The organism is Phyllobacterium phragmitis, assembly GCF_002980495.1.
GTDB lineage: Bacteria > Pseudomonadota > Alphaproteobacteria > Rhizobiales > Rhizobiaceae > Paramesorhizobium > Paramesorhizobium phragmitis.
In genome coordinates, this window is record NZ_PVBR01000020.1 from 1 (window position 1) to 56,262 (window position 56,262).

55 protein-coding genes and 1 pseudogene (1 of these 56 only partly in view) are annotated in these 56,262 nt (G+C 60.8%); 32 read left to right on the forward strand and 24 right to left on the reverse strand.

Annotation, left to right across the window (positions count from 1 at the left end):
* Positions 1-181: 181 nt before the first annotated feature.
* Positions 182-811, forward strand: a complete 630-nt coding sequence (locus C5748_RS21190; RefSeq protein ID WP_245581906.1) for an SDR family NAD(P)-dependent oxidoreductase — start codon at positions 182-184, stop codon at positions 809-811.
* Between the two features lie 117 nt (positions 812-928).
* Positions 929-1,921, forward strand: a complete 993-nt coding sequence (locus C5748_RS21195) for a substrate-binding domain-containing protein (protein ID WP_105744074.1) — start codon at positions 929-931, stop codon at positions 1,919-1,921.
* Between the two features lie 55 nt (positions 1,922-1,976).
* On the opposite strand, the gene C5748_RS21200 is transcribed toward C5748_RS21195, so the two are convergent.
* Genes C5748_RS21200 through C5748_RS21220 form a run of 5 tightly spaced genes read right to left on the reverse strand, consistent with a single transcriptional unit; the run spans position 1,977 to position 7,002 of the window.
* A complete protein-coding gene (locus C5748_RS21200) occupies positions 1,977-3,242 on the reverse strand; it encodes an ABC transporter substrate-binding protein (protein WP_105744076.1) in 1,266 nt (421 codons plus the stop codon).
* Positions 3,243-3,274: 32 nt separating this feature from the next.
* Positions 3,275-4,108 (reverse strand): carbohydrate ABC transporter permease, encoded by an 834-nt coding sequence (locus C5748_RS21205; protein WP_105744077.1) that lies wholly within the window; start codon positions 4,106-4,108, stop codon positions 3,275-3,277.
* Entirely contained in the window at positions 4,105-5,019 is a 915-nt protein-coding gene (locus C5748_RS21210; RefSeq protein WP_105744078.1) for a carbohydrate ABC transporter permease, read from the reverse strand. Before C5748_RS21210 ends, C5748_RS21205 begins: the two co-directional genes overlap by 4 nt.
* Positions 5,012-6,169 carry an ABC transporter ATP-binding protein gene (locus C5748_RS21215; RefSeq protein ID WP_105744080.1) on the reverse strand — a complete coding sequence of 386 codons (1,158 nt, stop codon included), beginning with the start codon at positions 6,167-6,169 and terminating at the stop codon, positions 5,012-5,014. Before C5748_RS21215 ends, C5748_RS21210 begins: the two co-directional genes overlap by 8 nt.
* On the reverse strand, positions 6,166-7,002 hold the full coding sequence (locus C5748_RS21220; RefSeq protein ID WP_105744082.1) for a metallophosphoesterase family protein: 837 nt from the start codon (positions 7,000-7,002) through the stop codon (positions 6,166-6,168). Before C5748_RS21220 ends, C5748_RS21215 begins: the two co-directional genes overlap by 4 nt.
* Positions 7,003-7,345: 343 nt before the next feature.
* Between C5748_RS21220 and C5748_RS21225 the strand changes: the two are divergent.
* Positions 7,346-7,464 (forward strand): annotated as a pseudogene (locus C5748_RS21225) (transposase); the annotation flags it as partial.
* 9 nt (positions 7,465-7,473) lie between these two features.
* Here C5748_RS21225 and C5748_RS21230 read toward each other — a convergent pair.
* The 6 genes from C5748_RS21230 to C5748_RS21255 all read right to left on the reverse strand — a co-directional run bounded on the left by C5748_RS21230 (position 7,474) and on the right by C5748_RS21255 (position 13,883).
* Complete coding sequence (locus tag C5748_RS21230) at positions 7,474-8,856, reverse strand: FAD-binding oxidoreductase (RefSeq protein ID WP_105744084.1); 1,383 nt, start codon at positions 8,854-8,856, stop codon at positions 7,474-7,476.
* Positions 8,857-8,869: 13 nt separating this feature from the next.
* A complete protein-coding gene (locus tag C5748_RS21235; protein ID WP_105744086.1) occupies positions 8,870-9,679 on the reverse strand; it encodes an ABC transporter permease in 810 nt (269 codons plus the stop codon).
* Between the two features lie 7 nt (positions 9,680-9,686).
* Entirely contained in the window at positions 9,687-10,514 is an 828-nt protein-coding gene (locus tag C5748_RS21240; RefSeq protein ID WP_105744088.1) for an ABC transporter permease, read from the reverse strand.
* A gap of 70 nt (positions 10,515-10,584) precedes the next feature.
* The gene (locus C5748_RS21245; protein WP_105744090.1) at positions 10,585-11,700 is read right to left on the reverse strand and encodes an ABC transporter substrate-binding protein; all 1,116 of its coding nucleotides are present in this window, start codon (positions 11,698-11,700) and stop codon (positions 10,585-10,587) included.
* 57 nt (positions 11,701-11,757) lie between these two features.
* The gene (locus C5748_RS21250) at positions 11,758-12,879 is read right to left on the reverse strand and encodes an ABC transporter ATP-binding protein (RefSeq protein ID WP_105744092.1); all 1,122 of its coding nucleotides are present in this window, start codon (positions 12,877-12,879) and stop codon (positions 11,758-11,760) included.
* A 110-nt stretch (positions 12,880-12,989) separates the two neighbouring features.
* A complete protein-coding gene (locus C5748_RS21255) occupies positions 12,990-13,883 on the reverse strand; it encodes a LysR substrate-binding domain-containing protein (protein WP_105744094.1) in 894 nt (297 codons plus the stop codon).
* A gap of 113 nt (positions 13,884-13,996) precedes the next feature.
* On the opposite strand from C5748_RS21255, the gene C5748_RS21260 reads away from it, so the two are divergent.
* The 3 genes from C5748_RS21260 to C5748_RS21270 are packed head-to-tail and all read left to right on the forward strand — an operon-like array spanning position 13,997 to position 18,001.
* On the forward strand, positions 13,997-15,595 hold the full coding sequence (locus C5748_RS21260; protein ID WP_105744246.1) for a zinc-binding metallopeptidase family protein: 1,599 nt from the start codon (positions 13,997-13,999) through the stop codon (positions 15,593-15,595).
* Between the two features lie 3 nt (positions 15,596-15,598).
* On the forward strand, positions 15,599-16,534 hold the full coding sequence (locus tag C5748_RS21265) for a dimethylarginine dimethylaminohydrolase family protein (RefSeq protein WP_105744096.1): 936 nt from the start codon (positions 15,599-15,601) through the stop codon (positions 16,532-16,534).
* Positions 16,535-16,576: 42 nt separating this feature from the next.
* The gene (locus C5748_RS21270; RefSeq protein ID WP_105744098.1) at positions 16,577-18,001 is read left to right on the forward strand and encodes an aldehyde dehydrogenase family protein; all 1,425 of its coding nucleotides are present in this window, start codon (positions 16,577-16,579) and stop codon (positions 17,999-18,001) included.
* 118 nt (positions 18,002-18,119) lie between these two features.
* On the opposite strand, the gene C5748_RS21275 is transcribed toward C5748_RS21270, so the two are convergent.
* Genes C5748_RS21275 through C5748_RS21290 form a run of 4 tightly spaced genes read right to left on the reverse strand, consistent with a single transcriptional unit; the run spans position 18,120 to position 22,415 of the window.
* Positions 18,120-19,706 carry a 5-guanidino-2-oxopentanoate decarboxylase gene (locus C5748_RS21275; protein ID WP_105744100.1) on the reverse strand — a complete coding sequence of 529 codons (1,587 nt, stop codon included), beginning with the start codon at positions 19,704-19,706 and terminating at the stop codon, positions 18,120-18,122.
* Positions 19,703-20,890 carry a pyridoxal phosphate-dependent aminotransferase gene (locus C5748_RS21280; RefSeq protein ID WP_105744248.1) on the reverse strand — a complete coding sequence of 396 codons (1,188 nt, stop codon included), beginning with the start codon at positions 20,888-20,890 and terminating at the stop codon, positions 19,703-19,705. The genes C5748_RS21275 and C5748_RS21280 overlap by 4 nt, the downstream gene beginning before the upstream one ends.
* Positions 20,890-21,546 (reverse strand): TetR/AcrR family transcriptional regulator, encoded by a 657-nt coding sequence (locus tag C5748_RS21285; RefSeq protein WP_105744102.1) that lies wholly within the window; start codon positions 21,544-21,546, stop codon positions 20,890-20,892. The genes C5748_RS21280 and C5748_RS21285 overlap by 1 nt, the downstream gene beginning before the upstream one ends.
* Positions 21,543-22,415: a dimethylarginine dimethylaminohydrolase family protein gene (locus tag C5748_RS21290; protein ID WP_105744104.1), complete on the reverse strand. Its 873-nt coding sequence runs from the start codon at positions 22,413-22,415 to the stop codon at positions 21,543-21,545. Before C5748_RS21290 ends, C5748_RS21285 begins: the two co-directional genes overlap by 4 nt.
* 174 nt (positions 22,416-22,589) lie before the next feature.
* Between C5748_RS21290 and C5748_RS21295 the strand changes: the two genes are divergently transcribed.
* The 4 genes from C5748_RS21295 to C5748_RS21310 all read left to right on the forward strand — a co-directional run bounded on the left by C5748_RS21295 (position 22,590) and on the right by C5748_RS21310 (position 25,913).
* Positions 22,590-23,414, forward strand: a complete 825-nt coding sequence (locus C5748_RS21295) for an ABC transporter ATP-binding protein (RefSeq protein WP_105744106.1) — start codon at positions 22,590-22,592, stop codon at positions 23,412-23,414.
* 56 nt (positions 23,415-23,470) lie between these two features.
* Positions 23,471-24,253 (forward strand): transporter substrate-binding domain-containing protein, encoded by a 783-nt coding sequence (locus tag C5748_RS21300; RefSeq protein ID WP_105744250.1) that lies wholly within the window; start codon positions 23,471-23,473, stop codon positions 24,251-24,253.
* A gap of 119 nt (positions 24,254-24,372) precedes the next feature.
* Complete coding sequence (locus C5748_RS21305) at positions 24,373-25,083, forward strand: ABC transporter permease (protein WP_105744252.1); 711 nt, start codon at positions 24,373-24,375, stop codon at positions 25,081-25,083.
* Positions 25,084-25,085: 2 nt separating this feature from the next.
* The gene (locus C5748_RS21310; protein ID WP_105744108.1) at positions 25,086-25,913 is read left to right on the forward strand and encodes an ABC transporter permease; all 828 of its coding nucleotides are present in this window, start codon (positions 25,086-25,088) and stop codon (positions 25,911-25,913) included.
* Positions 25,914-26,174: 261 nt separating this feature from the next.
* Here C5748_RS21310 and C5748_RS21320 read toward each other — a convergent pair whose 3' ends face one another.
* From C5748_RS21320 to C5748_RS21345, 6 genes are read right to left on the reverse strand one after another with little or no spacing between them, the layout of a single operon-like run.
* Positions 26,175-27,125, reverse strand: coding sequence for an alpha/beta hydrolase (locus C5748_RS21320; protein WP_105744110.1), 951 nt, complete (start codon positions 27,123-27,125; stop codon positions 26,175-26,177).
* Positions 27,122-27,904: a carnitinyl-CoA dehydratase gene (locus C5748_RS21325; protein WP_105744112.1), complete on the reverse strand. Its 783-nt coding sequence runs from the start codon at positions 27,902-27,904 to the stop codon at positions 27,122-27,124. The genes C5748_RS21320 and C5748_RS21325 overlap by 4 nt, the downstream gene beginning before the upstream one ends.
* The gene (locus C5748_RS21330; RefSeq protein WP_105744114.1) at positions 27,901-29,979 is read right to left on the reverse strand and encodes an acetate--CoA ligase family protein; all 2,079 of its coding nucleotides are present in this window, start codon (positions 29,977-29,979) and stop codon (positions 27,901-27,903) included. The genes C5748_RS21325 and C5748_RS21330 overlap by 4 nt, the downstream gene beginning before the upstream one ends.
* Positions 29,976-31,139, reverse strand: coding sequence for an acyl-CoA dehydrogenase family protein (locus tag C5748_RS21335; RefSeq protein WP_105744116.1), 1,164 nt, complete (start codon positions 31,137-31,139; stop codon positions 29,976-29,978). Before C5748_RS21335 ends, C5748_RS21330 begins: the two co-directional genes overlap by 4 nt.
* Before the next feature lie 4 nt (positions 31,140-31,143).
* Entirely contained in the window at positions 31,144-32,208 is a 1,065-nt protein-coding gene (locus C5748_RS21340; RefSeq protein WP_105744118.1) for a carnitine 3-dehydrogenase, read from the reverse strand.
* A 7-nt stretch (positions 32,209-32,215) separates the two neighbouring features.
* Positions 32,216-33,121: a beta-keto acid cleavage family enzyme gene (locus C5748_RS21345; protein ID WP_105744120.1), complete on the reverse strand. Its 906-nt coding sequence runs from the start codon at positions 33,119-33,121 to the stop codon at positions 32,216-32,218.
* Positions 33,122-33,197: 76 nt separating this feature from the next.
* On the opposite strand from C5748_RS21345, the gene C5748_RS21350 reads away from it, so the two are divergent.
* Together C5748_RS21350 and C5748_RS21355 are read left to right on the forward strand one after the other, a co-directional pair.
* Entirely contained in the window at positions 33,198-34,184 is a 987-nt protein-coding gene (locus C5748_RS21350) for a GlxA family transcriptional regulator (RefSeq protein WP_425350285.1), read from the forward strand.
* Between the two features lie 35 nt (positions 34,185-34,219).
* Positions 34,220-34,699, forward strand: coding sequence for a thioesterase family protein (locus C5748_RS21355; RefSeq protein WP_105744125.1), 480 nt, complete (start codon positions 34,220-34,222; stop codon positions 34,697-34,699).
* A gap of 180 nt (positions 34,700-34,879) precedes the next feature.
* Here C5748_RS21355 and C5748_RS21360 read toward each other — a convergent pair whose 3' ends face one another.
* A complete protein-coding gene (locus C5748_RS21360) occupies positions 34,880-35,839 on the reverse strand; it encodes a LysR family transcriptional regulator (protein WP_105744127.1) in 960 nt (319 codons plus the stop codon).
* A 120-nt stretch (positions 35,840-35,959) separates the two neighbouring features.
* Here C5748_RS21360 and C5748_RS21365 point away from each other — a divergent pair, with 120 nt between their 5' ends.
* Genes C5748_RS21365 through C5748_RS21405 form a run of 9 tightly spaced genes read left to right on the forward strand, consistent with a single transcriptional unit; the run spans position 35,960 to position 45,150 of the window.
* Positions 35,960-37,009, forward strand: a complete 1,050-nt coding sequence (locus tag C5748_RS21365; RefSeq protein ID WP_105744129.1) for a class 1 fructose-bisphosphatase — start codon at positions 35,960-35,962, stop codon at positions 37,007-37,009.
* A 15-nt stretch (positions 37,010-37,024) separates the two neighbouring features.
* Entirely contained in the window at positions 37,025-37,897 is an 873-nt protein-coding gene (locus tag C5748_RS21370) for a phosphoribulokinase (RefSeq protein WP_105744131.1), read from the forward strand.
* 10 nt (positions 37,898-37,907) lie between these two features.
* A complete protein-coding gene (gene tkt / locus C5748_RS21375; protein ID WP_105744133.1) occupies positions 37,908-39,923 on the forward strand; it encodes a transketolase in 2,016 nt (671 codons plus the stop codon).
* Positions 39,924-39,944: 21 nt separating this feature from the next.
* Positions 39,945-41,024, forward strand: coding sequence for a class II fructose-bisphosphate aldolase (gene fba, locus C5748_RS21380; RefSeq protein ID WP_105744135.1), 1,080 nt, complete (start codon positions 39,945-39,947; stop codon positions 41,022-41,024).
* 46 nt (positions 41,025-41,070) lie between these two features.
* Positions 41,071-42,531: a form I ribulose bisphosphate carboxylase large subunit gene (locus tag C5748_RS21385; RefSeq protein ID WP_105744137.1), complete on the forward strand. Its 1,461-nt coding sequence runs from the start codon at positions 41,071-41,073 to the stop codon at positions 42,529-42,531.
* Between the two features lie 9 nt (positions 42,532-42,540).
* Entirely contained in the window at positions 42,541-42,960 is a 420-nt protein-coding gene (locus tag C5748_RS21390; RefSeq protein WP_105744139.1) for a ribulose bisphosphate carboxylase small subunit, read from the forward strand.
* Entirely contained in the window at positions 42,953-43,897 is a 945-nt protein-coding gene (cbbX, locus tag C5748_RS21395; RefSeq protein ID WP_105744141.1) for a CbbX protein, read from the forward strand. Before C5748_RS21390 ends, cbbX begins: the two co-directional genes overlap by 8 nt.
* Positions 43,894-44,574: a ribulose-phosphate 3-epimerase gene (rpe, locus tag C5748_RS21400; protein WP_105744143.1), complete on the forward strand. Its 681-nt coding sequence runs from the start codon at positions 43,894-43,896 to the stop codon at positions 44,572-44,574. Before cbbX ends, rpe begins: the two co-directional genes overlap by 4 nt.
* Positions 44,575-44,592: 18 nt before the next feature.
* The gene (locus tag C5748_RS21405) at positions 44,593-45,150 is read left to right on the forward strand and encodes a thioredoxin family protein (RefSeq protein ID WP_105744145.1); all 558 of its coding nucleotides are present in this window, start codon (positions 44,593-44,595) and stop codon (positions 45,148-45,150) included.
* Positions 45,151-45,189: 39 nt separating this feature from the next.
* Here C5748_RS21405 and C5748_RS21410 read toward each other — a convergent pair whose 3' ends face one another.
* Positions 45,190-45,585: a c-type cytochrome gene (locus C5748_RS21410; protein WP_105744147.1), complete on the reverse strand. Its 396-nt coding sequence runs from the start codon at positions 45,583-45,585 to the stop codon at positions 45,190-45,192.
* Positions 45,586-46,000: 415 nt separating this feature from the next.
* Here C5748_RS21410 and C5748_RS21415 point away from each other — a divergent pair, with 415 nt between their 5' ends.
* The 6 genes from C5748_RS21415 to C5748_RS21440 all read left to right on the forward strand — a co-directional run bounded on the left by C5748_RS21415 (position 46,001) and on the right by C5748_RS21440 (position 50,690).
* Positions 46,001-46,210, forward strand: a complete 210-nt coding sequence (locus C5748_RS21415) for a hypothetical protein (protein ID WP_105744149.1) — start codon at positions 46,001-46,003, stop codon at positions 46,208-46,210.
* A 62-nt stretch (positions 46,211-46,272) separates the two neighbouring features.
* The gene (locus C5748_RS21420; RefSeq protein WP_105744254.1) at positions 46,273-47,223 is read left to right on the forward strand and encodes an ABC transporter substrate-binding protein; all 951 of its coding nucleotides are present in this window, start codon (positions 46,273-46,275) and stop codon (positions 47,221-47,223) included.
* On the forward strand, positions 47,220-48,050 hold the full coding sequence (locus tag C5748_RS21425; protein ID WP_245581907.1) for an ABC transporter permease: 831 nt from the start codon (positions 47,220-47,222) through the stop codon (positions 48,048-48,050). Before C5748_RS21420 ends, C5748_RS21425 begins: the two co-directional genes overlap by 4 nt.
* Complete coding sequence (locus tag C5748_RS21430; RefSeq protein WP_105744153.1) at positions 48,016-48,759, forward strand: ABC transporter ATP-binding protein; 744 nt, start codon at positions 48,016-48,018, stop codon at positions 48,757-48,759. The genes C5748_RS21425 and C5748_RS21430 overlap by 35 nt, the downstream gene beginning before the upstream one ends.
* A gap of 3 nt (positions 48,760-48,762) precedes the next feature.
* Entirely contained in the window at positions 48,763-49,722 is a 960-nt protein-coding gene (locus C5748_RS21435) for a quinoprotein relay system zinc metallohydrolase 2 (RefSeq protein ID WP_105744155.1), read from the forward strand.
* A gap of 89 nt (positions 49,723-49,811) precedes the next feature.
* On the forward strand, positions 49,812-50,690 hold the full coding sequence (locus tag C5748_RS21440; protein ID WP_105744157.1) for a quinoprotein dehydrogenase-associated SoxYZ-like carrier: 879 nt from the start codon (positions 49,812-49,814) through the stop codon (positions 50,688-50,690).
* Positions 50,691-50,956: 266 nt separating this feature from the next.
* On the opposite strand, the gene C5748_RS21445 is transcribed toward C5748_RS21440, so the two are convergent.
* Positions 50,957-51,301 (reverse strand): hypothetical protein, encoded by a 345-nt coding sequence (locus C5748_RS21445; RefSeq protein WP_199194868.1) that lies wholly within the window; start codon positions 51,299-51,301, stop codon positions 50,957-50,959.
* Between the two features lie 454 nt (positions 51,302-51,755).
* Here C5748_RS21445 and xoxF5 point away from each other — a divergent pair, with 454 nt between their 5' ends.
* From xoxF5 to pqqB, 5 genes are all read left to right on the forward strand, one after another.
* Positions 51,756-53,588 carry a lanthanide-dependent methanol dehydrogenase XoxF5 gene (gene xoxF5, locus C5748_RS21450; protein WP_105744161.1) on the forward strand — a complete coding sequence of 611 codons (1,833 nt, stop codon included), beginning with the start codon at positions 51,756-51,758 and terminating at the stop codon, positions 53,586-53,588.
* Between the two features lie 196 nt (positions 53,589-53,784).
* Entirely contained in the window at positions 53,785-54,297 is a 513-nt protein-coding gene (locus tag C5748_RS21455) for a c-type cytochrome, methanol metabolism-related (protein WP_245581908.1), read from the forward strand.
* Position 54,298: 1 nt separating this feature from the next.
* The gene (locus tag C5748_RS21460; RefSeq protein WP_105744165.1) at positions 54,299-55,159 is read left to right on the forward strand and encodes a substrate-binding domain-containing protein; all 861 of its coding nucleotides are present in this window, start codon (positions 54,299-54,301) and stop codon (positions 55,157-55,159) included.
* A gap of 92 nt (positions 55,160-55,251) precedes the next feature.
* Entirely contained in the window at positions 55,252-55,764 is a 513-nt protein-coding gene (locus C5748_RS21465; protein WP_199194866.1) for a PQQ-dependent catabolism-associated CXXCW motif protein, read from the forward strand.
* Positions 55,765-56,174: 410 nt separating this feature from the next.
* Positions 56,175-56,262: the start of a pyrroloquinoline quinone biosynthesis protein PqqB gene (gene pqqB / locus C5748_RS21470; protein ID WP_105744169.1), read on the forward strand. Its footprint extends 875 nt past the window's final position; the window shows 88 of its 963 coding nt (coding positions 1-88); its start codon is at positions 56,175-56,177; its stop codon lies beyond the right edge, outside the window.

The window sequence follows — 56,262 nt, forward strand, 5'->3', positions numbered from 1 at the left end:
CGATGAACTTCAGCCGTTCATCCATAAGGCTACACTCCTTCCACGGCACTCCGCGATCCTCCGCAAAGCGCCAATTGTGTAACCTATGTGTCCGCAATGAACTGTGACCCATGTCTCGGGTAGGTCACGGGTCCATTCCATCTCTCCGCAATAAAATGTCACCCAGCTCTCGGGAAGGGCAATGGCAACGCCGTTCGGTTGGACAGTTGACGGCTTCGAAGTTCAGTTCGGGACGAACTATCTTGGTCATTTTGCCTTGATCACTCGGATAGAGCCGCTGCTCGCCGATAACGGGCGCCTGGTGGTGCTGTCGTCCCAAGCTCATCGCGTCACCGATATCGACCTGGACGATCCGAATTTCGAGCAACAGGCATATGACCCATTTGTCGCCTATGGCCGATCGGAGACGGCCACTTCTCTCTTCGCAGTAGAATTCGACCAGCGGCATCGCGATCGCGGCATCCGAGCCGCCTCGGTGATGCCTGGGAATAGCATCACTGATCTCCCTCGTCATTTCTCGCAGGAGGGCTTGCAAGGCCTTTTCGAGACCGTTGGCAAAGCACGCGCCGAAGCGGGTCTCTCGCCAGCCGAGCTGAAAGAAATCCCGCAGGCAGCCGCAACGTCGGTCTGGGCCGCGGTCGTGGCTAACAAAGACGAGATCGGCGGACACTATCTCGAGGATTGCGCGGTCGCGCCGATCGATGACACGCCCAACCCGTTCGCCGACGGCGTAAGATCGTATGCGCTCGACATTGACAGGGCCAAGCAGCTTTGGGCGAAAAGCGAGGAATTGATCAGCGCTGCGTCGTAAAGGTTATCGCGTACACCTGATGGTCGACGACGGAGGCTCATTGCGCATTCCGGCAGGTTCATTGTAGATAGCGGGTTCGCTGTCCTCTTCTTCGGCAGTTCAATAGCGGGTCGCGTCATGACTACCCTCCAGCAGGTTGCTTCCCGCGCTGGCTGTTCGCTCGCAACAGCCTCGCGAGTCTTGAACGGAACAGGATCGGTGAGCGATGAGATGGTTCGGAAAGTCCGGCGCGCCGCAGCCGAGGTGGGCTATCGTTCGGCGGCGGGAACGTCGGGCTTGTCAAAGCGGCGGCCGGTCATCGGCGTTCTCGTTCCGAGCATCACCAATCCGGTGTTTGCAGCGTCCCTGAATGGTATCCAGAACCGTATGCTGATTGCCGGTCATGGCGTTCTGATCGCCCAGTCGGACTATGATCCGGCGCGCGAGGTGGATGCGGTCGCTTCCCTTCTCAATCAGCAACCCACGGGGCTCATCCTTACGGTGTGCGATGCCCAGAACAGCAAGGTGCTGTCGCAGGATCTCCCGCCTGCGGTTCTGCTTGGCAATCCGGCGACCCAACGTTCGCCCGCAGCCGTATGTGCTGACAATCGCCAGGCTGGCCGCGACATCACCGAACATCTCTTGGCCTGCGGCCATCGGCGCATCCTGTTCGTCTCCGGCTATTTCACGGCTTCAGACCGCGCAAGGCTACGCTACGCCGGATATCGCGACGCGATGGAAGTGGCGCAGGTGGCTGCGCTTGAAGCCGTGCAGGTTCCTTTTGTCGATGAATTCGAAACGCTGGATCTCTCGGCGACTCTTTCGCATTTCGTGCCTTCGGCCATCATCGCCTCCAACGATCTTCTGGCGCTTTGCGTCATCGCGGCGGTCAGGCGTCATGGGCTGTCGGTGCCCAACGATATCTCGGTCTCCGGGTTTGACGGCATCGCTATCGGCCTTTTGACCGAGCCGGTCCTGACAACCGTGGAGATGCCGGATGCGACCATGGGGACGGCGGCTGCGTCGCTGCTCCTCGATATGGCGGAAAATGCCGCCGTGCCGCGGCAATTGCAGGTCGCGCACCGGCTGCGTCAGGGCGGTACGGTGCGCAATATCACGCAAGAGCAGTGATCGTCGTGTAAAAGCGGCCGCCACGGGGTGAGGCGGCCGCTGAATTCAAGTCCGTTTAGTTGCGCGGCAGCAGTCTTTTGACATCGGCGGCTGCGTCGTTCAGCGCTTCTTCGGGTGTTGCGGTCTGCTCGACGATGCGCGACAGGTTCTCGACGATGGTCTGGGTGACCCTTACGCCATTGCTGCCCGGAAACGCATACCACGGGATCATGCGCGGCATTTGCTCGAGACCGGCGCGAAACAGCGGGTTCTCCTTGTAGAATGTGCCGAGATATTCCGGCGAGGCGGCGGCCAGTTCATTGTTGGGAACATAGCCGGTGCCGGGAACGACGACCGAGGCGCCATAAGGCCCGGCGGCGAACTTGGCGAATTTCCATGCGGCGGCCTGCTTGTCCGCGTCCCTGGTCAGAATGACAACGGCATTGCCGCCGGTCGGCAGCTTGCCGTTGACCGGGTCGATCAGCGGGATGGAGGCTGTGCGCAGATCGAATTTGGTGCCGACATTCTTGATGGTATTGCGTAGCGCGCCGGTCGTCTGGAAGGTGAAGCCGATCTTGCCAGCCACGAAGGCCTGTTCACCGGCCTGCTTGGTCAGGACCGGAAGACCGCCTTCCCTAACCATGCGGTCGAGGACCTCGACGGCCTTCTGGCCTTGTGGACCATTGAAGGTCACCTTGCTCTCGTCTTCGCTCAGCATGGTACCGCCGGCGCCGAACAGCAGCGCGGAGAACATCCAGTCATCGGCTTGCCAGCGGAAATCGATGCCTTCATTGCCATTGCCGAGCGCCTTGATCCGGCCCCCAAGCGCGATCACCTCGTCCCATGTCTTCGGCGGAACGTCCGGATTGCCGCCGGCGGCGCGCACCAGATCGGCGTTGTAATACATGATCGGATTGGATGTGGCGAAGGCGAGGCCCACCTGCTTGCCATTGACCTGGGCGAGCTTCAGGATGTTGTCGGAAAAGCCCTGCGCGGCCATGTCGCCATCGTTAGCGACCAGTGGCCCGAGATCGACAGGGATATCGCGCTCGTTCAGCATGCGCAGGCGGTTGAGGCCGATGAAGGTGACATCGGGCATTTCCGATGTGCCGGCCTGGCGCATGATCGTCTGGATACCTTCTTCATAGGTCGCCGACGGGTTGGCGAACTGGATCTTGATGTCAGGATTTTCTTCCATGAACTTCTTCGAGATCGTGTCCATCACGTCCTTGAAGAAGCCGGGCATGGGATAGTGCACGGTCAGGGTCGTTTCGGCATGGGCCGGGATCGACATGGCAACCGACATTGCGGCGGCGGTGAGGGCCTGCTTGATATGTTTCATCGCATGGTTTCCTTGAGTTGCGTTACGACCGGTCAGCCTTTGAGACCGGTCATGGTGATGCCCTCGACGAAGCGCTTCTGCGCGAGCAGGAATGCAATGACGAGGGGAAGGGTGATGATGAGCGTGGCGGCCATCAGCGCGCCGTAGTCGTCGCCGGCCTCGGCTGCCCGGAAAAACAGCAGGCCGAGGGGCGGCGTCGCATAGGACTGGTTGGTGACGACAATCAGCGGCCAGAACAGGTCGTTCCAGTGCGCAACCACGGAAAAGATGGCGAACGCTGTGACTGCCGGCCAGGCATTGGGCACGATGACGCGGGCGACGATGCCGGCTTCCGACATGCCATCGAGGCGGGCGGCATGGATCAAATCGTCGGGCATGGCACGGAAGAATTGCAGGAACAGGAAGATGCCGAACACCGAGATCGAGAATGGCGCGACCAGCACCGCATAGCTGTTGAGAAGCGCCAGCTTGTCGAACGCGACATAAAGCGGCAGGGCTGTTGCGTGGATCGGGACCAGCAGGCCGAGCATGACCACGGCCATCAGAATGCGCGCAGCAGCGAATTTCAGCTTGGCCATGGCATAGGCGCAAGGCACCGCCACCACCACCTGCAGCACAAGGATCAAGCCACAGACGATCACCCCGTTCAGCAGCAGGTTCGGCATCGACACCCGTGTCAGGGCCTTGGTGAAATTGGCCATGTAGGCGAAGTGCTGCGGGATCAGCGACAGCGAGGCGGAAAAGATGTCGCTCTGGTCCTTGCCGGCGGTCGAAATCATGAAGATGTAGGGCGCGAGAAACATCAGCGCGCCGAGGATGAGCAGCGTGAGACGGAAAACGCGTCCGAATGTCCAGGACTGGGTCATGAGTAGTGCACCTGTCGGTCGAGGAAGCGATACTGGAGGACCATCAGGACGACGAGAATGGCGAGAAACACCACGGTCATTGCCGAGGCATAGCCGACCTTGAGATAAACGAAGCCTTCCTGGTAGATGGTGAACAGCAGCATTTCCGATGCCTTGTTCGGCCCGCCCTCGGTCAGGGTCTTCACCGTTTCGAACACCTTGACCGAATTGATGACGCTGATCGTGGTGACGAAAAGCGTGGTCGGTCCGAGCATCGGCCAGGTCACGAGGCGGAAGCGGTCGATGGCGGATTGCGCCCCGTCTATTTCGGCCGCCGAATATAATTCACGCGGGATCGCGGTGAGACCCGCCATGAACAGAACCATGTTGAAGCCGACGGACTGCCAGATGCCGATGATCGAAAGGCCATAGAGCACCGTGCTCGAAGCTCCGAGCCAGTTCGGGCCTGGAATGCCGAACAGGGCGAGAAAGCTGTTGAGGGGGCCGATGCTCGGATGGAAGAGATATTGCCAGACCGTCGCCATGGCGACGAGCAGCGAGGCGACGGGCAGGAAATACACGGTGCGGAAAAAATCGCGCCCGCGCGGTTCGGATTCGATCAGCAGGGCGATGCCGAGGCCAAGCGCGATCGATATCGGCGTGACGATCGCCGTATAGACGGTGGTGTTCCACAATGAACGGCGGAAGGTCCGGTCGCTGATAAGGTCGGCATAGTTTTCGAGGCCGACAAAACGAAAGCTGCCATAGCCGAGCTCGAAATCGGTGAAGCCGAGGACGATCACGGCGATGGTGGGAAGCACGATGAAGAGAAGCATCAGCACGATTGCCGGCGAGGCGAGCAGCCACGCTATCCGCGCTTCGCGCCAGGCCGCTGTTTCAATCGCTGAAACGGGGAGGGCGACATCAGACATGAGCGATCTCCCGCACAGCGGCGGTGACACGCGCGGAAGGAAGTCGCTGACCATCCTCGGCAAAAAGCATTATCCGCGCGGCGTCGAGATTGAGGTCGATTGGCTGTCCGGCAATCAATCCGCGCGCCTCGAGCGGCGTGACCTTGGCGAGCACGGTTTCGCCGATGACGGCGAGTTTGGCGAAGACGATGACTTCAGAGCCCAAAAACTCCAGCCGTTCGACCCGGGCCGCCAGCATGCCTTGCCCTTGCGCGCGAAGCTGCACAAACTCCGGACGGATGCCGAGCGTGACGTTTGCGCCGCCGTGGCCTTCTGACGCGAGACGCAGCGTGCCGAACTGTACGATGCCTTGAGCATCTCGGACTGTCGGCAGCAAGTTGATACGTGGCTGGCCGATGAAACGCGCGACTTCGACATGGCTCGGATCGTCGTAGATCACTTGTGGCGCGGCGATCTGGAGCAGATTGCCGCCGATCATCACGGCCACCCGGTCAGCCATCGACAGCGCTTCGGATTGATCGTGGGTGACGTAGAGCGTCGGTACGCCGGCGCGGCGATGCAGTTCAACGATCTCGCCACGGGCATGGACACGCAAATTGGCGTCGAGATTGGAAAGGGGCTCGTCCATGAGGAAGACGCTCGGATCGCGCACCATGGCGCGGGCGAGTGCTACGCGCTGGCGTTGGCCGCCGGACATCTGGCCCGGCTTGCGGTCAAGCAGATGGTCGATCTTCAGCGACACGGCCATGGCCGCCACCTGTCGCTGGATATCGGCGCAAATCTGGCGCTGGCCCGGCAGCATCGGACCGATGAAGGGCAGCCGTTGCGCGCTGCTCAGCTTGCGCATGGCAAGCGGCACGGCGATGTTCTGGCCGGCGGTCAGATGCGGGTAGAGCGCATAGGATTGAAACACCATGGCGACGTTGCGGTCTGCGGCTCTCAATTGTGACACTTCGCGACCGCCGATATGGATTTCTCCGCTATCGGCATGGTCGAGCCCGGCGACGATGCGCAGCAGCGTGCTCTTGCCGCAGCCGGAAGGGCCGACGAGCGCGATGAATTCGCCCGCCTCGGCCTCCAGCGAAACGCCTTTCAATATCGCGTTTCCGGCAAAGGACTTCCGGATATCGCTCAGCGCAAAGACGCTCATTGCGCCGCCTCCGTCACCGGATCGGGAGCGGAGTGCGGATAGACCTCGTGAATTACTTCATCGATAAAATATGGCGTCAGCACGGGTAGGGAGACGATCTCGCTCGAGACGTCATCGCCAAGCATGTGGATGACTGCGCCGACAATCCGTTCGCCGGGCATCTCGCGCTCCAGCGTGTCGATGATGAAGGCAGATGACGGTCCCCAGACGAGCGCGGTTTTCTCAAACGATCCTTTCCAGGCCCAATGCAGATGCCCGCTGGCAAAAAGCGCCACGTCGTGGGCGGCGAGCAGATCGTAGAGGCGCTGGCGCGGCACCGGATGGATGCCCCAGTAACCGGTATCGCCTTCACGCGGCTCATCGATGAAAAGCGGCTTGTGGGTGAAGATCGCCACGCGCCGGCCATCGCGCGCCGCCAGCACATCCGCCAGCCAGGCAAACTGCGTCTCTTCTTCAGCGTCGCCATAGCCGAACAGCAGGCTGTTCAGCCCGACAAGCCGCCAGTTGCCGTGGTCCGACACCCAGTAATCCTGCCCGACCATGCGCCGCCAGCGTTCCAGCCGGGTCATATCCACCTCCTGATACGAGCCCGGAAAATGGCCGATATCATGGTTTCCCGGCACGAGCAGCATCGGGACGGGAAGCTGGCGCATCAGTTCCATCGAGAAGGCGATATCGTCCTCGTAATCGGCGCCATCGATGGTGAGGTCGCCGGTATGGATCACAAGGTCCGCATCCGTTTGGGCGATCCAGGCGGCAAGCGGCTCCCAATTTGCGTTGAAATGCATCTTGTCGGGGCTGAGATGGGTGTCGGTGATCTGGACGATCTTCATGCTGCGTTCTCCGCATCGGCATATTGCAACCGTGCCAGAGATGATCCGGCACTTTCGCAGCCTCTGTAGAGCCCGCATATGTCAGGCGATTGTCCCGTGTTTTCAGATGGATTTCAGGTTTGTCACATAGCCGTTAAACATGGGGGATTCCGGCAGTGCTGAACTGTCCGGAGGAAGCGGTTCCAAGAAGGACGGGCGAGAATTCAAAGAACTTGTGCCCGGGCGTGTCCCGGCCGGGGGGCATTTCGGCGAGGGAAGACGGCCTGATCGGCAATAACTGGCCAAGCTGCGTCGGTCGAGAACCCCCTGCCTCCTTCCCGATCTCTTCTAACGCGCGGAAGCGGCCGTCACGCTCGTTGCGGAGATCGGCGATCTGCTCGCTTCGACAGCCCGAAGCAACTGGTGGCCTGGCTGGGCCTCGTGCCGGCCGAGCATTCCAGCGGAACGCGGACGAGGCGCGGCTTGCGGCCGTTATCCGATGATTTTTCCGGGGTTCATGATGCCGTTGGGATCGAGCGTTTTCTTGATCGCCCGCATCAGCGATAGCTTCACCGGATCGACGAAGGCTTCGAGATCCGGCTTCTTTTCGAGGCCGATCCCGTGCTCGGCCGAGAAGGACCCGCCCATCTTTTTGAGATCGGCATAGACGATGGTCTTGACGGCTTCCCTGCTGGGCATGTCGCCATCGCTGGCGACACAGATGTGGAGATTGCCATCGCCGAGGTGACCGAAGACGAAGCCGCGGACGTCGTTTCCAAGGGCTGTGGTCCCATCCGAAAACCGGTCGAGATAGGTCTGCAGGGACTGCAAGGGTACAGATATGTCGAACCAGTATCCGTCGGGATAGGCGCGGGTGGCGACATCGCTGTCTTCCCGCACCGTCCAGATATGGTGCCGGTCGCTTTCGCTTTGCGCGATGATGGCATCGAGGACCAGTCCATCTTCGATGCCTCCCGCCAGGGCGTTCTCCAAGGAGGTTTGTGCCGTTTGCTGATCGGGCGCCTCGGATTCGAGGATCAGATAAACGGGTGCATCGGCAAGGGCGGCAAGCGCCGGGGGGCCGAGAACTTCGACAGCCAGCCGGAAATAGGCCCGTTCCATGATTTCGGCCCGCAGCAGCCGCAGAGAGCGGTTGCGCTGCAATTGGGCGAACAGGGCGACGGCCGCCGCCGCTGAGGGGCAGGCGAGGAGCGCCGTGGCGGTGAACTCATCCCTGGCGCTAAGCTTCAGAACGGTGCGGGTGACGATCCCAAGCGTTCCCTCAGCCCCGATGAAGAGTTGCTTCAGGTCATAGCCTTCATTGCTCTTGGTGACCTGCGCCATGTCGCTCATGATCGACCCGTCGGGAAGTACGATTTCGAGGCCGAGAACGCGCTGGCGCATCACGCCGAGCCGGAAGGCTTCCATGCCGCCGGCATTGGTAGAGATCATGCCACCGATGGTGGCGCTGCCGCGCGCGGCGATGTCTATGCCGCTGGTGAGGCCGTGGGGCTCGGCCGCTTCCTGCAAGGCCTGCAGCGTCACGCCGCTGCCGACGGTCACGGTTTGTGCGCCGGGCGATATCTCCTCGATCCTGTTTAGACTTGCCAATGACAGGATGATCTCGCCTGCCGTGGAGGCTGCGCCGCCCGCCAGACCGGTGCGCCCGCCATGGGGGACGACGGCAATCCTATGATCGTTGCACAGGCGAAGCACGGCAGCCACTTCTGAACTGGTGTTCGGGGTGACCATCAGGCCCGCATCGAAGTTGCGACTGTCGAAGCCCGGATGGATGGCGCGCAGCGCATCGGCATTCCTGACGCTACGCTTTCCGACGAGGCCTTCAAGCGCTGCGATAATTTTTGCTGAAATCACTTGAAGTCTCCGTCTAGTGCACGTCCCGCCGACGCTTTCCAACGATCATTCCTAAGGCAAGAATAATGGCGGTGACAATGATCAGCAGGACGGAAATCGCGGCGATGGCCGGATCGATATTGTCGCGCAGGCCCATCCACATCAGGCGCGGCAGCGTAATGGCGTTGACGCTGGTGATGAACAGCGTCACGCCGATTTCCTCCCAGGACAGGACGAAGGACAGGAGTGCCGCCGTTGCGATGCCGAATTTGATATTGGGGACGATCACCTTGAAGGCGCGCGTGGCGAGGCCGGCGCCCAGGCCGCGGGCGGCCAGATCGATCCTTCGATCCACCTGGTAGAGCGCCACGAGAATGAGGACGACCGCAAAGGGCGTGATCATGACAGCGTGGGCGAGGGCGACGCCGATCCAGGTGTCGTAGCCGATCCAGTCGTTGAAGGCGGAGAGGGTGGTCATCAGGAAATAGAGCGTCATGGCGGAAACGACCGGCGGGACAATCAGCGGAAGCAGCACGAAGCCGATCAGCAGGGCGGAAAAGCGCGGCTGATACATCCATATGCCGAGGCCGAAGAGGGTGGCGAGCAGCGTTGCGATGAAGCTCGAGAGGATGCCGATACGCAGGCTCAGCAATATGCTATGCGCCCAGGCGGGGTTGTCGATGAGCGCCTGATAATGGCGCAGCGACAGCGTGTCGGAGGGCATCGACAGAAAGCGCGCCGGCGTAAAGGACACAGGCACGACCGCGATGAGCGGCATCAGCAGGAACAGGGCGACGGCCATCGCGAGGATAAGGAGGACGGGGCCGGGGCGTGATGATTGCATTATGAATCTATCCAACCAGATGCGCAGGTTTGATGAAGCGCCGCATCATCGCCAGCAGCACGCCGATGAACAGGACCAGGATCACGCTGATCGCCGCGCCCAACCCCCAATCGGGGCTCTGGAAAATGCGGAGATAGACGAGTTCCGCCACCATGACGCTGCGGCCGCCGCCGAGGATGGCCGGCGTGACGAAGAAGCCGAGCGCGAAGACGAAAACGATGAGGGCCGCGCCGATCAGTCCGCCTGAAGTCAGCGGCACGAAGACCGTCCAGAAAATCCGGCTGCGCGATGCGCCCATGCCGCGCGCCGCCAGCAAAACACGCTCGTCTATGCTGCGCATGGCCGATGCGATGGGGAAAACGGCGAAGGGAATGAGAAAATGCGTCATGCCGATGATCACACCCAGTTCATTACGGGCAAGGGCGAGAGGTTCGCTGGTGATGCCCGCGGCCTCCAGCCATGTGTTGATCAGGCCGCGGTTCGACAGAAGCGCCAGCCAGCCGAAAGCGCGCGTCAGCACTGAGATCCAGAAGGGGACGAGGATGCAGAACTCGGCCAGCATGCGCTGCAGGCGCGTGCCGCGCACCCAGACATAGGCGATGGCATAGGCGGCCAGAAGCGAAGCGGCCGTCACGACCAGGCAGATGCGCAAGGTTCTGAGGAAGACGGACTGTACGAGCGGATCGGAAAACACGGCCCTGTATTGGCCGATGCCGGGCTCAGGCAGCGTGAAGCTCCAGCGGACGATACCCAGGAACGGCACGACGTAGGCGAGGCCGAGAAACAGGAGCAAGGGTGCGAGCAGAAGCAATTTTCCAGATGATTTTGCGATCATTCATTCCCCTTTGGCGCGGCTTCCTGAAAGCATTGCACCCTTAACACCCCCCTCGTTCAAGCATTTCGACTCAGGCCGAGATGATCTTGGTGTATTCGTCGAGGGCCGAGCCGTAATGTTCGGCGTACCACTCCATATCAAGCGGGATCTGCTTGGCCATGTTGGCGGGATCGACGCAGTTGATCCGCTTCTTGTCGTCCGGGATGAGCGCGTCGGTGGCGGGGTTTGCCGGTCCCTGGCCGAGGAGATTGAACATTTCCAGCTGCCGCTCGGGCGCCTGGGCGCTGGCGATGAATTTCATCGCATTTTCCTTGCCGCCGGGATTGTTCTTCATCACGCCGAGCGCGCCCGGCGATATCAATCCCTGATCCCAGACGAACTTGATCTGGCCGCCGGTATCCTGCTCGAGGAGCTGGGCGCGGGTCGACCATATGAGCGCCATCGAAGCTTCGCCATCGAGCAGTACCGACTGGCTTTCCGCCCCGCCGCCCCAATAGGCGACGACGTGTTCCTTGAAGGCGGCAAGCTTGTCGTGCGCCCGCTTCAGATCAAGGGGATAGAGTTTTTCCGGCGCCACGCCATCGGCCATGAGCGCCGCCTCCCACATGGCGGAACCCCATTTATAGAGCGAGCGCTTGCCGGGGAATTTCTCGACATCGAAGAAATCGGCCATCCCCGTCGGCGCCTGATCGCCGAATTTCGATGAATCATAGGCGATGACATAGGAGAAGAAATAGGTCGAAGCGGCATGATCCCAGCCGAAGCCTGGGCGCATCTTGTTCTTGTCGACGATCGTGTAATCGATCGGCTCCAGCATGCCCTGCCTGCCGAGCGAGATGCCGGAGAACGGGTCGATATCCAGCAGGTCCCAGCTGGGCTTGCCGCTCTTGAACTGCGCCGTGATGGCGCCCTCGGTCGGCCCCGAGCCGTCCATCTTGACGATAATGCCCGTTTCCTTGGTAAATGGCTGACCATAGGCCTTGTCATAGGCCGTGATGGCATCGCCGCCCCAATTGACGAGAACGAGGTCTTTCGATTGGGCGGAGGCGCCCGTGGAGCGCAATATGGCCGGCGCGCCCGCCAGGATGAGCGCGGCCATCTGGGTAAAGCGCCGCCGGCTGATCTCTCCACGCTCCACCTTGTTTGCCAGGATTTCTAGGCAGTCTTTTTGAAATGCGTGATCCATCTTGTTTCCCTCTGGATTGTTATTGGTCACATCCCGGATGCGTCTGTTATTTGCGTTCTATTCGCCTGCCGGCAGCAAAAACCCTTCCCTGGTCGGCCATGAAACCCAGACATCGGTTCGGGAATTTAAGGGCGATGCCGCGGCTGTCGGTATCGATACGGCGATTGGTGTCCCGGTCTTAGTCTTCAGGTGATATTTCGTCAGCGCGCCGAGATAGGTGGCGCCTTCGACGCAGCAGGTGATGGCGTTGCAATCGGCTGGCGGCGGTGTCTCGGTCAGGTGCATGTGTTCAGGCCGGATGGCGGCAACGGCTTCATCGCCGATCTTCTGCGTCGCCCTGTCGAGGATGATCGCCCGATCCTCGAACCGCCCGGTTGCGCCTGATCCGTTGCGGATGACGCCTTTCAGCGGCAGCAGATTGATCTCGCCCAGGAACTCCGCGACAAAACGGCTGGCCGGCCGTTCATAGACGTCTTGCGGCCCCCCGATCTGGAGGAGTTCGCCATGGTTGAAAATGGCGACCCGCGAGGAGAGCGCCAAGGCTTCCGACTGGTCGTGGGTGACAAAGACGAATGTCGTGCCGGTTTCCTGATGCAGGCGCTTGACTTCTTCCTGCATCAGGGCGCGCAAATTCTTGTCGAGCGCCGAAAAAGGCTCATCGAGCAGCAGCACCGAAGGCTCGAAGACGAGCGCGCGGGCAAGCGCCACGCGCTGCTGTTGCCCGCCTGACAGTTTGGCCGGCAGTTTCTTCTCGTGCCCGACGAGGCCGACCCGTTCGATCATCGCGCCGACACGGCGCTTGATATCGGATGAATTGCGGCGACGGACCTTGAGCGGAAAGGCGATGTTCTGCTCGACGGTCAGATGCGGAAAGAGTGCGTAGCCCTGAAAGACCATGCCATAGGAACGGTCTTCCGCCGGGACATGGGTGATGTCCTTGCCGTTCATCATCAGCCGGCCCTCGCTCGGGGCGATGAAGCCTGCAAGGATCATCAGGAACGTCGTCTTGCCGGAGCCGGATGGTCCGAGAAGGGTGAGAAATTCGCCACGCCTGATATCGAGCGAGAGGTCATTGAGCGCGCGAAAGGCTCCGAATGTCTTGCCGATATTTTCGGCGTTGATTTCGGCGGCCCCGATTTGGGCAGCCGTGATTTCGCTTGCTGGAATGCGTTGAGGCATCGATTGACTTCTTCCCCTTTTCGGGAAAGCCTAGGCACAATCGGCCAGGACGACAATTGAATTATATTACCCGGATACGTGAATGAATTTCACGCCAGGAGGATTTCTTCTCATCCGGCGGTATAGGTCTGGGATAAACGCGATTTGAGCCATTCGATGAAGGCGAGTTGCGCCGGATGGTCCGATTTGGCGAAATCGGTGATCAGGAAATAGGATTTCGGTGATTTGATGCTCAAATCGAACGGCTTGATGAGTTGACCGGCTCTCATGGCCTTACGGCAGGTCAGCTCATCGCCCATCGCTATGCCCTGCGCCGTGATGGCGGCCGAGAAGACGAGATTCATATCGGAAAAGACGATGCCGCGTTCGGAATCCGGGTTGTCGACGTTGGCGAGCGCCAGCCAGCGCGTCCAGTCCTCGAAATCATCGAGGTGAAGCAGCGGCGCCCTCAACACGTCCTTCGGCTCCGCCAGTCCGCCGATCTTGTTGAGGAGCACCGGGCTGCAAAGCGGTGTGAACTGGACTTCGCAAAGCAGCTCCACCGCGCGGCCAGGCCAGTTGCCGTCGCCAAAGGCGATGAACAGGTCGACGCTGGCATCGCTGACATCGTCAAGCTTACGCGGCGTCACGATGCGCAGGGCGACGTCAGGATATTTTTCCTGAAATTCGGCAATATGGGTGCACAGCCAGAGCGAGGCGAAGCCGGCGGTGCAGCTGATGCGCAGCGTGCCCTCGACACCGGCGGGGCTGCGGCGACCGAACGCATCGTCGATAACGATCAAGGCCTTGCGGATGTCATTGGCATATTTGCGTCCGCGCGGGGTGAGCATCACGCCCTTGCCATCCCGTTGCAGGAGTTCGAAGCCGAGATCCCGTTCGAGCAGACGCAACTGATGGCTCACCGCGCTGCGCGTTAAATGCAGCTCTTCCGCCGCCCTCCACACGCTGCCATGCCGCGCGAAGCTTTCCAAGGCGCGTAGGGCCTGCGTGGACGGGATGCGCATTATCAGATGTCTCTTGGCTGATGAGGTGAATGGAATTTGCAGGTTTTGAGAAAACATATCACTTTTTGTCCCGCCTTCCAGATGATTATCTCCCAGCCAACTGGAGGCGCATCGTGGTCACATCTGCTCAGGAGACGGCGCTGGGTTTTATCGACAGCCATCGTGGCGATCTGTCGTCGTGGACCCGGACGATCTTCGATTTCGGCGAGACCGCGTGGCGCGAATACCGGTCGGCGGAATGGTATGTGACGCTGCTGCGCCGCCACGGCTTCGATGTGGAAGCCGGTTCGGCCGGCATGCCCACGGCCTTCTGCGCGCATTGGTCAAGTCAGGGGTCAAACCGGACGGGGACGAATGGCCGCGCCCCTATTATCGGCATGTATGCCGAATATGATGCCGTTCCCGGCAATTGCCAGGATGCAGCGACCGTCCGGCGGGCGCGGCCGGGCCTGAGCGAACATGCGGGCGGACACACCGATCCGCATTCGGGGCTGGGGATATCGAGCCTTGGCGGATTGCTGGCCACCAAGGCGGCGATGGAGAGGCACGGCATTCCCGGCACGTTACGCTTTACCGGCGAACCGGCCGAAAAGGTGAGGGGATCGAAGCCCATCCACGCCGCCAAGGGCTATTATGACGGGCTGGATGGAATGCTTTCGTTTCATCCTTTCTACATGCTGCCGCTGTGCAACACGGTGCGCTGGGACACGCATTGCGGCGCGGCCTATTCGATGATCTACCGCTTTGTCTGCGACCAGCCGGAAAAATGGGGTTTGGGCGATGGCGCTCCGATCCCGCAGTCGCATTCCGCCGTGCGGGCGCCGGGCGCAAACGATGCGCTGATGACGATGTACATGACATCGAAGGCCTTGCGCGATTCCATGCTGCCGCATCAGGGCGGCTGGTCGATCAGCGAGGCGATCCTGACGGCGGGCCAGGCGACAGCCGACAATCTGCCGGCGGCACTTGCCGAAATCCAGTACATGATCCGCGTGCCGACAATCGCCATGGCGGAACAGGTGACATCCGTGCTCGACCGCAATGCCGAGCATGCTGCCGCCATGACCGGATGCCGCGTGGAGCGGCATTGGGTATCCAAATCGCGGCCTGGTCTCGCCAATCACGCGATGGCGGAGGTCGCATGGGAAGCGCTTCAAGTCGTTGGTCCGCCGCGCTGGGACGATGCCGCCAAGGCGATCGGACGCGAAATTCAGGTGAATGCAGGCGCGGAGGCGCTGGACGAACCATTCATCGATGAATGCGAGAGGCTGGTCTCTCCGCGTGAGGCCGAAGCCATTCTGCGCCGCGATCTCCCGCCATCGCAGGTCAATTCGACCTCCGACGACTATACGGACATGAGCTGGCATGCCCCGACGGCGCGCATCTACGTGGCGCGTCCCGCCCTGAAGGCACCGCCGGGCTTTGCCTATCCCGGCTGGGTGATGAACGCGCTTGGCGGCATCTCCGAGACAATCGATCCCATGGTGGTCTGTGCGTCGAAGACAGTCGCCCTGACGGCATTACGTCTGCTCGAGGACGAGGGTGCCCGGCAGAATGCGAAGGTCGAATTCATCGAACGCACGGGCGGCGGGATCGGCGGCGAAAAATGGATTGCGCCGCTTTGCGATTACGAGCCGCCCATTCATTTCCGTTGGCCGGAATATGTCACGACAGCCCGCGGGCACGACTGGTGGATACCAAGAGGAGACTGAACGATGACGCGTCATGAACAGGCCTTTGCAACGGATGGCTTCACGCTGAAACGGCGCAACCCCGATGGCGGCACCCGGCCATTGCAGCAATGGGGTTTTCGCAACGAGACGGACCGGCTCACCGATGTCCTTTTGGGCTCGCCGGCCTATCTCAAGCACATGGCGACGAGTTCGCTGTCGCGCAAGCATCTGAGGGAGGCGCCCTGCAACATCCAGGTGGCGCAGGCACAGCACAAGGAGCTGGTCGCGGCGTACGAGCATTTCGGCGTCAACATCCACTGGCACGAGCCGGAACCGGAACTGCCGATGCAGGTCTATTCGCGCGATTCCAGCGTCATGACGCCCTATGGCGCAATCATCACCGCGATGGCCAATTGGTGGCGGCGCGGTGAAAACTATGCCGCGATCCGCACCTATGAACGGCTCGGCATCCCGATCTACGACATGGTGACGGCCGGGACCTTCGAAGGCGGCGATTTCAACGTCATCGAGGAAGGCTGCGTGCTGATTGGCTGCGGCGGCGCGCGTACCCAGGAAGAGGGGGCGCGGCAGGTCGAAGACTGGTTCCGCAGGGAAGGCTGGGAGACGCGGCTTGCCTTCATCGATGAATATTACGTGCATATCGACCTGATGGTCGTGCCCATCGCGCCGAAGCTGACCGCCGTCTGCCTTGCCTGTACGGAACCGGGGATCGTCGACTGGCTGATGGGCAAGGGGCACGAGATCATCGATGTGCCGTTCCAGGATACCATCAATCTCGGTTGTAATTTCATGTCGCTGGGCGGCGACCGCGTGATCGCGCCGTCATCGAGCACGACGCTGATCAAAAAGCTGAAGGCGCTGGGCTTCGAAGTCGCCTCCGTCGATATGAGCGAAATCTCGAAAACCGGTGGTGGAATCCATTGCATGGCACAGGCGCTCTTGCGTTCGCCCGATTGATCGCAAGAATAGAGCCAACAGGATTCATGAGAGGGGAGTGTCATGCTCATCAAACGGGATTTCTATATAAATGGCGAATGGGTTCCTCCTCTCAAAGCCAATGATTTCGAGGTGATCAATCCGGCGACGGAAAAGCCCCTCGCCGTGATCTCGATGGGGACGCCTGCGGATATCGACCGCGCCGTGGCGGCGGCGAAGAAGGCGTTCGAGACCTATAGCCGGACATCCGTCGAGGAGCGGCTGGCGCTCCTGGAAAAGCTGCTGGCGATCTATCGGCGGCGCTATGACGAGATGGCGCGAACCATCACGCTGGAGCTTGGTGCGCCGATCACCATGAGCACGCAGCAGCAGGCGGATGTCGGTATCGGGCATTTGCAGGGCTTCATCGGCGCGCTGAAGAATGTGCCCATGCGCGAGGAATTGCCGAATGGCGATATCGTCGTGCGCGAGCCGATCGGCGTGTGCGGTCTCATCACGCCGTGGAACTGGCCGATCAACCAGATCGCGCTGAAGGTCATTCCGGCGCTGGCGACGGGAAGCACCTGCGTATTGAAGCCGAGCGAGTTCACGCCGCTCAATGCAATGCTCTATGCCGAGATGATCGACGAGGCTGGTTTTCCGGCAGGGACTTTCAATCTCGTCAATGGAGATGGCGCGATGGTTGGTGCTGCTCTATCCAGGCATAAAGACGTCGACATGATGTCGTTTACCGGCTCGACCCGCGCCGGCATCGCGGTCAGCAAGGATGCGGCCGATACGGTCAAGCGGGTGACGCTGGAGCTTGGCGGCAAGTCGCCGAACATCGTCTTTGGGGATGCCGATCTCGAAGACCGGGTGGCCAGCAGCGTGTTCGAATGCTTCAACAATAGCGGCCAGTCATGCGATGCGCCGACGCGTATGCTCGTGCAGCGCTCGGTCTATGACAAGGTGGTGGAAATTGCAGAGGAGGCGGGCAGCACGGCGCGCGTCGGCAATCCTGAGGAAGAGGGCGACCATATCGGCCCGCTCGTCAGCCATATCCAGTTCGACCGGGTGCAAAAGCTGATTGAGGCTGGAATAGAAGAGGGCGCACGCGTTGTCGTTGGCGGCGCAGGCAAGCCGGAAGGCTTCGAGACGGGCTATTTCGTTCGCCCGACGATCTTCGCCGATGTCCGCAACGATATGCGCATCGCCAGGGAGGAGGTTTTCGGCCCGGTCCTGTCACTGATCCCGTTCGATACGGAGGAAGAGGCGATCGCCATTGCCAATGATACGCCTTATGGGCTCGCAGCCTATGTCCAGACGGGCGACGCGGCGCGCGCCGAAAGGGTGGCTTTGAAGTTGAAAGCCGGCATGGTGCATATCAATGGCGGGCCGCACCGCTATGGCAGCCCGTTCGGCGGTTACAAGCAGTCAGGCAATGGCCGCGAGGGAGGCAAGTTCGGGCTTGAGGATTTCCTTGAGGTCAAGACCATGCATCGGCCGTGAGGGGAAGCGCGAGGCACCCCCCTCTGCCCGCCCTTCGACAAGCTCAGGAGGGCAGAGGGGGTGCTGTCCCGCCATCGTTTTTATCTCAGCCGAAGACTAAGTGTTAGAAATCACAAGACTACCCGACCAGTTGCTCGTCGATTTCAAGGAGATACGGCATTCCTCCCGCCTTTGCCTGCAAAAGGGCGGCGGGCAGATCATCGAGCTTTGCAAGGCGCTGCGCCTGAATGCCATAGGCTTCGGCGATCTTGAGATAATCCGGCGGGGTGGGGCGCACGCCGACGGGATCGATATCGACATCGCGCATGGCGCGCTCGATCTCCTGGTAGCCGCGATTGTTCCAGACGATGAAGATGACCGGTGTATTTTCATCGACCGCCGCGCCGAGTTCTCCGAGCACGAACTGGAAACCGCCATCGCCGACAATGCAGAGGGTGGATGTCTGCGGCTGGCCGAGTGCCGCACCGATGGCGGCGGGCGGGCCGAAGCCCAGCGCGCCGAAACCGGTGGCGGCGTTGAACCAGCCGCCGACGCGGTCATGATCGTAATAGAGATTGCCGGAATAGATGGCCTGGGTGGAGTCGCCGACGATGAGCGAATTGGGCAATGTATCGCGCAATATATCGAGAAAGCGCACATGACTTTGCGTTCTCGGTGCGATTTCCGCCCATGCAGCGTCCCTGGTTGTCCGGGCGCGGTCCGCGCCTGAGCCGGCGTTGCGCCGCTCGGGGAGACGTGCGGCAAGAGCCGTCACCGCTTCCCTTGCCGATGCCTGGATGGGCATGAAGGCGGCATGGCGGGCGAGTTGTTCTGCGTCGATATCGATGCGGACGAGGCGCTGCAACTTGGGGAAGCCGCCATCGCCGTACATGTCATAGTCGGTCGGCCCCATCTCGGTGCCGATGGCGATGACGAGATCGCTTTCGGTGAGCAATTTGCGGACGGAACGCAGGCTGGGACTGGCGGGTACGAGCAGGGTATGCGCATGCAGGATGCCGCGCGCATTGGTCGTCGCCACGACAGGCGCATCGAGTTTTTCCGAGAGGTCCTTCAGGTCCGCCGCCGCAGTCTTCGCGCCGCCGCCGATCAGGATAACCGGGCGTTCGGCCGTGAGGCAGAGTTCGGTCAGCTCCGCCAGCGCTTCCGGCGATGCCTTAGGGACCGGCGCATCTTCCGGTAATCGCCGGGCATCGGCAAGCGGCTGCGCCATCACATCGAGCGGGATTTCGATATGAACAGGCCCCGGCCGGCGGGAGGCGAAGAGGGCGAATGCCCGCGCCAGGACGGCCGGCAGTTCATCAGGGTTCTCGATCCGGTGCGAGAACATCGCGACCGTCTGCAGCATGGCGCGCTGATCGGGGAGTTCATGCAGGAAACCCATGCCCTTGCCGAGCGTATCGCGCTCATTGACGCCGGAGATGACCAGCATCGGGACGGAATCGGCGCGCGCCTGCCCCATGGCGGTGATGGTGTTGGCGATGCCCGGCCCGGTGATGACAAAGGCGACGCCCGGCTTGCCGGTGGCGCGGGCATAGCCATCGGCCATGAAGCCCGCACCCTGCTCGTGGCGTGGGGTGATGTGGCGGATTTTCGAGGCGGCTAGGCCGCGATAGAGCTCGATCGTGTGAACGCCGGGGATGCCGAAAACCGTATCGACATCATAGGCCTCCAGCAGATGGACGAGGGCTTCACCTGTCGTGGTCATGCGTATTTCCGTTGCTGGAGGCGGGATGCGAGGCGCACGATGCCGGCGCAGGCGGCATCGATCTTGTCGTCGGCGACGCTGAGGCTGAGGCGCAGATAGCCCGACAGGTTTTCTCCAAAGGATTCGCCGGGCATGACGGCAACGTGCTCCTCCTCAAGCAGCCGCATGGCGAACGCGTCGCCGGTAAGGCCGGTCGCGCGGATATCGGCGAGAATGAACATGCCCGCCTGCGGCACCTTGCAGACAATGCCCGCGATACCGTTCAGCCGCTCGGAGATGCGCTCAGCGCGGCGCAGATAATTCTCGTGCATCGTGGCCGCTGCCGCTGACGGCCTGCCGAGGGCATAGGCCGTCATGTCGGCGATGAAGGGCTGAACACCGAACAGCATGGATTCCGAGAGCGGCAGCAGCCGCTGCGTGAACGCCTTCGGCCCGACGCACCAGCCGCTGCGAAAGCCCGGAGCGGCATGGGATTTGGAAATCGAGGACACGGCGATCGTGCGGTCGGCCAGATCAGGAAGATCGAGCGGCGAGGTGAATTTTCCGTCGAAGATCAGGAGTTCGTAGACTTCGTCGGAGACGATCCAGAGATCGTGCTTGCGGCAGACTTCGCCGATTTCCGCCAGTTCCTTTTTACCGAGCACGGCGCCTGTCGGGTTGTGCGGCGTGTTGAGAAGCAGCACCCTGGCTTTCGGTGTGATGACTTTCTCAAGATCGGCGGCCTGCATCCGGAAACCGTTTTCGGGATGCAGTGGCACAGAAATGCGGGTAGCGCCTGTGGCGCGGATGACGCCGTCATAGGTGGCGTAGAGCGGATCGCCGGTGATGATTTCATCGCCGCCTTCGGCAAGGCCGAGCATGACGATCGACAATGCCGTCTGCGTTCCGGGAAAGCACATGACATTCTCAGGCGTGATCGGCCTGCCGGTCCGTTCGCTATATTTGGCGGCAAGGGCGGCAAGGACGCCGGGCTCGCCGCGACCGTTGGAATAGCCGGTCCGGCCGGCGCGCATCGCCCTGTCAGCTACATCGATCATGTCGGAGGGCGTCGGAATATCAGGTTCGCCGATCGTCAGTTCGATGATTTCGGCTCCGGCCTGCCGCATCTCGCGTGCGCGGATGTGGACGGCCCATTTATCCGACCCCAATCCGGCCAGACGGTTGGTAACGGATGCATAGCGCATCATGCTGCGCCTCCTTCGATTTGCAGGGAAACTCCAAGAACGGCCTCTATGGCCGAGACGCCTGTCACCGCCAATTCGCCCTTGGCGAACATATCGCCGGCAAGGCAGCCTTCCAGCCAGAGGCCATCGATGATCGCGTTGACCGCGATTGCATGGCGGCGGGTGTGGTGTGGTTCAGCCGGCTTGCCGGCGGCTATCAATGCTTCGCGAATGAGGATTTCCAATTCATCGCGGAAGCGGAGATATCCGTCGCGATGCGCTGCCGCCATAATGGGATCGGCATGGACGAGCGCGATGAAGCCGGCCCAAAGCGAGAGATTGTGCGGATCCATGATGGGCTGGCCAAGATTGGCGGTGACGAATGCGGAAAGCCGCGCCCGCCCATCATCGGCGGCGTTTTTCAAGGCGTCGCCCGCCTGAACCGTCATGCGATCCATGACGGCCCGGTAGGCGGCGCTGATCAGATCATCCTTGGTTGGAAAATAATAGCGGATCAGGCCGGGGGTTACATCGGCGCGCAGGGCGATCTCGCGTATGGTCGCGCCGGCAAGCCCGCTTTCGGCGACACATTCCAGCGTCGCCGCGATCAGATCCTCGCGCCGCTTGTCCTCGCCCGCGCGGCGGAAGCTCTTGCGTGTGGCGATCTGTTCGGTCATTGCCGCCAGACCGGACGCGTCAGACAGGTCGGGCCGCCCTCACAGGCGATGCACAACGCGTCCGCCTCGAAAGTTGAAACTGTGCATCCCGCAGCTTCCATGGCGGCCTTGGTTCCCTCGAAACCGGCAACGGCGATGATTTCATAGGGCATGGTCGGCAGCACGTTGAGATTGAGCCCGTTGCTGGCGGCGAATTCGTCCTCCGGCGCCGCAACCATGCGGATGCCGCGCTCCTTCAACAATTGATAGAAGGCGGCGGGGAGGAGGGGCATATGGACCAGCGCCAGCTTTTCCGCCAAGGGTGAAATGACGGACATGAGATGCAGGCAGGCGTCTTCGCCATGCCAGAGCGGCAAATCGAAACCAAGCACCGTGACGCCGAGCGGCGCCAGGATCGCAGCCAGTTGTTCGATCCCGGCCTGGTTGGTGCGCACGCCGCGACCGACCGCCAGGGTCTTGTCATCGACCCAGACGCAATCGCCGCCTTCGACAGTACCTGGCGCTTCGATGCGGCCAAGAACCGGAACATCCATCTGTCTGTAGGTTTCGTGATGCAGATCCGGCTCGTCCTGACGCAAGCGCTTGCCCATGCGCAGGAGGATCGCTCCCTCATTGGTAACCAGGGACGGATCATGGGTGAAGATCGAATCGGCGAGGCCGTCATTGCCGTCGCGGATCCAGGTGATCTCGGCGCCGGAGCGTGCGACGAGATCGGCAAAGACGCTGTGTTGCTGCGATGCTTTGTGCGGATCGAATTGCGATCCATAGTGCCAAATATCAGGCTCCGCCCCCGCCATGACGCGGTCCGGCATGCGCATGATGACGCGTTTGAGGGGAAGGGCCATCGACTGGGAACCGAATGCGGTCATATTTCGTGCTCACTCGAGAAAATGATAATGGGCAGTATTTATACGCTTGCATAATTACAGCGCAAGTGGTGTGATGCGGTTAAATTGGACAATCAAATTCCATGCTGACAAAAGAGGCGGAGCGAGCGACGTCATGATCAATCGTGCGAAATTATCACAGATGGGCAGTGTGGAATGACGGCGTCTCCGGCCGCAGCCGTTTCAACGGATACACTCCATCCGATAACGACTGAACGGGCCGAAGCCATCCATGTCTGGAACCTGCACAAGCGGTTCGGAGACCTCGAAGTCCTTAGAGGTGTTTCCCTGGAGGCGCGAGACGGCGATGTCGTTGCGCTCATCGGTGGCAGCGGTTCGGGAAAATCGACATTCCTCAGATGCATCAATTTCCTCGAAAACCCGACCAGCGGCGTCATCCGCATCAATGGCGAAGATGTGCGGATGATCAGCGACGGCGCAGGCGGTCAATATCCGACCGATCGCCGCCAGATCGAGCGCCTTCGCAGCCGCCTCGGCATGGTCTTCCAGAATTTCAATCTGTGGCATCATATGACGCTGATCCAGAACGTCATCGAAGTGCCCATTCATGTCCTGGGCATGAAGCGCGACGAGGCCATTGCGATCGGCGAGCAACTGCTCGAGCGGGTGGGGCTTTCCGAAAAGCGCGACGTCTATCCCGCCTATCTCTCGGGCGGGCAGCAGCAGCGCGGCGCCATTGCGCGGGCGCTGGCCATCCAGCCACGCGTCATGCTGTTCGATGAACCCACGTCGGCGCTCGATCCCGAACTCGTCGGCGAGGTTCTGAAAGTCATTGCCGATCTCGCCAAAGAGGGGCGGACGATGCTGCTCGTCACCCATGAGATGAAGTTCGCCCGCGAGGTGGCGAGTCATGTGATATATCTGCACAACGGCATCGTCGAGGAAGAGGGGCGGCCGGAAGAACTGTTCGGATCGCCGAAATCCGAACGTTTGAAGCAGTTTATCCGCACGGTTTCATGAGCGATCTGAAAAACAGGGAACAATCCCGGGGAACGAATGAAAAAAAGGAGATGAGAATGAAGACACTTTTGAAAATGGCGGTTGCCGCCATCGCGCTGGCCGCGGCTGGAATGGGAGCTGCAAGCGCTGAAACGATCAAGGTGGGCATCGCCGCCGAGCCGTACCCGCCCTTCGCTTCGCCCGATGCGTCGGGCAAATGGCAGGGCTGGGAAGTGGAGATCGCCACGGCGATCTGCGAGCAGGCGAAGCTCGATTGCGTCATCACGCCGGTTTCGTGGGACGGTATCATCCCGGCATTGCTGACGAAGAAGATCGACATCATCACGGCGTCCATGTCGATCACCGACGAACGCAAGAAGACGATCGATTTCTCGGATAAATATTACAACACGCCGACGGTGATCCTCGGCTCCAGGGATGTGGAGATGGAGGCGACGCCCGAGGGCTTGAAGGGCAAGATCCTCGGCGTGCAGGTTTCGACGATCCATCAGGTCTATGCCAAGAAATATTTCGGCGACACAGCCGCCGAAATCAAGGAATACCAGACCCAGGACGAAGCCAACCAGGATCTGGCCGCCGGGCGCATCGATGCGACGCAGGCGGACTCGCTGGCGCTCGAAACCTTCGCCGAAACGGATGCCGGCAAGGCCTGCTGCGAGATCAAGGGGAGGGTGGCCGATGATGTCGAAATCCTCGGGCCGGGCGTCGGCGTGGGCATGCGCAAGGGCGAAACCGAGCTGAAGGAAAAGATCAACGCCGCCATCAAGGACATCCGTGAAAACGGCAAATATGACGCGATATCCAAGAAGTATTTCACCTTCGATATCTATGGCGGCTGAGGCCGCGCCGGAGGAAGGAGAAACGTCCTCCGGTATTTCATCGTCTGGCGTTCATTTATAACCCGTGAAACGAGAACGGCTTGGCCGACGCATCGATTTTTCCCGCCGCTATTTCCGGCATGTTCGAGCTACTTTCCCCCGTGCCGCCGGGCTGGGGCGGCAATCTCTTGCGCGGGCTGGCGAACTCGCTGCAGATCGCGCTTGGTGCGTTCGGTCTCGGCCTGGTGATCGGCACGTTCGGCGCCTATGGCAAGCTTTATGGCGGGCCGGTCATCCGGGATCTCCTGGCGATCTACACCACGATCGTGCGCGCGGTTCCCGAGCTCGTGCTGATCCTGCTGCTCTATTATGCGGGAACCGACCTGATCAATCGCATCCTCGAAGCCATGGGATATACGCCCATCAATATCAGCGGTCTCGTTGCGGGTATTGTCGTGCTCGGCTTCGTCCAGGGAGCGTATGGAACCGAAGTGTTGCGCGGCGCGATCAAGGCGATCCCGCAGGGCGAAATAGAGGCCGCGCGCGCCTATGGCATGTCGCCCGGCATCATGATGCGGCGCATCACATTGCCCGCCATGCTGCCACATGCATTGCCGGGGCTTGCCAATCTCTGGCTGATCGCGACGAAGGATACGGCCTTGCTCGCCGTCGTCGGCTTCAGCGAGCTGACGCTTGAAACCCGGCAGGCGGCGGGCGCGACCAAGGCCTATTTCCTGTTCTACATGGCGGCAGGCCTGCTTTATCTCCTGGTTACGCTGTTTTCCAACGCGATCGTTGCCAGGGTGGAAAAATGGGCGCGGCGCGGCATGCCTTCCCTAAGGGAGGCGTGAGCATGAGCGAGACGACGGTCCAAACCTTTCGCATCGCGCCCAAGCAGAATGGCGACGCGGAGATCCGCCGTCTGCCACCGCACCGTATCGTGCTGGCGCTGATCGGGCTTGGTCTCATCGCTGCCTCGATCTTCTTTCTCAGATGGGACTGGCTGCCCAACTATTACGATCTGATCATGCAGGGCCTGTGGCGCACGATCTGGATCCTGGTGGTGACGTGCGTTCTCGGTTTCCTTTTGGCGGTGCCGCTCGGACTGGCGCAGGCGGCAGGGCCGAAGATCGTCGCCGTGCCGGCGCGCATCTTCTGCACCGTCATTCGCGGCACGCCGCTGCTCCTGCAGCTCTGGCTGCTCTATTACGGGCTCGGTTCGCTGTTCCCGCAATATCCCTGGATTCGCGACTCCGAACTGTGGCCCTATCTGCGCCAGGCATGGCCCTATGCCGTGCTGGCGCTGACGCTGTCCTATGCCGGTTATGAGGGCGAGGTCATGCGCGGGGCCTTTGCCGGCGTGCCCAAGGGGCAGTTGGAGGCGGCGCGGGCATTCGGCATGCGACGCTTCACCATTTTGCGGCGTATCTGGCTGCCGCAGGCTATCCATCGAGCCTTGCCGACATTGGCGGGAGAGGCGGTATTGCAGTTGAAGGCAACGCCGCTCGTCGCGACGATCACCGTGATCGATCTCTATGCCGTGGCATCGCGCGTCCGGCAGGATACGTTCATCACCTACGAACCGCTGCTGCTGCTCGCGGCCGGCTATCTCGTCATCACCGGAATCATCGTCTTCCTGTTCCGCCGCCTGGAACGGCTGATCCCGTCGAAGCTGGGATAGTCTTTATAAGGGAACAGGCCAGAGCATTTCATATTGAATTGGGAACGCCGGGCGAGACAGTACCCCCCCCCCTCTGCCCTGCCGGGCATCTCCCCCTCAAGGAGGGAGATTGGCTGACACGGCTCTTGGCGTTCGTTCTGCAACGTTTGCAATTGGTACCAAACCTTCGTGAAGGCGTAATCTCCCCCCTTGAGGGGGAGATGGCTGGCAAGCCAGAGGGGGCGCCTCGCGATTCCATCAAAACACGAACCGCTCTAGCTTTTATAAGGAAACGGGCCAGCCGTTCAGCCCAAGCGCCTGAACCGCCTTGCAAATGCGGCGGAAGCTGGCGCCGGCGCGTCCGGCGTTGTGGCGGGCGCGCAGATAGCCGTGCACGAGACCCGGCTCGTTTCTCCACAACGCCTTGCCGCCGGCGGCGACGATCCGGTCGCAGTAGCGCCGTCCATCATCGGAAAGCGGGTCGCATGCGGCTGATAAGACCACGGTGGCGGGAAGGTTGGAGAAATCGCTGTCGGAGAGCGGTGCAAAGCGCGGATCATTGGACCAGTCATGGCCGCCGCTCCTGATTTCCGCATAATAGAGCACATCGCGGGTGGTGAGCATCGGCGCTTCGGCATGCGTGAGGTAGGAGCCTTCATCGGTTCTGCCGCCGAGGCCTGGATAGATGAGGACCTGACCGACGGGCGCGCGTTTGCCGCCGCGCAGATGATGGGCGATAGCGGCGGCGAGATTACCGCCGGCGCTGTCGCCGCAGAGCACGACCGACAGATCGGATGTCGCGGCAATATGCGCGAAGACGGCGCGGCAATCTTCGAATGCGGCGGGATGCGCATGTTCGGGCGCCAGCCGGTAATCGACCGATATGATGCGGAAGCCGGTCGCCTCGCACAGTTCGGCGCAGACATCGTCATGGCTGTCGAGCCCGCCGACGACAAAGCCGCCGCCGTGAAAATAAAGGCAGATGACTTCGGGCTCGACGGCTTTCTTGACATAGACCCTGATCGGAATGCGGTGCGTGCCGGTTTCGATGAAGGTGTCGGCGGAGGCGATGTCAACGGGATAGCCCGCATGAAACGCTTGGGCCATGCGGTCGTAGATTTCGCGCTGCCGTTCAACCGTGAGGTCCACCGCATCAGGTGGATAAAAACCATTGGTGCGCTCGATGAACGCCCAGGTTTCCTGGTCGATCAGCTCGGAATAGTCGGTGCTCATCTGCCTTTCCACACGGGATCGCGCTTTTCGGCGAAGGCCTTGAAGCCTTCCTGGCCGTCTTCCGAGGCATAGAGAACGTCCACCGTGCGGAACTTGCGTTTGGTGATCATGTTCATGGCCTGCTGGAAGCCCATGCTTTCGGCTTCCCGCGCCACTTCCTTGATGGCGGCAAAAACCAGCGGCGGGCCGCTTTCGAGCAGGCGGGCGATCTCCCAGACGCGCTCCATCAGCTTTTCCCTAGGCAGCACCTCGTTGACGAGCCCCCAGCGGTGCGCCTCGGCGACATCCATCCAGCGGCCGGTCAAAAGCAGGTCCATGGCGACATGGTAGGGGATGCGCTTCGGCAGTTTGACCGTCGCGGCGTCGGCCAGCGTTCCCGCACGGATTTCCGGCAAGGCGAAACTGGAATAGTCGGCGGCATAGATCAGATCGCAGGAGAGGGCGAGTTCGAAGCCGCCGCCGACAGCCATGCCATTGACGGCGGCGATCACCGGCTTGTTGAGGTCGCGCAATTCCTGCAATCCGCCGAAGCCGCCGACGCCATAATCGCCGTCGACCGCATCGCCGCTCGCCGCCGCCTTCAAATCCCATCCGGCGCAAAAGAATTTGTCGCCCTCGGTCTGGACGATGGCGACGCGCAGGTCGGGGTCGTCGCGGAATGCCTGGAAGGTCTCACCCATCAGCCGGCTGGTATTCAGGTCGATGGCATTGGCCTTCGGCCGATCCAGCGTGACTTCGAGAATGCCGCCTTCACGGCGCGTCCTGATCACGTCGCTCATTTCAGTTCTCCCTTTGTGACGAGCAGCGCATCCGCAATCCATGCGCCTTTTCCCTCGCCGCAGACAAGCAGCGGGTTGATGTCGAGTTCGCAAATCCGCCCGGCATGCTCCACGGCGAAAGCCGCGATGGCATGAATGGCGTCGAGTGCGGCTTGCAGATCCGCCTTCGGCCTGCCGCGATAGCCTTCCAAGAGTGGGAACATCCTGAGGGATCGCAGCGCGGCCTCGATGTCATCACGGCTCGACGGCAGGAGAATGGTCACGCTGTCCTGCAACAGTTCCACGAGAACGCCGCCTGTGCCGAGCGTCATGACCGGCCCAAACTGCGGATCATCGATAATGCCGACCAGCAGTTCGGAGACAGCCCCGGTGACCATGCGTTCGACATAGAGGCCTGATCCGAGATGCACGAGTTCGTCGACCGCCGACCTGACCGCTTCGCCGTCTCTCAGATTGAGCCGCACGGCGTTCATTTCGGATTTATGGGCAATGCCCAAGGCCTTCAGCGCGACGGGATAGCCGAGGCCTTCGGCGACCGCCACGGCCTCATCGGCATTCGCGCAGCGGCTGCCGGCCGGTACGGGCAATCCATGGCGGCGGAGAATGGATTTCGCCTGTGCTTCGTCGAGCTCAAGGATATCGGGACCAGCCTTTGCCACGGGGCGGGCAACCGGCGGCGCGAGCGGCTTTTTCCATGCCCGGCCGATGAAGGCGGCGGCTTCCGCAGAATCGAAGGCTTCGGTGATGCCGCAGAGAGGGGCGATGCCGCGCGCCATCAGATCCGCTATATAATCCTCGGGGATGTTTTCCGGCAGAGAGGCGATCATGGCGCCCTTGGCGTTGTTGGCCTTTAGCGCCGCTTCGAACCCGCGTACGGTCGCCCACCAATCGACATCCGAACAGCGGTCCCTGCGCGGAAAATCGATGACGAGGCAGTTGAGCGAGAAACCGCCGGAAATCATGGCGGTGAATGTCTGGGTCAGCGCCGGCTCATCGTTCCAGATGAAGGTATGGTAGTCGAGCGGGTTGGCGACCGCGACCAGCGGGCCGAGCGTCGACTTCACATAAGCGCGATGTTCCGGCGTCAGCGGCGGAAACGCGACTGCGCGGCCTTCCGCGGCGTCGGCCATGACGGAAGCCTCGCCGCCGGAGCAACTCATCGAGCTCAGCGTATTGCCGTCGAGCGGGCCGTGTACATGCAGGAGCTTCAGCGTTTCGAGGAAGGAGGGAATCGAATTGACGCGTGCGATGCCGAGCCTTTTCAGGAAGGCGTCGGATGCGGCGTCCGATCCGGCCAGCGAAGCGGTGTGCGAGACGGTCGCCGCGCGGGCCTGGGCGGAGCGGCCGACCTTCATGGCGACGATGGGCTTTCGCAGCTCGCGGGCGCGTTTCGCCAGCGCCTCGAAGCCGGCTGCCGACTGGAAGGCCTCGATATGGAGGCCGAGCGCCGTCACCCTCTCATCCTCGATCAGCGCGATGGCCATGTCGGGCAGGCCGGTCTGCGCCTGGTTGCCCGCCGTCATGACATGGGCGATCGGCAGGCCGCGCGTCTGCATCGTCATGTTGATGGCGATGTTCGAGGATTGGGTGATGATGGCGACGCCAGGCTCGCCAGGCGCAAGCCGCCGCCCGCCATGCTGGTCGGGCCAGAGCAGGGCGCCGTCGCAGTAATTGATCAGGCCGTAGCAGTTCGGCCCGATGATCGGCATATCGCCGGCGGCTTCCACGAGTTCGTCCTGCAATCTCGCGCCGTCGGCATCGTCGGCGCCGGCCTCCAGAAAGCCGGAGGCATAGCACACGGCGACGCCGGCGCCGGCCGCACGCAACTCCCGCACGATATCGAGCGTGAGGAAACGATTGACGCCGATGAAGGCGGCGTCAGGGCTGCCGGGCAGATCGGCGACGGAGCGATAGGCTTTGAGGCCCAAGACCTCGTCATGCCTGGGATGCACGGGCCAGATTTCGCCCGAAAATCCCATTTTCTGCGATTGTTTTATGACCTCGGTGGCCTGAAGACCGCCGAAGACGGCGATGGTCTTGGGGCGAAGCAGACGGTCAAGCTTATGCGCCATCATGCACCGTGAGGGCGCAGCAGGGCGCGGGATATGATGTGCCGCTGGATTTCCGAAGTGCCTTCCCAGATGCGCTCGACGCGGGCGTCGCGCCAGATGCGTTCCAGCGGCAGGTCATCCATCAGGCCCATGCCGCCATGGATCTGGATCGCCTCATCGGCAACGAAGGCGAGGACTTCCGTCGCCTTGAGCTTGGCCATGGCCATGTCGGCATCGGTCACGGTGCCCTGATCGAACTTCCAGCCGGCCTCGAATGTCAGGAGGTCGGCGGCTTTCAGTTCGGTCGCCATATCGGCAAGCTTGAAGGAGATGCCCTGAAACTTGCCGATCTTCTGGCCGAACTGTTCGCGCTGCGCCGCATATTCGATGGCGTGGGTAAGCGCCCGTTCGGCACGGCCAAGGCACGTGGCGGCCACCTGCAGGCGCGTTGCGCCGAGCCAGGCATTGGCCACCTCGAAGCCCTTGTGCACCTCGCCGAGAATGGCTTCATTTGGCAAACGGCAATCGTCAAATTCGATGATGGCGTTGGAATAGCCGCGATGCGAGACATTGCGGTAGCCTTCGCGGATCGTCATTCCGGGGTGGCCTTTGTCGACGAAAAAGGCGGTGATTTTCTTCTTTTTGCCGCGTGGGGTGTCTTCCTCGCCGGAGGCGACGAAAAGGATGACGAAATCGGCCTCCATGGCATGGCTGATGAAGTGTTTCGTGCCGTTGACGAGCCAGTCGCCGCCCTTTTCCACGGCGGTGGCCTTCATGCCGCGCAGATCGGAACCGGCGCCCGGCTCCGTCATGGCGAGACAATCGGATTTCTCACCGCGAATGCAGGGATAAAGGTATTTTTCCTTCTGGGCGTCCGTGCCGGCGAGGAGGATGTTGGAGGGCCTGCCGACGCATGTCCAATGGAGCGCGTAATTGGCGCGGCCAAGCTCCTTTTCGTAAAGCAGCCATGAGACCGTATCCAGCCCGGCGCCGCCGACCCCCTCCGGCATGTTGGCTGCATAAAGACCGGTTTCGATGGCTTTCTGCTTGATCTCGTCCACGAGCTCCTTGCGCAGAACGCCGGTGCGCTCGACTTCCGCCTCATGCGGATAGAGCTCGTTTTCGACAAAGGCCCTTGTTGTCTCGACGATCAGTCTCTGCTCTTCGGTCAGACCGAAATCCATGACGTCAGCCTTTCTTCTTCCGAGCCTTGCCGGCCTTGGCCTTTTCGGCCGATTTGGAGATCGCCGGCTTCCGCGCCAGCTTCGACAGGCGGTTGGTATAATCCTTGTAGAGCGCGCCGGCCCCCCAGCCCTTGCCCTTGTTCTGGCGCGACAGGGCTTCCATGATGGCGACCAGATTGTCGTCGCGGATGCGTTCGAGTTCGCGGATGGAGAGGCCGTGCGCCTGCTCGTCGGACTGGTCGGCGATCTTGTCCACCAACTCATCCGTCAACTCGGGCACGTCCATCAGCTTGGTCCAGGGCCATGACAGGCAGGGGCCGAACTGTGCCATGAAGTGACGCATGCCGGCTTCGCCGCCGGCGACGCGATAGACCTGGAACATGCCCATCTGCGCCCAGCGGATGCCAAAGGAATAGCGCATGATGTCATCGAGTTCCTCGACGGTGGTGATGTCGTCCTTGATCAGCCACAGCGCCTCGCGCCACACCGCCTCAAGAAGCCGGTCGCCGACGAAAGCCTCGATCTCCTTGCGGATCACCACCGGTTTCATGCCGATCGAGTCATAAAGCGCGCGGGCTTTCTCGACGGCTTCGCTGGAGGTCAGCTTGCCGCCGACGATCTCCACCAATGGCAGGAGATAGACCGGATTATAGGGATGGCCGACGACCAGACGTTCGGGATGCCGCATCGCCGTCTGCATCTCGGACGGCAGAATGCCTGAGGTGGACGAGCCGACGATGGCGTCTATCGCCGCGTGGCGGTCGATTTCCGCCAGAACCTTGTGTTTGAGGTCGAGCCGTTCCGGCACGCTTTCCTGAATGAAATCAGCGCCCGCGACCGCTTCGGCAATGGTGCCTGAGAAAGTGAGCTTTCCCTCGCGCGGCAGGCCGTCCGGCAGCATGGCCTTATAGGCGCGGCGGGCATTCTTCATTACCTCGCTGACTTTGCGCTCGGCTTCCGGATCGGGGTCGAAGATCGAAACATCGATGCCGTTGAGGAGGAGGCGGGCGACCCAGCCGGCGCCGATGACGCCACCGCCTACGGCCGCGGCCTTGCGAATTTTCACCATGACGATCTCACCAGCGCTTCGTCAGCTTCATGCGGGCGCGCACATCGTCCGGCCCGAGGATTTTCGCGCCCATGCCTTCGGCGATCTTGACGGCGCGTTCGACCAGCGGCCCGTTGCTGGCGAGAACGCCCTTGTCGAGCCAGATATTGTCTTCGAGGCCGACGCGGATATTGCCGCCGGCCAGCACCGCCATCGCCGCATAGGGCATCTGGTTGCGGCCGATGGAGAAGGCCGAGAACGTCCAGTCGGAGGGCAGATTGCCGGTCAGCGCCAGGAGCGTGGTGATATCATCGGGCGCCCCCCAGGGGATGCCCATGCAGAGCTGCACCATGACGGGATCGTCCAGAAGGCCCTGGTCATAGAGCCATTTGGCAAGGAGAAGGTGGCCGGTGTCGAAAATCTCGACTTCCGGGCGAACGCCCAGCGCCTGGATCTGCGCCGCCATGGCTTTCAGCATGGCGGGCGTATTGGTCATGACATAGTCGCCCTCGCCGAAATTCATCGTACCGCAATCGAGCGTGCAGATTTCGGGCAAGAGCTTCGCCACATGCTCCAGGCGTTCGGTTGCGCCCACCATGTCGGTTCCGCCAGGGGATGGCGGCAGCGGCTTTTCGACATTGCCGAGCGTCAGATCGCCGCCCATGCCGGCGGTGAGGTTGAGCACCATGTCGACGCCTGACGCCTTGATATGCTCGACCACCTCGGCATAGAGCGCCACGTCACGCGAGCCCTTGCCGGTCTTGGGGTCGCGGACGTGAATATGCGCGATTGCCGCGCCGGCATTGGCGGCGGCAATGCACTCATCGGCGATCTGGCGCGGCGTCACCGGGACCTTGTCGGAGCGACCGGTCGTATCGCCCGCACCGGTGACGGCGCAGGTGATGAACACGTCGCGATTGGGGGTCAATGCCATTGCTGTTCTCCCTTGCTTTTGTTGCACCGATCATGCCGTGATTGCCAAATCATGTTTTGCGATATACGAATTGTAATTGATGAATAGCGAAACCTCGCCACTCTTTTTTCCTGACACCGGCACGCTTGACGTGACCGTGCTCGTCTTCTCAGGTGCGTCGCTATTGTGCGTTGCCTCGACGATCGACCCGATGCGCGCCGCCAACCGCGTTTCCGGCGGCACGCTGTTCAAATGGCGGATCGTTTCGCTCGACGGCAAACCCGCCATCACCACCTGCGGCTTGCCGATTGCCGTATCCGGTTCATTCGACACATCAAAAAAGGCGGATATGCTGCTGGTTGTCGGCGGTTTTGGTACTTCGGATATCGCGCGCACGACATTCACCGCCAATCTGCGCCGGGCGGCCCACAATTACCGGATGATCGGCGGCATCGAGGCCGGCTCATGGTTGCTCGGCCGTGCCGGGCTTCTCTCAGGGCGGAAGGCGACGACCCATTGGGAGGATATGGAGGAATTCACTGCCGAATTTCCCGACACCGAGGTGAGGCCGGACCGCTATGTCATAGACGGGCCGGTGTTCACCAGCGGCGGCGCCTCGCCGACCTTCGACCTGATGCTGCATCTGATCCGGTCGCGCGTCGGTATGTCGGTGGCGCTCGATGTGGCGAGCGTGTTCATCTATGACGAAGCCCATGCCTCCAGCGATGCGCAGCCGTTGGTTTCGCTCGGACGGCTTGACGATGTGCACCCGAAACTGGCGGGCGCGATCCGGCTGATGGAGGGGCATATCGATGCGCCGCTGACCATCGGGGCGATCGCGAAACGCTGCGGGCTCAGCGCCCGAAGCCTGGAGAAGATCTTTTCCAAGGCGGTCGGCGAGGGGCCGGGGCGCTATTATCTGCGCCTGCGGCTGAAAGTGGCGCGGCGGCTGATCACCGATACGCGGTCACCTCTAGCGGATATCGCGGCGCGGACCGGATTTTCCTCCGCGGCTGCCTTCACGCGCACGTTCAGACATTTCGAGGGCAGGCCGCCCAGCGCGCTCAGGTCCGCGCATCGTTAATTTTCAACCAGTCCACAGTCCAGCAGGAGAACAGCATGTCAGAGGGTGAATTGCATCACTCCACGCCGATCGCCATCGAGAAGGAATGGATCGACTACAATGGCCATCTGAACATGGCGTACTACAATGTGGTGTTCGACCGCGGGGGTGACGAATTCCTGGCGGAGCTCGGTTTCGGCCCATCCTATGCGGCCGAACGCAAGCTGACGATCTACACTGCCGAAATCCATATCTGCTATGTCAGGGAATTGCATCTGGGCGATATCGTCACCGTAACCAGCCAGCTCATCGATTTCGACGGCAAGCGCCTGCACACCTATAATGAGATCATTCATCGGGATGGCTGGGTGGCGGCGACGGCCGAGGTCCTGTCGCTGCATATCGATATGAGCGGACCGAAGGTCAGCCCGTTTCCGGCTGATATCCTGCCGAAGCTGGAATTTTATCGCGCGGCCCATTCGAAACTGCCGATGCCGGCGCGTGTTGGCCGGGCAATCGGTATCAAGAAGAAATAAGCCGCGTAATGCTCGGTCCAAGCCATTCTGCGCCGCCAAAGGAATGAAGGGCCGAGGATGGATTCCTGTGCCTGTGCTTGTCACAGGAATTCATGCCTCGAAAGTGCCGTCGCTGCTGCGGTTGAAACAGGGCTGTGCCGACAGGACGAGAGTTGCCGTTCCGTCCGAAAACGACGAACCCTATGACGGCGGATGGTAGGCCAGGGCGGCGGCCTCAGGATAGAGCCGGTCGAAGAATGGCAGGCATTGCGCGCCTTTCGAGGTCAGGAATTCCTGGAAGGCCTTCATCGCCGGTGACATCGTCCTGTCGGTCCTGACCACGAAAAACCACTGCCGGCGGATCGGCATGCCGATGACATCGAGGATGACCAGCCGGCCGGTTTCAAGCTCCATGGCGATCGTATGCGCGGAAATGAATGCGATGCCGAGGCCGGCCATGACGGCCTGCTTGATGGTTTCGTTGGAGGACATCTCGGTGCCGAGATCGTCCAGCCTTCCCGGCAGTTCGCTTAAGAATATCTCCAGCGAGATGCGGGTTCCCGAACCGGGCTCCCTGACCAGGAAATGCTCCTGCGCGATCCTCTCCTTGGTGATGTCGCGGCATTTGGCGAGGGGATGGTCGGGTGCGGCGATCATGACCAGCGGATGATCGCCGAAAACGGCTGATCGCAGGGGAATGTCCTTGGGCGGACGCCCCATCAGGGCGATGTCCATCTCATGGTTCTTGAGGCTGGCAATCGTTTCCGCCCTGTTGCCGATGGCAAGTTTGATCGCGATATCGGGGTGATCCTTGCCGAAGGTCGCCATCATCCGCGGCGCGAAATATTTCGCCGTCGACACGACGCCCAACCTCAAGCTGCCGACCCTCAGCCCCTTGATGGCGTCGATTTCATCGTCGAGCAAACGCAACCTCTCGTGAATCATCTGGGCCGCATCGACAAAAGCGAGGCCGGCCGCCGTCGGCTTGAGGCCTTCATTGGTCCGGTCGAACAGGATGATGCCGGCGTCCTCCTCGACCTGCTTCAATTGAAGCGTGACGGCGGGCGGGGTCAGCCCCAGCTCATTGGCCGCGGCGGCGATCGTGCCGTGCCGCAGGATCGCCTCGATGGCTCTCAACTGTCTCAGTGTCAGGTTGCGCATGGTCTTCAAGTTAGAGAAATTTATTTAACACGTAAATATAATAAATTTTACTTAAAGCACTCCATCTGGTTCCATCCTCTTGCAAGCCCGGCGAGGAGCAACGGGTTACGGGAGGACGATATGACCACGGCGACCCTTGATGCCTTTCTCGGTTCTTATGCGGGTGATGTGGACGGATTGCGGGCCGCGGTCTCGTCCACCATACGGCATCTGTCGACGACCGCGGTCAAAATCCGCAATACGATCAATCTTGGCGCGCTCGGCAAGGCCTTCAACGGCAGCCACAGCAGCAGGAATGCCGACGGCGATTCCCAGAAGGATCTCGATGTCTTCGCCGACGACATGTTCCTGGAAGCCATGCGCCATGCGCCGATCGCGCTTTATGGTTCGGAGGAGCTGGACCAGCCGGTGGTGCTCGACCGCCAAGCGCCGCTCGCCATTGCCATCGACCCGCTGGACGGGTCTTCCAACATCGATACGAATGTCTCGCTCGGGACCATCTTCTCCATCCTCCCAGTGGTTGGTGAACCGGTCAGCGAGCCTGGTGCCTCCTTCTTCCAGGAGGGGAGGCACCAGCTCGCTGCCGGATTTTTTATCTATGGGCCGCAGCTGGCCCTGGTGCTGACGGTCGGCAGCGGCACGCATGTCTTTGTCTTTTCGACACGGCTTGGAACTTTCGTCCAGGCCTATCCGAGCATCATCATCGCGCCACGGACGCAGGAATTCGCCATCAACGCGGCCAATTACCGGCAGTGGGATGAAGCGGTGCGGCTTTATATCGACGACTGCCTGAAGGGCACCGAAGGTCCGAGGGCCAAGGACTTCAACATGCGCTGGGTCGCCTCGCTGGTGGCCGAAGCCTACCGGATCCTGGTGCGCGGCGGCGTGTTTCTCTATCCCGGCGACAAGCGCAAGGGCTACGGTTCTGGCCGGATCAGGCTCGTCTACGAGGCCAATCCCATTGCCTTCCTCATCGAGCAGGCAGGCGGTGCGGCGACCGATACGATCAATCGCATTCTCGATCTCGTTCCGCAAAGCATGCATCAGCGGGTTCCGCTGGTTTTCGGTTCGGCCAGGGAAGTCGAACGGATCGGGCGCTATCACACGGAGCCCAGCAATATCGGCGAGCGCGCGCCGCTCTTCAGCAATCGCGGCCTGTTCAGGGCCTGAGGGGGAACGAGCGACATGTCGACAAAGCATCCCATCATATCGATCACCGGTTCTTCAGGCGCTGGAACGACATCGGTCAAGCGGATTTTCGAACAGATATTCCGGCGTGAGAACATCGAGGCGGCGTTCATCGAAGGCGATGCGTTCCATCGCTATGACCGGCAGGCCATGAAGGCCAGGGTTGCCGAAGAGGAAAAGAACGGCAATCCGAACTTCACGCATTTCCATGTCGATGCCAACGAACTGGAGACGCTCGATGCGGTTTTCGAGGAATATGGCCGCCGGGGCACGGGAAAGACCCGGACCTATATTCACGACGAGGAAGAAGCCAAGCTCCTCAATACGCCTGCTGGCTGCTTTTCAGAGTGGCGGGAGTTTCCGCCGAGCCAACTGCTGTTCTATGAAGGGCTGCATGGCTGTGCGGTGACGGATAAGGTCAATCTGGCGCGGCATGCGGATCTGAAGATCGGCGTCGTTCCCGTCATCAATCTCGAATGGATCCAGAAGATCCATCGCGATCGCTCGACACGCGGCTATTCGACCGAAGCGATCATGGATGTGATCCTGCGGCGCATGCCCGATTATGTGCGCTACATCACGCCGCAATTCACGCTGACCGACATCAATTTCCAGCGGGTTCCGATCGTCGATACCTCCAATCCGTTCATCGCGCGCTGGATACCGACGCCCGATGAATCGATGCTGGTGATCCGCTTCGCCCGGCCGCGCGGCATCGATTTTCCCTATCTCCTGTCGATGATCCATGATTCCTTCATGTCGCGGGCCAATTCGATTGTCGTGCCGGGCAACAAGCTCGACCTTGCCATGCAACTCATCCTGACGCCGCTGATCATGCAGTTGATCGAACGCAAAAACCGTGCCTCGTGAGGAGAAGACGATGAACACGCAAGCCCTGCTGCAAACCGAAACCGATCCGTTGCCGGTCAGTGAGGCGGATATGGCCAACGCCATCCGCGCCCTTGCCATGGATGCCGTGCAGAAGGCCAATTCCGGCCATCCGGGCATGCCGATGGGCATGGCGGATGTCGCGACGGTTCTGTTCAACCGCTTCATCAAGCTCGATCCGCTGCATCCGCAATGGCCGGACCGCGACCGCTTCGTGCTTTCGGCCGGTCATGGCTCAATGCTGCAATATGCGCTGCACTATCTGATCGGTTATCCCGACATGCCCATCGAGGAATTGCAGCGTTTCCGTCAGCTCGGCGCGCGGACGGCGGGGCATCCGGAATATGGCCATGCGCAGGGCATCGAGACGACGACCGGGCCGCTGGGGCAGGGGATCGCCACGGCGGTCGGCATGGCGCTTGCCGAGCGGCTGATGCGTGAGCGCTTCAGTGCTGAGATCGTCGATCATTTCACCTATGTGATCGCCGGCGATGGCTGTCTGCAGGAGGGTATCAGCCATGAGGCGATCGATCTGGCGGGGCATCTGGGGCTGTCGCGGCTGATCGTCCTCTGGGATAACAATTCCATCTCCATCGACGGGCCGACCTCGCTTTCCACATCGATGGACCAGCCTGCCCGGTTCAAGGCGGCGGGCTTCGACGTCTGGGATATTGACGGTCATGATTTCGAGGCGATCGCGGAGGCCATCGGCCAGGCACGGGAGGCGGACAGGCCGTCGCTGATCGCCTGCCGGACGATCATCGGCAAGGGCGCGCCCAATCTACAGGGTACGGAAAAGACCCATGGCGCACCGCTCGGTGCGGCGGAGATCGCGGCGGCAAGGGCGGTGATCGGATGGCCTCATGCGCCGTTCGAGGTGCCGGAGGCGATCGTGGAAACCTGGCGGAATGTCGCCAGTCGCGGCGCGGACCAGCGGCGCGACTGGTGCGCCCGGCTTGCGGCATCGCCCGATGCGGATGCCTTCAGCGCGGCGGTCGCGAAGGAACTGCCGGAGACGCTCTTTGATGAGCTTGATGCGTTTCGCCGCGAGCATGTGGAGAAAGCCACCAAGGTTGCCACCCGCAAGGCTTCCGAGATGGTGCTTGGCGTCATCAACAAGGCGACGGCGCTCACCATCGGCGGTTCCGCCGATCTCACCCATTCCAACCTGACGCTGACGCCAGATATGGGCAGCATTTCGGCGCGCAGCTTCGCCGGGCGTTATATCCATTACGGCATCCGCGAACATGCGATGGCGGCGGCGATGAACGGCATCGCGCTGCATGGCGGCTTCATCCCCTATGGCGGCACATTTCTGGTCTTTGCCGACTATGCAAGGGGTGCGATCCGCCTTTCGGCCCTGATGGGCCAGCAGGTGGTCTATGTCATGACGCATGACTCGATCGGCCTTGGAGAAGATGGGCCGACGCACCAGCCGATCGAACATCTCGCCATGCTGCGGGCGACCCCCGGCATCGATGTCTACCGGCCGGCCGATATCATCGAAACGGCGGAGTGCTGGGAACTGGCGTTGAAGCATAAGAACAGGCCGAGCGTCATCGTGCTGTCACGGCAGAACCTGCCGATGTTGCGCCCTAAGCACAGTGATGAGAACCGGTCGGGCCGTGGCGCATACGTCCTGCGCGAAACCGCTGGGACGCGGGCGGTGACGCTCATTGCCACCGGCTCGGAGGTGGAGATCGCCTGTGCGGCTTCCGACATCCTGCGTGCCCAGCACGGGATCGCCGCCGCCGTCGTCTCGATGCCGTGCTGGGAACTCTTCGAAAAACAGACGCCGGCCTATCGCCGCTCCATCCTTGCGGCAGCGCCCCGCGTCGCTATCGAGGCGGCGGCGCGGCAGGGGTGGGATCGCTGGATCGGCGAAAGAGGCGACTTCATCGGCATGACCGGTTTCGGCGCCAGCGCGCCGGCGGCGGATCTCTACCGGCATTTCGACATCACGCCGGAAGCCGTCGTCGAACGCGTGAGAAAACTGATCGATCGATAAAATAGGAAAGGAGCACGGATCATGGCTCGCATTACGTTACGTCAACTGCTCGATCACGCTGCTGAACACGGCTACGGCGTTCCCGCCTTCAACATCAACAATATGGAACAGGGCCTCGCCGTCATGGAGGCGGCTTCGGCGTGCGATGCACCGGTCATTCTTCAGGCGTCCCGTGGCGCGCGGTCCTATGCCGGCGACGTGATGCTTTCGAAGATGATCGAAGCCCTTATAGAAATGTATCCGGCGATCCCGGTTTGCCTGCATCAGGACCACGGCAACAATGAAGCCACCTGCCTGACGGCGATCCGCCATGGCTTCACCTCGGTGATGATGGACGGCTCGCTCGAGGCGGATGCCAAGACGCCGGCGAGCTACGAATACAATGTGGCGACCACCGAACGGGTAGCGCGGATGGCCCATTGGGTCGGCGCGTCGGTGGAAGGCGAACTCGGCGTGCTCGGTTCGCTGGAAACGGGGCAGGGCGAGGCAGAGGACGGGCACGGCGCCGAAGGGGTGTTGTCGCACGAGCAACTTCTCACCGATCCCGACCAGGCGGTGGACTTCGTTGCCCGTACGAGGGTCGACGCACTGGCGATTGCCTGCGGTACGTCCCACGGCGCCTACAAATTCTCGCGCCGCCCGGATGGCGGCATCCTCGCCATGCATGTGATCGAGGCCATCCACGCGAAGCTGCCCGATACGCATCTCGTCATGCACGGCTCCTCCTCCGTGCCGCAGGAACTGCAGGATGTCATCAACAGGCACGGCGGCGAGATGCCCCAGACCTACGGTGTGCCGGTGGAGGAGATCGAGCGCGGCATCCGCCACGGGGTGCGCAAGGTCAATATCGATACGGATTGCCGCATGGCGATCACCGGCCAGTTCCGCCGCATCGCAATGCAGAACCCGGCCGAATTCGACCCGCGAAAGTTCCTCAAACCGGCAATGGACACGTTGCGTGATCTTTGCCGTGACCGCTTCGAGCGGTTCGGAACGGCGGGCCACGCGGTGAAAATCAAAGTCGTTCCCCTGGACGAGATGGCCAAGCGCTATGCCGCTGGCCAGCTCGATCCGCAGATCGCAACCGCCAAGGCCGCCTGACAAGCAAGCGACCAGTATCCTAGAAAGGACCAGTGCCATGGCAGACATGACAAGCATGACAAAGACCGTCACCGGAGCCGAGCGCTACAAGGCCGGCGTGATGGAATACAGGAAAATGGGCTATTGGGAGCCCGATTACGAGCCTGGGGATACCGACATCATCGCGGTCTTCCGCATCACGCCGCAGGACGGCGTCGATCCGATCGAGGCGGCGGCGGCGGTGGCGGGCGAGAGTTCGACGGCCACCTGGACGGTGGTCTGGACGGACCGGCTCACGGCTTGCGAGAAGTACCGCGCCAAAGCATACCGCGTGGACCCCGTGCCGAACGGGGAGGGACAGTATTTCGCCTATATCGCTTATGATCTCGATCTCTTCGAGCCCGGTTCGATCGCCAATCTGACGGCGTCGATCATCGGCAATGTCTTCGGATTCAAGCCGCTCAAGGCGCTGCGGCTCGAAGACATGCGGCTGCCGATCGCTTACGTGAAAACCTTCCAGGGACCGGCGACCGGTATTGTGGTCGAGCGCGAGCGTCTCGACAAATTCGGCCGGCCGCTGCTCGGCGCGACGGTGAAGCCGAAGCTCGGGCTGTCAGGCCGCAATTATGGCCGTGTCGTCTATGAGGCGCTGAAGGGCGGGCTCGATTTCACCAAGGACGACGAGAACATCAATTCGCAGCCCTTCATGCATTGGCGCGAACGGTTCCTCTACTGCATGGAGGCGGTCAACAAGGCGCAGGCCGAGACGGGGGAGGTGAAGGGAAGCTATCTCAACGTCACCGCGGCGACGATGGAAGATATGTATGAGCGGGCGGATTTCGCCAAGGAACTCGGCTCCAACATCGTCATGATCGACCTGGTGATCGGCTATACCGCCATCCAGTCGATGGCGAAATGGGCGCGGCGCAACGACATGATCCTGCATCTGCACCGTGCCGGCCACTCGACCTATACGCGGCAGAAGAACCATGGCGTCTCGTTCCGCGTCATCGCCAAATGGATGCGGCTTGCCGGTGTCGATCACATCCATGCGGGCACGGTGGTCGGCAAGCTGGAAGGCGATCCCGCCACGACGAAGGGCTATTACGATGTCTGCCGCGAGGAATTCAACCCGATGCGGCTCGAAAACGGCATCTTCTTCGACCAGGATTGGGCCTCGCTCAACAAGATGATGCCGGTCGCTTCGGGCGGCATCCATGCCGGGCAGATGCACCAGCTATTGGATCTGCTGGGCGAGGATGTCGTGCTGCAGTTCGGCGGCGGCACCATCGGCCATCCCATGGGCATCGCGGCCGGCGCTACGGCCAACCGCGTGGCGCTGGAATGCATGGTGCTGGCCCGCAATGAGGGGCGCGACATCGTTCATGAAGGACCGGAGATCCTTCGGGAAGCGGCACGGCATTGCCAGCCGCTGCAGCAGGCGCTCGACGTCTGGAAGGATGTCACCTTCAACTATACCTCGACCGATGCGCCGGACTTCGTTCCGACGGCAACCGCAGCTGAATAGGAGAGAACCATGCGCATTACCCAGGGAGCATTCTCGTTCCTGCCTGAGCTGACCGACGAGCAGATCGCCAAACAGGCGCAATATTGCATCGACAAGGGCTGGGCGGTCAGTCTCGAGTTCACCGACGACCCGCATCCCCGCAACACCTATTGGGACATGTGGGGGCATCCGATGTTCGACAATCCCGATGCAGCCGCGCTGATCATGGAGCTGAAGGAATGCCGCAAGGTCTATGGCGATCGCTATATCCGGTTTGTCGCCTTCGACAGCAGCCATGGCTGGGAGTCGGTGAAGCTCTCCTTCATCGTCAATCGCCCGGTGAGCGAGCCGGGGTTCCATCTGCAGCGGCAGGAGGCGCCAGGACGTGTGATCCGCTACACCACCCGGTCTTATGCAGCGGACAGGCCTGCGGGTGAACGTTATGGCTGATGCTATCGCGCCAGAACGCGTTGAAGATGGCGGCGATATTCCCGCCGCCATCGATCTGCGGGCGGAGTATGTCGAGTCCGGCGTCAAGGATGTGCTGGACGAACTCGACCGCGAGCTGATCGGCCTCAAGCCGGTCAAGCAGCGTATCCGGGAAACGGCGGCGCTGCTCCTGGTGGAGCGGGCGCGGCGGCGGCTCGGGCTCGCCCATGAGACGCCGACGCTGCATATGAGTTTCAGCGGCAATCCGGGAACCGGCAAGACGACCGTCGCGCTCCGGATGGCGAACCTGCTGCATCGTCTCGGCTATATCCGCAAGGGGCATCTCGTCTCCGTCACGCGGGACGATCTGGTCGGGCAATATATCGGCCATACCGCGCCGAAGACCAAGGAGATATTGAAGAAGGCGATGGGCGGCGTGCTGTTCATCGACGAGGCTTATTATCTCCACCGCCAGGAGAACGAGCGCGATTATGGCCAGGAGGCGATCGAAATCCTGCTGCAGGTGATGGAAAACCAGCGCGACGATCTGGTCGTCATTCTGGCCGGTTACGCCGACCGGATGGACCGGTTCTTCGAGAGCAATCCGGGGTTCCGCTCGCGCATCGCCCATCATATCGATTTTCCGGATTATTCGGATGACGAACTGCTGCAGATCGCGGAAACCATGCTGTCGAAGCAGAATTATCATTTCGACGGGAAGGCGCGTGCGGTGATGGCCGATTATATCGCGCTTCGCCGCAAGCAGCCGCATTTCGCCAATGCGAGGTCGATCCGGAATGCGCTCGACAGGGCGCGGCTGCGGCAGGCGAACCGCCTGTTCGAAACCGTATCCGGCCCGGTGGATGCCGAGGCGCTGTCGACGATCGGCGTGGAGGATCTGAGCGTCAGCCGGGTTTTCGCGATTGCCGACAAAGCCAGGGAGGAAAAGCCTTCATGAAGACGATTATTGCGCCATCCGTGCTTTCCGCCGATTTTTCCCGGCTTGGCGATGAGGTCGAGGCGGTGGTCGCGGCGGGCGCCGACTGGATCCATCTCGACGTGATGGACGGGCATTTCGTGCCGAACATCACCTTCGGCCCGCCGGTGATCAAAGCCATCCGCAACCGGACAAACGCGCTTTTCGACTGCCATTTGATGATTACCCCTGCCGATCCATATCTCGCCGCCTTCGCGGATGCGGGCTGCGACCTCATCACCGTGCATGCGGAGGCCGGGCCGCATCTCGACCGGTCGCTGCAGGCCATCCGCAATCTGGGAAAGAAGGCCGGCGTCTCGCTCAACCCGTCGACGCCGGAAAGCGTGATCGAATATGTGCTGGACCGGCTTGACCTTGTCCTGCTGATGACGGTTAATCCCGGTTTCGGCGGTCAGGCGTTCATTCCGTCAGTGGTTGAGAAGATCAGGCGGATCAAGGCGATGATCGGCGCGCGTCCGATCCATATCGAGATCGATGGCGGCGTGACGCCGGAAACGGCCCCACTCGTTGCCGCCGCCGGCGCGGATGTGCTGGTCGCCGGTTCGGCGATCTTCAGAGGCAACGGCCAGAGAGCCTATGCGGCTGATATCGCTGCGATCCGGGATGCCGCCGACCGTGCGCTACGCAAGGCAGCTTGACAATGAAGGGAGGCAGGAATGGCTTCGATACCACCGGTTTGCGATTTTGGATGGAAGGCCGTCGATGCGACGCTGATGGGCGTGGACGGCGAACGCCACTCCATCCTCGGGCAGGCGGGGCCGCATGGGCTGGTCGTCGCTTTCATCTGCAATCACTGCCCCTATGTGAAGGCGGTGATCAAACGGATCATGCGAGACGCCCGTGATCTCGAGGCTTTCGGCGTCGGCTTCGTCGCCATCAATTCCAATGATGCCGAGGCCTATCCCGCTGATTCCTATGATAATATGAAGATATTTGCGCGCGAAAACGCCTTCCCGTTTGCCTATCTGCATGATGCCGATCAGACGGTTGCACGCGCCTATGGCGCGGCGTGCACACCTGACTTTTTCGGTTTCAACAGTGCTGGAGAGCTGCAATATCGCGGTCGCCTCGATGCCTCACGCAAGGAGGAGGGGCCGTCCGATCAGCGCCGCGATCTTTTCGAGGCGATGCGGCAGATCGCCCAGACCGGGCAGGGGCCGCGCGATCAGATCGCCTCCGTGGGCTGTTCCATCAAATGGCGCGAAGCTGTTTGACAAAGCAATCGCCGGCAGGTCTGCCGGCGATTGTGCCCGTTATTGGCTGTTCTCTTTGAGATAGGCGAGGAGATTGGTGATATCGGTATCGTCCTTCAACCCGGCGAATGCCATTTTCGTGCCTTTCACCTTGGCTCTCGGGCTGTGCAGGTAGTCACGCAGGGAAGCGTCGTCCCAGACGAGACCCTCTTCTCCCGCCTTCACCATCGCTGGAGAGTATCTGAAACCCGGATGCGTGCCGGCCGTCCTGCCGATAACGCCCTGCAGCGACGGGCCGATCTTGTTCTTGTCGGAATCCACCACATGGCAGGCCGTGCATTTCTTGAATACAGTTGCTCCGGCCGCTGCGTCTCCCGCATTCCCCTCCTGGGCGCTTGCTCCCACAGCACCAAGAATTGCAACTGATACACCGATCAGAAGGACTGAATATTGCATGGCATCTCCTCATTTTTCGCCAAGGGTGCCCTGGACGACGGGGCCACCGGTTCCATGCGCCGATGGCCACCATTTTGGATCACCCGGCGATCCTGCCTCCCAGCAGGATCCGGTTCGATCACCCGAAAAATTACTGGTCGGGCGCGATAAGTCAATGTTTGGCAGAGCATTTTCGGCTGGAGCATCGCGCTTTCACGTGGAATCAATGAAAGCGGGCAAGATGCTCCAGATTCAAAAATGCCGGGGCGATTTCGCGAATGCCTTGGATTGACGGGAATGACGCGTGATCGTAGGCTGAGCCGACAATTTCTCATCCGGGCACCTTGAGAAATCCTTGGTTGGAAGAGTTGCATCCGTCACGTCGCTACACAAGCTGGCGGTGGTGCAATAGAACCGACGGATTGGAGGTGCCGATATGGATATAATCGATCTCGTCCTGACCATCTGCCTCATCTCAAATCCGTCGAGCTGTCGGGAAGAGCGGCTGCATTTCGAACGCCGTGGCAATCTCAACAACTGCATGTTCACAGCCCCGACCGAGATCGCGAAATGGTCGCAGGAGCATCCGCATCTTCGTGTCGTACGCTGGAAATGCGCCTATCCGAGCGAAGAGCGGACGCTTTGAGACATGGCGCGCGGGAGGAGGCCGTGACTGATACGCAAACGGGCAGATCATTGTTCACGTTGATGCTCGCTGCCGTTCTGGCCGTTTTCCTCACATCTGCGGTGCAGGCTGGCGAATATTTGCGGATCGGCGTGCTGAAATTCGGCACCGTGAACTGGGAGCTGGACACGATCAAGGCGCATAAATTCGACGAGGAGAACGGCGTCAGCATCGATGTCAGGTTCTTTGCCGGTGAGGATGCGACCAATGTGGCGCTGATGGCCGGCGATATCGACGTGATCGTTTCCGACTGGCTGTGGGTTTCACGCCAGCGCAGCGCCGGCGAGGATCTGAGCTTCGTTCCCTATTCGACATCGGTCGGCGCCATGATGGTGGCGGGCGATTCGCCGATCAAGAGCCTTGCCGATCTGAAGGGCAGGAAGATCGGCGTGGCCGGCGGGCCGCTCGACAAGAGCTGGCTTTTCATCCAGGGCCTGGCGCGCGACAAATTCTCGCTCGACCTCATGGGTTCGAACGATATCGTCTATGGCGCGCCGCCCTTGCTCGCCGAAAAGGCGCGGCAGGGCGAACTCGATGCGGTGCTGAATTTCTGGCATTTCTGCGCGCGGCTGGAGGCCGATGGCTTTCGCCGGCTGGTCAGCGCCAATGAAGCTGCAAAGGCGCTCGGCACCGCGGGAGACGTATCGGCCATCGGCTATATCTTCCATGAGAAATGGGCGCAAAGCCATCCACGGGCGATAGAAGGCTTTCTCAAGGCGAGCGGCGAAGCCAAGGCTTTGCTGAAACGCTCCGACGAGGAATGGCTGAGGCTTGCGCCCGTCATCAGGGCCGAGGGGCGTGCATTGAGCGTCCTCAGGGATCGCTATCGCGAGGGCATTCCAAGCCGCAGCATCGACGAAGAGGAGGCCGACGCGGCAAGGCTCTACGCGGTTCTGGCCAAGCTCGGCGGCGCGCGGCTCGTCGGCCCGGCTGAAACATTGGCGCCAGGAACATTCTGGAGGGCGTCCGAATGACAATGAGTTCTGGAGTGTCCGAAAACTCACTTTCGTCAGGCAAGATCTCAGCCGGGGCAACGGACTACCGCCGCAGATTGACGCCTGCCATCACCACCGTGCTGTCCTTCGCCGCCCTGGTGATCGCCTGGCATATCTCAGCCAGCCTGTGGCCGAGCCGCTCCTTTCCAACGCCTTTGAGCGTTTTCCAGACGTTTCTCACGGAGACCGCCAGTGGTGATCTGCCCTATCATCTCGGCATCACGCTTTGGCGCGTCGCAGCCTCGTTTTTCCTGGCGATGATCATCGGCTCGGCCATCGGCATTTTTCTGGGAAGCAAGCGGCGGGCCGATCAGTTCTTCAATCCCTGGGTGACGCTTTTCCTGAATATTCCCGCTCTCGTCGTCATCGTCCTCGCCTATGTCTGGTTCGGCCTCAACGAGGCGGCGGCCATCGGTGCGGTCGCGGTCAACAAGATCCCCAATGTGATCGTCACCATGCGCGAAGGCGCGCGGGCGATCGATCCGCGCTATTCGGAAATGGCTACGGTTTATCGCTTCGGTCCTCTCGACCGGCTGCGGCATGTCGTGCTGCCGCAATTGCAGCCCTATTTCGCCGCCGCCTCGCGCTCCGGCATTTCGCTGATCTGGAAGATCGTCCTCGTCGTCGAACTGCTCGGTCGGTCGAACGGCGTCGGTTTCCAGATCAATCTGTTCTTCCAACTCTTCGATGTCGCGGCGATCCTTGCCTATACGCTGGCTTTCGTCGCGGTGATGCTGCTTATCGAATATATCGTGGTACAGCCCCTTGAACATGCATCCACACGCTGGCGCCGCCGCGCGGCTTAAGGTCGATATTGCCGGGAAGTCCTTCGAGGCGTCGAATGGCGGCTCTCTCGATGTGCTGCGCGATCTTCATTTCGAAGTGGAGCAGAACGAGTTCGCCTGTATTCTCGGGCCGTCCGGCTGCGGCAAGACCACGACGCTGCGCATCCTGCTCGAGCTCGATACGGATTATCAGGGATCGGTACAGCTTCCGGGGCAGGGCCAGCCGCGGATCGGCGCGGTGTTCCAGGAGCCGCTGCTCCTGCCGTGGCGCAGTGTCGAGCAGAATGTCCGGCTGGCCTTGCCGCACAGCTTGCGCGACCGCGATCTGGGCAGACTCTTCAAAAATCTCGGCCTGAAGGACATGCGCGATTTCTATCCCGGGGAATTGTCGCTGGGGCTCGCCCGCCGGGTGGCCATAGCGCGGGCGATCGCGATCGACCCCGATATCCTGCTTCTCGACGAACCCTTTGTTTCGCTGGACGAGCCCACCGCACAGCAATTGCGGCATTTATTGCTGGCGGTCTGGTCGGAGCGTCCGACGACCGCGCTGATGGTGACGCATAATCTGCGCGAAGCGATCATGCTCTCCGACAGGATCGTCGTTCTCTCCGACCGCCCCGCCCATGTGATCGGGACATTCGATATCAAGCTGCCGCGCCAGTACCGTAACGATCAGGTGAAACTCGACCTTCTGCGCTCGTTCAACCGAAAATTCCCGGATCGGATTTAGGCCATGGCTCGGACAGCGTCGCGGCGCGCTATTTTGAAACAAGGCATGGCCTTGGCGACCGCCGGGCTTTTGCCGATGGGCTCGTGGCCGGCGTTTGCCGAGGGAGAGGGCTTGCCGGTCAAGCAGGTGGCGGAGGGCGTATTCGCCTTTGCCGGCACCGATGCCTTGATGACAAAAGCCAATCGGGGCGAGATCTGCAATGTGGGTTTCGTGATCGGCGAAGACGCGGTCGCGGTCATCGACAGCGGCGGGAGCGTCGTGGAGGGAAGGGCGCTGATCGCCGCCATTCGCGCCGTCACCGACAAGCCGATCCGTTATCTCATCAACACGCATATGCATCCCGACCATTGCTTCGGCAATGCCGCGTTCGGGGCCACTGATGCCGTCATCGTCGGGCATCACAATCTGCCGAGAGCATTGGCGAGCCGTGGAGAGTTCTATCTCGCGAGCTATCGCGAAAGCATGGGCGAGGCGCTGATGCGGGAGATAAGGATCGTTCCGCCGACAAAGCTGATCACGGACGAGGAAAATCTCGATCTGGGCGGCAGGATCATCACGCTGAAGGCGTGGAAACCGGCCCATACGGATAATGATCTGACGGTTTTCGATGAGACGACGCAGGTTCTTTTCACCGGTGATCTCTGCTTCATCCGTCATTTGCCGACCATGGACGGATCGATCACCGGCTGGATCGAGCAGCTTGAGCCGTTGCGGGCTATCGACGCAAAGCTCGCTGTTCCCGGCCATGGCCCGGTCCCGGCCGAATGGCCGGAGGGGCTCGAGCCGGAACGCCGTTATTTCGAGACGCTGGTGCGCGATATCCGCCAGGCGATCGCTGCCGGCGTTCCGCTTGCCGATGCCGTCAAGACCGCGGGGCAAAGCGAGCGCGGCAACTGGCAGCTCTTTGACCAATATAATGTCCGCAACGCCACCGCCGCCTATGCGGAGCTCGAGTGGGAGTAGCGGCCGCCGCGGTTTAATTTGCTAGATCATCGTGGACGGTGGTATGATCATATCGGCCGGGCACCGCCAATAGACTGGTGGAGGCATAGATGAATGCTCAACCGCATCGAGCGCGCGGCAGGCGCGATCGCATCAGTGTGGTCTTGTTGACGGCCCTGCTTGGCGCTTTCCCGATATTGCCGCTTCACGCGCAGCAAACCAGCGTTCCCGAAAGCGCCGTGTGGAGCGACTTGCGGAGCGATGTTTTTGGCGACAAGCCTATCGAGGCCGCGGACGGGATCATTGCGATCGAGGCGCCGAAACGTGCTGAAGATGCGGCAATCGTGCCCGTCGATCTCCGTTTCAAGACCGATGGCGCCGCAGGCAGGATCAAGGCCGTTACGTTGATCGTCGATGAAAATCCATCTCCGGTGGCGGCCGTGTTCAAATTCGGGCCGGATGCAGGCGTGACGCATCTGGCGACGCGGTTGCGCGTCAACGCCTATTCCTATGTGCGCGCGATCGCCGAGACAGAAGACGGCAAGCTCCATATGACGCAGACCTTCGTCAAGGCTTCGGGCGGCTGTTCCGCGCCGGCCATGAAGAACCAGGACGAAGCGATGGCCTCGCTCGGCAAGATGAAGTTGCGGGTATTTCCGCCGAAAGCGCCCGGGAATAAAGTGCCCGGTGCCGAGGCGATGAACCGGGCGACCGAGATGCAGCTGATGATCCGCCATCCCAACAATTCCGGGCTGCAGATGGACCAGCTCACCCGCTATTATATTCCCGCCCATTTCATCCAGGGCCTGACGATCTCGCAGGGCAACCGCCCGATCATGACGATGGAAGGCGGCATCTCGATCTCGGAGGATCCGAACTTCCGGTTCGAATTCAATTCGAAACCCGGTGAGGATATCAAAGTCGAGGCGACGGACACGGACGGGATGAAATTCGAGAACGAATGGCCGCTCGAACCATCCGCGCTTTAGGCCGCTGACGATTCTGATTGCGTTTTGAGTCGTTCTGTATCGCTGCCTCAGCGGTGTCGCGGCCGCTACGGTGAAAAATACAGGTTTCGTGCTGGCGTAACGAGAGACATCATATCCGCCCGAAAGTGAAAATCTCTAGTGGTTTGTTTCTAACATTTGAGTCCGATGGAATTGGACGCAAATGTGTAAAAGAAACAAACACAAACAAAAGGTTATCTAGTGGTTGGGCCGACGTTTCGCGGGAGCGAAGCGTCGGAGCCAATCCACTAGAAGCAGCGAATATCGGCTTCGGCCTGGGCCTGCTTCAGATCCGTGGTGGCCGCCTTTGCCGGTGCGCTTTGGCGAAAGAGAACACCTTTTTCTCCGGGAACAAGCCCCATCTGCTTGAAAGTCTCCGCGGTGACATACCGATCATAGGAAATAATATCGGCGATCACGTCGATCGAACAGGAGCAACGCTGAAGCATATCGCGGTTTTCGCCATTGGCTTTCATGCAGCCATAGACGTATTCCGCCAGCACAGTCGTTGGATAATTCGACGCGGCTTTCGCAGTTGCACAGAACGCCAGTGATGCTGTGGCGGCTAAAGCGATCCTCATAAATTTTGCCATGTTCACGATCTCCCTGTCAGCGCACCCTCTCCAAATATAGTTTTTCAGTTATATAGCAGAAATATGCCATGGCAAGAAAGTGTCGTGCCGAAAATAGACGCATCGTCAAATATGATGATGGAATTCAAGATAATCCACTGGGGGTGTTGAATGTTGCAATGCAATAACGATGGCGCAATGCAGCAAATATTAATTGATAAACATGCTTGCACAAAGCATTACGATCTCCTATCGTTCAATTGTTTCCGGCTTCAAGGACGTTGCCGTCAAGGGAGTGGTGACAGTCTTCGTAGGCCAAGCGGGGTGGGTGGTAACGGTGCCCTCCGCGCGCCTGGCTTAGGTCGTGACACGCTGCCGGAAATACTTCCCATTTGCGTGAGCTGATGGATCGGGACGCTTGAGAAAGCATCTCCGTCTGGAGTTCATCGAGATGATCTAAGGGAGGATTTCAAAAATGCGTGTACATAAGAATTGCATAACAATTGCATTGGCTACGACAGCATTGTCGCTTTCTTTGGCGGCAGGCGCCGTAGCCAGTGACGATTTGCAAAGTCTTGCTTCGGATTCGAAAAACTGGGTGATGCCTACGGGCGATTACGCCAATACCCGCTATTCGAAACTGAACAAGATCAACAAGGATAACGTCAAGGATCTTCAGGTCGCCTGGACATTCTCTACCGGCGTTCTGCGCGGACATGAAGGGGGGCCGCTGATCATTGGCGACGTCATGTATGTGCATGCTCCGTTTCCGAACACGGTCTATGCTCTCGATCTGAACAATGACGGCAAGATCCTCTGGAAATACGAACCGAAACAGGATTCCAACGTCATTCCGATCATGTGCTGCGATACGGTCAATCGCGGCGTCGCCTATGGTGACGGCAAGATCTTCCTCTATCAGGCCGACACGACGCTGGTTGCGCTCGATGCGAAAACGGGTGAGGTGGCCTGGTCGGTGAAGAACGGCAGCACGGTGGATGGCAGCACGGGTGAATCCGGAACGTCGGCGCCGATGGTCGTCAAGGACAAGGTCATTGTCGGCATATCCGGCGGCGAGTTCGGCGTCCGGGGCCATCTGACCGCCTACAACATCGCGGATGGCAAGCAGGCCTGGCGTGCTTATTCCATGGGTCCCGATTCGGAGATGCTGATCGATCCGGAGAAGACCACGCATCTCGGCAAGCCGGTCGGCGCCGATTCGGCCACCAAAACCTGGGAAGGCGACCAGTGGAAGATCGGCGGCGGAACGACGTGGGGCTGGTATTCCTACGATCCGAAGCTGAATCTCATCTATTATGGCACGGGCAATCCGTCGACATGGAACCCGAGCCAGCGGCCGGGCGACAATCGCTGGTCCATGACCATCATGGCCCGCGATGCCGATACGGGCATGGCCAAATGGCTTTATCAGATGACCCCGCACGACGAGTGGGATTATGACGGCGTCAACGAGATGATCCTGGCTGACGGCATCGAAATCGAGGGCCAGCCGCGCGATGTGCTCGTGCATTTCGACCGCAACGGCTTCGCCTATACGCTGGATCGCGACACGGGCGAGCTTCTGGTCGCCAAGAAATTTGATCCGGCGGTCAACTGGGCGACGGAAGTCGTCATGGACAAGGACAGCGATCAGTATGGCCGGCCTCAGGTCGTCGATAAGTACTCGACGGGCACGAACGGTGAAGACGTGAATACGACGGGCATCTGCCCGGCGGCGCTCGGCACGAAAGACCAGCAGCCGGCAGCCTATTCGCCAAAGACCAAGCTCTTCTATGTTCCGACAAACCATGTCTGCATGGATTACGAGCCGTACCGGGTCAGCTATACGGCGGGGCAGCCCTATGTCGGTGCGACATTGTCCATGTATCCCGCTCCGGACAGCCATGGCGGCATGGGCAATTTCATTGCCTGGGATGCGGCCAAGGGTGAGATCGTCTGGTCCAAGCCGGAGCAGTTCTCCGTCTGGTCCGGTGCGCTCGCCACGGACGGCGATATCGTGTTCTACGGAACGCTGGAAGGCTATCTGAAGGCAGTCGATAATGACGGCAACGAACTTTACAAGTTCAAGACGCCATCCGGTATTATCGGTAATGTCACGACCTATGAACATGACGGCAAGCAATATGTGGCCATTCTGTCGGGGGTCGGCGGTTGGGCGGGTATCGGTCTCGCGGCCGGTCTGACCAAGGGCACGGAAGGTCTTGGTGCGGTCGGCGGCTATGCCGCTCTTTCCGACTATACCGCACTTGGTGGTCAGCTGACCGTCTTCACGGTTCCCGATCAATAAGGGAACCATCGGAAGGTTGAGAGCCTTGCGTGTGCAGGCTTTGATAAGGGAGCCCGGTCGGTCGGACCATACCGTCCGACCAAGGGCCGGGTTCCTTTGCCATCCACTCCATGAACATGAACAGAGCCACCGCGGGAGCAGCATGGGGTGCATGTTGTTTCGAGTTTGGAATACGAGGTCATGAATGCCCGTTCGAATGAAACAACTTTGCGTCGCCATCGTCTTTGGCGTGCTGGCAGGTGCAGTCAATTCCCATGCCGACGACAAGGAAACAGCTGCCGCTGTCACCAATGAAGACGGCAAATATTACGACAAGGACGGAACGCCCACTTTCAACATCGGGGAAGACGGGACCGTGGATTGGTACACCTATAGCGGCTATCGCCGTTTCAATTCGGAATGCCATGTCTGCCATGGCGCCGATGGGGCGGGGTCTTCGTTCGCGCCTGCGCTTGCCGATTCGCTAAAGACGATGAGCTATGGCGATTTCCTTTCAACCGTCGCGGAAGGCCGAAAGAACCTCAGCGCCGGCAAGGAAAGCGTCATGCCGGCATTCGGCGACAACAAGAACGTCTATTGCTACATGGACGATATCTACGTCTATCTGAGGGCGCGCGCCGTCGGCGGTCTGCCGCGCGGCCGTCCGGCAAAAAAGGAGGATAAGCCCGAGGCGGCGAGAGAACACGAATCCTCCTGCATGGATGGGTGACATGACAAAAGGCAAAAGCATATGGATGAGACTGGCGGCCGCGCTGCTCATGGCCGCGACGGCAGTTCCATCCCCCGGCTTTGCACAGGGCGCCGGGCTCGGCGCTGCCGGTGAGCTGGTCGATCCGGATGTCCTGCGCGTCTGCGCCGATCCGTCTGATATGCCGTTTTCCGACGAGAGCGGCAAAGGTTTCGAGAACAGACTGGCGGAATTGGTGGCCGCCAAAACGGGGCGCAAATCCGTATCCTACACCTGGTATCCGATGGCGACCGGCTTCGTGCGCAACACGCTGCGGTCCAATCGCTGCGATATCATCATGGGGTACGCGCAGGGCGACGAACTGGTCCAGAATACCAACGCCTATTACCGTTCGACCTATGTCCTGATCTACAAGAAAGGAAACGGCCTCGACGGTATCGATACGACAGTGGATCCACGACTGGCGACAAAGAAAATCGGTATCGTCGCGGGCACGCCGCCTGCCAGCAATCTGGCGGCTGCCGGCTACATGCGCAATGTCCGGCCCTATCCGCTGATGGTCGACACCAGGCTTGCACCCTCCATGGCCGAACTCATGCTGAAGGAGCTTCAGAGCGGCGTGATCGATGTCGCCATTCTTTGGGGGCCTATGGCCGGATATTACGCGCATGAGATATCACCCGATCTCGCCATCATTCCGCTGGTCAGGGAAAAGACCGGGCGGATGGCCTTTCGCATCACCATGGGAGTGCGCCCCTCCGACCAGGAGTGGAAGCGGACGTTGAACAAGGTGATCCGGGAAAACCAGGAGGAAATCAACAAGATACTGCTCGACTATCATGTTCCCCTGATGGACGAACAGGACAAGCTGATCACGCAATAAAGGCCGCGCTGGCGGCGAACGGGACGGAGAAGAGGCAGATGCCGGTACGCCGGTGGTTTTCAGCAATCGTTTCATCGCTGGTCTTCTGGACCATGGCGCAGGCTTTTGCCGAAACCGTTCCGGAGCCCGTAGGTTACAGGACCGAGAATTATCGCGCGGCCGTGCCAGCGACGCTGGAAGGCGCCAGGGTCATCCCAACCGAGGAGGCCATCGCGCTGTGGAAGAACAAGAAGGCCTTGTTCGTCGATGTTCTGCCGCATGACCCAAAGCCGAAAAATCTTCCGGCGGGAACGATTTGGAAGGAAAAGGTAAGGCAAGATATACCTGGAAGTATCTGGCTGGCAAATGTGGGCTACGGTGTACTCAACAAGGAAACCGAAGTTTATTTTCGCAATGGACTGAAATCCCGGCTGGGTGATGACAAGGATAGTCTGGTGCTATTTTATTGCCAGGAAAATTGCTGGATGTCCTGGAATGCCGCCAAAAGGGCGGTGGAGTGGGGATATCGCGCGGTTCTCTGGTATCCGCTGGGCACGGATGGCTGGGTGGCTGCAGGGCAGCCGACGGAAAAGAACGTGCCCTTGGAGCGCGCCGCGTTCGAGTGAACGCGCAAAGGATGCTCCAGGGTTCTGAATCGTACGCAAATAGCGTATGATATGGGAGATCAGGTAACTGATCTTTATTGAGAAGGAGAAGAGAATGAAGAAGACATGGACCAAGCCGACCATGTGTCAGGTCGCTGCGGGAATGGAAATGTCACGTTATCTTTCCGCAGAACTGAAGGCCAAGAAGTAAAATGGTCGATCTGCTCCGCGTAATATTTGCGCGGAGCAGATATTTCCGTTGATCGAATTGGTGCCAGCGTATCGGCTCGAAAACCCGTTGCGGTTTTCGGAAGGTTTGGTGCGCATGTTCAATAATCTACGGCGTCCTTGTTTAGCGTCCTGGAGGATGCATGGCGCTGTAGGGGCGGTTCGAGATATCTCGTCGCTGGCAGGGTGGGAATATACGTTTAATGCATTTGAAGATCATCGGCTCCGCGGCGGGTGGCGGCTTTCCCCAGTGGAACTGCAATTACCGCCTGAGCCGGGCGGTGAGAGACG

What these genes read in the sequence shown, in the direction of transcription:
- C5748_RS21190 (WP_245581906.1), top strand. Translation starts at nt 182, where the DNA reads ATGGCAACGCCGTTCGGTTGGACAGTTGACGGCTTCGAAGTTCAGTTC.
- C5748_RS21195 (WP_105744074.1), top strand. Translation starts at nt 929, where the DNA reads ATGACTACCCTCCAGCAGGTTGCTTCCCGCGCTGGCTGTTCGCTCGCA.
- C5748_RS21200 (WP_105744076.1), bottom strand. Translation starts at nt 3,242, where the DNA reads ATGAAACATATCAAGCAGGCCCTCACCGCCGCCGCAATGTCGGTTGCC.
- C5748_RS21205 (WP_105744077.1), bottom strand. Translation starts at nt 4,108, where the DNA reads ATGACCCAGTCCTGGACATTCGGACGCGTTTTCCGTCTCACGCTGCTC.
- C5748_RS21210 (WP_105744078.1), bottom strand. Translation starts at nt 5,019, where the DNA reads ATGTCTGATGTCGCCCTCCCCGTTTCAGCGATTGAAACAGCGGCCTGG.
- C5748_RS21215 (WP_105744080.1), bottom strand. Translation starts at nt 6,169, where the DNA reads ATGAGCGTCTTTGCGCTGAGCGATATCCGGAAGTCCTTTGCCGGAAAC.
- C5748_RS21220 (WP_105744082.1), bottom strand. Translation starts at nt 7,002, where the DNA reads ATGAAGATCGTCCAGATCACCGACACCCATCTCAGCCCCGACAAGATG.
- C5748_RS21235 (WP_105744086.1), bottom strand. Translation starts at nt 9,679, where the DNA reads ATGCAATCATCACGCCCCGGCCCCGTCCTCCTTATCCTCGCGATGGCC.
- C5748_RS21240 (WP_105744088.1), bottom strand. Translation starts at nt 10,514, where the DNA reads ATGATCGCAAAATCATCTGGAAAATTGCTTCTGCTCGCACCCTTGCTC.
- C5748_RS21245 (WP_105744090.1), bottom strand. Translation starts at nt 11,700, where the DNA reads ATGGATCACGCATTTCAAAAAGACTGCCTAGAAATCCTGGCAAACAAG.
- C5748_RS21250 (WP_105744092.1), bottom strand. Translation starts at nt 12,879, where the DNA reads ATGCCTCAACGCATTCCAGCAAGCGAAATCACGGCTGCCCAAATCGGG.
- C5748_RS21255 (WP_105744094.1), bottom strand. Translation starts at nt 13,883, where the DNA reads ATGCGCATCCCGTCCACGCAGGCCCTACGCGCCTTGGAAAGCTTCGCG.
- C5748_RS21265 (WP_105744096.1), top strand. Translation starts at nt 15,599, where the DNA reads ATGACGCGTCATGAACAGGCCTTTGCAACGGATGGCTTCACGCTGAAA.
- C5748_RS21270 (WP_105744098.1), top strand. Translation starts at nt 16,577, where the DNA reads ATGCTCATCAAACGGGATTTCTATATAAATGGCGAATGGGTTCCTCCT.
- C5748_RS21275 (WP_105744100.1), bottom strand. Translation starts at nt 19,706, where the DNA reads ATGACCACGACAGGTGAAGCCCTCGTCCATCTGCTGGAGGCCTATGAT.
- C5748_RS21280 (WP_105744248.1), bottom strand. Translation starts at nt 20,890, where the DNA reads ATGCGCTATGCATCCGTTACCAACCGTCTGGCCGGATTGGGGTCGGAT.
- C5748_RS21285 (WP_105744102.1), bottom strand. Translation starts at nt 21,546, where the DNA reads ATGACCGAACAGATCGCCACACGCAAGAGCTTCCGCCGCGCGGGCGAG.
- C5748_RS21290 (WP_105744104.1), bottom strand. Translation starts at nt 22,415, where the DNA reads ATGACCGCATTCGGTTCCCAGTCGATGGCCCTTCCCCTCAAACGCGTC.
- C5748_RS21295 (WP_105744106.1), top strand. Translation starts at nt 22,590, where the DNA reads ATGACGGCGTCTCCGGCCGCAGCCGTTTCAACGGATACACTCCATCCG.
- C5748_RS21300 (WP_105744250.1), top strand. Translation starts at nt 23,471, where the DNA reads ATGAAGACACTTTTGAAAATGGCGGTTGCCGCCATCGCGCTGGCCGCG.
- C5748_RS21305 (WP_105744252.1), top strand. Translation starts at nt 24,373, where the DNA reads ATGTTCGAGCTACTTTCCCCCGTGCCGCCGGGCTGGGGCGGCAATCTC.
- C5748_RS21310 (WP_105744108.1), top strand. Translation starts at nt 25,086, where the DNA reads ATGAGCGAGACGACGGTCCAAACCTTTCGCATCGCGCCCAAGCAGAAT.
- C5748_RS21320 (WP_105744110.1), bottom strand. Translation starts at nt 27,125, where the DNA reads ATGAGCACCGACTATTCCGAGCTGATCGACCAGGAAACCTGGGCGTTC.
- C5748_RS21325 (WP_105744112.1), bottom strand. Translation starts at nt 27,904, where the DNA reads ATGAGCGACGTGATCAGGACGCGCCGTGAAGGCGGCATTCTCGAAGTC.
- C5748_RS21330 (WP_105744114.1), bottom strand. Translation starts at nt 29,979, where the DNA reads ATGATGGCGCATAAGCTTGACCGTCTGCTTCGCCCCAAGACCATCGCC.
- C5748_RS21335 (WP_105744116.1), bottom strand. Translation starts at nt 31,139, where the DNA reads ATGGATTTCGGTCTGACCGAAGAGCAGAGACTGATCGTCGAGACAACA.
- C5748_RS21340 (WP_105744118.1), bottom strand. Translation starts at nt 32,208, where the DNA reads ATGGTGAAAATTCGCAAGGCCGCGGCCGTAGGCGGTGGCGTCATCGGC.
- C5748_RS21345 (WP_105744120.1), bottom strand. Translation starts at nt 33,121, where the DNA reads ATGGCATTGACCCCCAATCGCGACGTGTTCATCACCTGCGCCGTCACC.
- C5748_RS21355 (WP_105744125.1), top strand. Translation starts at nt 34,220, where the DNA reads ATGTCAGAGGGTGAATTGCATCACTCCACGCCGATCGCCATCGAGAAG.
- C5748_RS21360 (WP_105744127.1), bottom strand. Translation starts at nt 35,839, where the DNA reads ATGCGCAACCTGACACTGAGACAGTTGAGAGCCATCGAGGCGATCCTG.
- C5748_RS21365 (WP_105744129.1), top strand. Translation starts at nt 35,960, where the DNA reads ATGACCACGGCGACCCTTGATGCCTTTCTCGGTTCTTATGCGGGTGAT.
- C5748_RS21370 (WP_105744131.1), top strand. Translation starts at nt 37,025, where the DNA reads ATGTCGACAAAGCATCCCATCATATCGATCACCGGTTCTTCAGGCGCT.
- tkt (WP_105744133.1), top strand. Translation starts at nt 37,908, where the DNA reads ATGAACACGCAAGCCCTGCTGCAAACCGAAACCGATCCGTTGCCGGTC.
- fba (WP_105744135.1), top strand. Translation starts at nt 39,945, where the DNA reads ATGGCTCGCATTACGTTACGTCAACTGCTCGATCACGCTGCTGAACAC.
- C5748_RS21385 (WP_105744137.1), top strand. Translation starts at nt 41,071, where the DNA reads ATGACAAGCATGACAAAGACCGTCACCGGAGCCGAGCGCTACAAGGCC.
- C5748_RS21390 (WP_105744139.1), top strand. Translation starts at nt 42,541, where the DNA reads ATGCGCATTACCCAGGGAGCATTCTCGTTCCTGCCTGAGCTGACCGAC.
- cbbX (WP_105744141.1), top strand. Translation starts at nt 42,953, where the DNA reads ATGGCTGATGCTATCGCGCCAGAACGCGTTGAAGATGGCGGCGATATT.
- rpe (WP_105744143.1), top strand. Translation starts at nt 43,894, where the DNA reads ATGAAGACGATTATTGCGCCATCCGTGCTTTCCGCCGATTTTTCCCGG.
- C5748_RS21405 (WP_105744145.1), top strand. Translation starts at nt 44,593, where the DNA reads ATGGCTTCGATACCACCGGTTTGCGATTTTGGATGGAAGGCCGTCGAT.
- C5748_RS21410 (WP_105744147.1), bottom strand. Translation starts at nt 45,585, where the DNA reads ATGCAATATTCAGTCCTTCTGATCGGTGTATCAGTTGCAATTCTTGGT.
- C5748_RS21415 (WP_105744149.1), top strand. Translation starts at nt 46,001, where the DNA reads ATGGATATAATCGATCTCGTCCTGACCATCTGCCTCATCTCAAATCCG.
- C5748_RS21420 (WP_105744254.1), top strand. Translation starts at nt 46,273, where the DNA reads ATGCTCGCTGCCGTTCTGGCCGTTTTCCTCACATCTGCGGTGCAGGCT.
- C5748_RS21425 (WP_245581907.1), top strand. Translation starts at nt 47,220, where the DNA reads ATGACAATGAGTTCTGGAGTGTCCGAAAACTCACTTTCGTCAGGCAAG.
- C5748_RS21430 (WP_105744153.1), top strand. Translation starts at nt 48,016, where the DNA reads ATGCATCCACACGCTGGCGCCGCCGCGCGGCTTAAGGTCGATATTGCC.
- C5748_RS21435 (WP_105744155.1), top strand. Translation starts at nt 48,763, where the DNA reads ATGGCTCGGACAGCGTCGCGGCGCGCTATTTTGAAACAAGGCATGGCC.
- C5748_RS21440 (WP_105744157.1), top strand. Translation starts at nt 49,812, where the DNA reads ATGAATGCTCAACCGCATCGAGCGCGCGGCAGGCGCGATCGCATCAGT.
- C5748_RS21445 (WP_199194868.1), bottom strand. Translation starts at nt 51,301, where the DNA reads ATGGCAAAATTTATGAGGATCGCTTTAGCCGCCACAGCATCACTGGCG.
- xoxF5 (WP_105744161.1), top strand. Translation starts at nt 51,756, where the DNA reads ATGCGTGTACATAAGAATTGCATAACAATTGCATTGGCTACGACAGCA.
- C5748_RS21455 (WP_245581908.1), top strand. Translation starts at nt 53,785, where the DNA reads ATGAAACAACTTTGCGTCGCCATCGTCTTTGGCGTGCTGGCAGGTGCA.
- C5748_RS21460 (WP_105744165.1), top strand. Translation starts at nt 54,299, where the DNA reads ATGACAAAAGGCAAAAGCATATGGATGAGACTGGCGGCCGCGCTGCTC.
- C5748_RS21465 (WP_199194866.1), top strand. Translation starts at nt 55,252, where the DNA reads ATGGCGCAGGCTTTTGCCGAAACCGTTCCGGAGCCCGTAGGTTACAGG.